The sequence below is a fragment of the Parafrankia elaeagni genome, assembly GCF_000374165.1.
Taxonomy (GTDB): domain Bacteria; phylum Actinomycetota; class Actinomycetes; order Frankiales; family Frankiaceae; genus Parafrankia; species Parafrankia elaeagni.
The window spans coordinates 346,029-403,699 of sequence record NZ_KB893670.1 but is presented as its reverse complement, the minus strand read 5'-3'; the positions used below and the strand labels follow the sequence as shown (position 1 = coordinate 403,699).

The 57,671-nt window shown below is 72.9% G+C and carries 43 protein-coding genes and 1 tRNA gene (1 of these 44 only partly in view); 21 read left to right on the top strand and 23 right to left on the bottom strand.

Translation table 11 applies throughout. From position 1 onward, the window contains the following. Positions 1–393, top strand: the 3' portion of a protein-coding gene (locus B207_RS0101695) for a MaoC family dehydratase (RefSeq protein WP_018634773.1). The gene continues 60 nt to the left of window position 1, outside the view; 393 of the gene's 453 nt are visible here — the last part of the coding sequence; its start codon lies beyond the left edge, outside the window; the stop codon is at positions 391–393. On the opposite strand, the gene B207_RS0101690 is transcribed toward B207_RS0101695, so the two are convergent. From B207_RS0101690 to B207_RS0101675, 4 genes are all read right to left on the bottom strand, one after another. Continuing rightward, positions 394–1,902, bottom strand: coding sequence for a class I SAM-dependent methyltransferase (locus tag B207_RS0101690; protein ID WP_018634772.1), 1,509 nt, complete (start codon positions 1,900–1,902; stop codon positions 394–396). Positions 1,903–2,073: 171 nt separating this feature from the next. Further along, a complete protein-coding gene (locus tag B207_RS0101685; protein WP_018634771.1) occupies positions 2,074–4,674 on the bottom strand; it encodes an MMPL family transporter in 2,601 nt (866 codons plus the stop codon). A gap of 511 nt (positions 4,675–5,185) precedes the next feature. Next, positions 5,186–6,802 (bottom strand): GGDEF domain-containing protein, encoded by a 1,617-nt coding sequence (locus B207_RS0101680; RefSeq protein WP_018634770.1) that lies wholly within the window; start codon positions 6,800–6,802, stop codon positions 5,186–5,188. A gap of 365 nt (positions 6,803–7,167) precedes the next feature. Continuing rightward, entirely contained in the window at positions 7,168–8,304 is a 1,137-nt protein-coding gene (locus B207_RS0101675; protein ID WP_018634769.1) for a cysteine--tRNA ligase, read from the bottom strand. A 560-nt stretch (positions 8,305–8,864) separates the two neighbouring features. On the opposite strand from B207_RS0101675, the gene B207_RS0101665 reads away from it, so the two are divergent. Continuing rightward, positions 8,865–9,935, top strand: a complete 1,071-nt coding sequence (locus tag B207_RS0101665) for a glycosyltransferase family protein (RefSeq protein WP_018634768.1) — start codon at positions 8,865–8,867, stop codon at positions 9,933–9,935. A gap of 162 nt (positions 9,936–10,097) precedes the next feature. Here B207_RS0101665 and B207_RS0101660 read toward each other — a convergent pair whose 3' ends face one another. After that, the gene (locus B207_RS0101660; RefSeq protein WP_035739695.1) at positions 10,098–10,859 is read right to left on the bottom strand and encodes a TetR/AcrR family transcriptional regulator; all 762 of its coding nucleotides are present in this window, start codon (positions 10,857–10,859) and stop codon (positions 10,098–10,100) included. 120 nt (positions 10,860–10,979) lie between these two features. Between B207_RS0101660 and B207_RS0101655 the strand changes: the two genes are divergently transcribed. Then, positions 10,980–13,451, top strand: a complete 2,472-nt coding sequence (locus B207_RS0101655) for an MMPL family transporter (protein ID WP_035739619.1) — start codon at positions 10,980–10,982, stop codon at positions 13,449–13,451. Here B207_RS0101655 and B207_RS0101650 read toward each other — a convergent pair. From B207_RS0101650 to B207_RS32075, 6 genes are read right to left on the bottom strand one after another with little or no spacing between them, the layout of a single operon-like run. Beyond that, positions 13,411–14,865, bottom strand: a complete 1,455-nt coding sequence (locus B207_RS0101650; protein WP_018634765.1) for a glutamine synthetase family protein — start codon at positions 14,863–14,865, stop codon at positions 13,411–13,413. The genes B207_RS0101655 and B207_RS0101650 overlap by 41 nt on opposite strands. Next, a complete protein-coding gene (locus B207_RS0101645; RefSeq protein WP_018634764.1) occupies positions 14,865–16,766 on the bottom strand; it encodes an IucA/IucC family protein in 1,902 nt (633 codons plus the stop codon). The genes B207_RS0101650 and B207_RS0101645 overlap by 1 nt, the downstream gene beginning before the upstream one ends. Then, the gene (locus B207_RS0101640; protein ID WP_018634763.1) at positions 16,763–18,127 is read right to left on the bottom strand and encodes a lysine N(6)-hydroxylase/L-ornithine N(5)-oxygenase family protein; all 1,365 of its coding nucleotides are present in this window, start codon (positions 18,125–18,127) and stop codon (positions 16,763–16,765) included. The genes B207_RS0101645 and B207_RS0101640 overlap by 4 nt, the downstream gene beginning before the upstream one ends. Further along, positions 18,124–20,073, bottom strand: a complete 1,950-nt coding sequence (locus B207_RS0101635) for an IucA/IucC family protein (protein ID WP_018634762.1) — start codon at positions 20,071–20,073, stop codon at positions 18,124–18,126. Before B207_RS0101635 ends, B207_RS0101640 begins: the two co-directional genes overlap by 4 nt. Next, on the bottom strand, positions 20,070–21,713 hold the full coding sequence (locus B207_RS0101630) for a pyridoxal phosphate-dependent decarboxylase family protein (protein WP_018634761.1): 1,644 nt from the start codon (positions 21,711–21,713) through the stop codon (positions 20,070–20,072). The genes B207_RS0101635 and B207_RS0101630 overlap by 4 nt, the downstream gene beginning before the upstream one ends. Continuing rightward, positions 21,710–23,116: a diaminobutyrate--2-oxoglutarate transaminase family protein gene (locus tag B207_RS32075; RefSeq protein WP_035739693.1), complete on the bottom strand. Its 1,407-nt coding sequence runs from the start codon at positions 23,114–23,116 to the stop codon at positions 21,710–21,712. The genes B207_RS0101630 and B207_RS32075 overlap by 4 nt, the downstream gene beginning before the upstream one ends. 390 nt (positions 23,117–23,506) lie before the next feature. Here B207_RS32075 and B207_RS0101620 point away from each other — a divergent pair, with 390 nt between their 5' ends. After that, entirely contained in the window at positions 23,507–24,871 is a 1,365-nt protein-coding gene (locus tag B207_RS0101620) for a type III PLP-dependent enzyme domain-containing protein (protein ID WP_018634759.1), read from the top strand. Positions 24,872–24,953: 82 nt separating this feature from the next. Here B207_RS0101620 and B207_RS0101615 read toward each other — a convergent pair whose 3' ends face one another. Further along, complete coding sequence (locus B207_RS0101615) at positions 24,954–25,397, bottom strand: ATP-binding protein (RefSeq protein WP_084691957.1); 444 nt, start codon at positions 25,395–25,397, stop codon at positions 24,954–24,956. A 97-nt stretch (positions 25,398–25,494) separates the two neighbouring features. Further along, the gene (locus B207_RS0101610; protein WP_018634757.1) at positions 25,495–27,777 is read right to left on the bottom strand and encodes a SpoIIE family protein phosphatase; all 2,283 of its coding nucleotides are present in this window, start codon (positions 27,775–27,777) and stop codon (positions 25,495–25,497) included. Between the two features lie 398 nt (positions 27,778–28,175). Here B207_RS0101610 and B207_RS0101605 point away from each other — a divergent pair, with 398 nt between their 5' ends. The 5 genes from B207_RS0101605 to B207_RS32070 all read left to right on the top strand — a co-directional run bounded on the left by B207_RS0101605 (position 28,176) and on the right by B207_RS32070 (position 38,885). Further along, on the top strand, positions 28,176–32,399 hold the full coding sequence (locus B207_RS0101605) for a HAMP domain-containing protein (RefSeq protein WP_018634756.1): 4,224 nt from the start codon (positions 28,176–28,178) through the stop codon (positions 32,397–32,399). Positions 32,400–32,538: 139 nt separating this feature from the next. Continuing rightward, on the top strand, positions 32,539–33,183 hold the full coding sequence (locus B207_RS0101600; protein ID WP_018634755.1) for a response regulator: 645 nt from the start codon (positions 32,539–32,541) through the stop codon (positions 33,181–33,183). Between the two features lie 173 nt (positions 33,184–33,356). Continuing rightward, entirely contained in the window at positions 33,357–34,160 is an 804-nt protein-coding gene (locus B207_RS0101595) for a hypothetical protein (RefSeq protein ID WP_035739616.1), read from the top strand. Positions 34,161–34,211: 51 nt separating this feature from the next. Further along, complete coding sequence (locus B207_RS0101590; RefSeq protein WP_154675071.1) at positions 34,212–37,283, top strand: WD40 repeat domain-containing serine/threonine protein kinase; 3,072 nt, start codon at positions 34,212–34,214, stop codon at positions 37,281–37,283. A gap of 69 nt (positions 37,284–37,352) precedes the next feature. Further along, positions 37,353–38,885, top strand: coding sequence for an MFS transporter (locus B207_RS32070; RefSeq protein ID WP_018634752.1), 1,533 nt, complete (start codon positions 37,353–37,355; stop codon positions 38,883–38,885). On the opposite strand, the gene B207_RS0101580 is transcribed toward B207_RS32070, so the two are convergent. After that, on the bottom strand, positions 38,855–39,610 hold the full coding sequence (locus B207_RS0101580) for an alpha-ketoglutarate-dependent dioxygenase AlkB (protein WP_018634751.1): 756 nt from the start codon (positions 39,608–39,610) through the stop codon (positions 38,855–38,857). The genes B207_RS32070 and B207_RS0101580 overlap by 31 nt on opposite strands. Positions 39,611–39,686: 76 nt before the next feature. On the opposite strand from B207_RS0101580, the gene B207_RS0101575 reads away from it, so the two are divergent. After that, the gene (locus tag B207_RS0101575) at positions 39,687–40,193 is read left to right on the top strand and encodes a MarR family winged helix-turn-helix transcriptional regulator (RefSeq protein WP_018634750.1); all 507 of its coding nucleotides are present in this window, start codon (positions 39,687–39,689) and stop codon (positions 40,191–40,193) included. A gap of 35 nt (positions 40,194–40,228) precedes the next feature. Here the strand turns inward: B207_RS0101575 and B207_RS42245 are convergent, their stop codons facing one another. From B207_RS42245 to B207_RS32065, 4 genes are all read right to left on the bottom strand, one after another. Beyond that, positions 40,229–40,627 (bottom strand): metal-sensitive transcriptional regulator, encoded by a 399-nt coding sequence (locus B207_RS42245; RefSeq protein WP_018634749.1) that lies wholly within the window; start codon positions 40,625–40,627, stop codon positions 40,229–40,231. A 117-nt stretch (positions 40,628–40,744) separates the two neighbouring features. Next, a complete protein-coding gene (locus B207_RS0101565) occupies positions 40,745–41,278 on the bottom strand; it encodes an STAS domain-containing protein (RefSeq protein WP_018634748.1) in 534 nt (177 codons plus the stop codon). A 226-nt stretch (positions 41,279–41,504) separates the two neighbouring features. After that, positions 41,505–41,651, bottom strand: coding sequence for a hypothetical protein (locus B207_RS40425; RefSeq protein WP_018634747.1), 147 nt, complete (start codon positions 41,649–41,651; stop codon positions 41,505–41,507). Between the two features lie 263 nt (positions 41,652–41,914). Then, positions 41,915–42,232 (bottom strand): hypothetical protein, encoded by a 318-nt coding sequence (locus tag B207_RS32065; RefSeq protein WP_018634746.1) that lies wholly within the window; start codon positions 42,230–42,232, stop codon positions 41,915–41,917. A 78-nt stretch (positions 42,233–42,310) separates the two neighbouring features. Here B207_RS32065 and B207_RS0101550 point away from each other — a divergent pair, with 78 nt between their 5' ends. Continuing rightward, the gene (locus B207_RS0101550; RefSeq protein ID WP_195905215.1) at positions 42,311–42,541 is read left to right on the top strand and encodes a hypothetical protein; all 231 of its coding nucleotides are present in this window, start codon (positions 42,311–42,313) and stop codon (positions 42,539–42,541) included. 743 nt (positions 42,542–43,284) lie between these two features. On the opposite strand, the gene B207_RS42705 is transcribed toward B207_RS0101550, so the two are convergent. Further along, positions 43,285–43,644, bottom strand: a complete 360-nt coding sequence (locus tag B207_RS42705; RefSeq protein WP_084691951.1) for an FmdB family zinc ribbon protein — start codon at positions 43,642–43,644, stop codon at positions 43,285–43,287. Between the two features lie 91 nt (positions 43,645–43,735). Then, entirely contained in the window at positions 43,736–44,566 is an 831-nt protein-coding gene (locus tag B207_RS0101540) for a 5-formyltetrahydrofolate cyclo-ligase (protein ID WP_230204775.1), read from the bottom strand. A 547-nt stretch (positions 44,567–45,113) separates the two neighbouring features. On the opposite strand from B207_RS0101540, the gene B207_RS40970 reads away from it, so the two are divergent. From B207_RS40970 to B207_RS0101490, 10 genes are all read left to right on the top strand, one after another. Next, positions 45,114–46,253: a UTP--glucose-1-phosphate uridylyltransferase gene (locus B207_RS40970; RefSeq protein ID WP_018634742.1), complete on the top strand. Its 1,140-nt coding sequence runs from the start codon at positions 45,114–45,116 to the stop codon at positions 46,251–46,253. A 474-nt stretch (positions 46,254–46,727) separates the two neighbouring features. Next, positions 46,728–48,095, top strand: coding sequence for a molybdopterin molybdotransferase MoeA (locus tag B207_RS0101530; RefSeq protein WP_035739614.1), 1,368 nt, complete (start codon positions 46,728–46,730; stop codon positions 48,093–48,095). Next, positions 48,092–48,583, top strand: coding sequence for a cyclic pyranopterin monophosphate synthase MoaC (gene moaC / locus B207_RS0101525; RefSeq protein ID WP_018634740.1), 492 nt, complete (start codon positions 48,092–48,094; stop codon positions 48,581–48,583). Before B207_RS0101530 ends, moaC begins: the two co-directional genes overlap by 4 nt. Next, positions 48,580–49,155 carry a MogA/MoaB family molybdenum cofactor biosynthesis protein gene (locus B207_RS0101520; protein WP_018634739.1) on the top strand — a complete coding sequence of 192 codons (576 nt, stop codon included), beginning with the start codon at positions 48,580–48,582 and terminating at the stop codon, positions 49,153–49,155. The genes moaC and B207_RS0101520 overlap by 4 nt, the downstream gene beginning before the upstream one ends. Beyond that, positions 49,152–49,784, top strand: coding sequence for a GNAT family N-acetyltransferase (locus B207_RS0101515; protein WP_018634738.1), 633 nt, complete (start codon positions 49,152–49,154; stop codon positions 49,782–49,784). Before B207_RS0101520 ends, B207_RS0101515 begins: the two co-directional genes overlap by 4 nt. 634 nt (positions 49,785–50,418) lie before the next feature. Beyond that, entirely contained in the window at positions 50,419–52,335 is a 1,917-nt protein-coding gene (locus B207_RS0101510; protein WP_026310550.1) for a gephyrin-like molybdotransferase receptor GlpR, read from the top strand. A 775-nt stretch (positions 52,336–53,110) separates the two neighbouring features. Further along, positions 53,111–53,773 carry a hypothetical protein gene (locus B207_RS0101505; RefSeq protein WP_018634737.1) on the top strand — a complete coding sequence of 221 codons (663 nt, stop codon included), beginning with the start codon at positions 53,111–53,113 and terminating at the stop codon, positions 53,771–53,773. A gap of 77 nt (positions 53,774–53,850) precedes the next feature. After that, positions 53,851–53,924, top strand: a tRNA-Ala gene (locus tag B207_RS0101500). Between the two features lie 146 nt (positions 53,925–54,070). After that, positions 54,071–54,469, top strand: a complete 399-nt coding sequence (locus B207_RS0101495; RefSeq protein ID WP_230204774.1) for a nucleotidyltransferase family protein — start codon at positions 54,071–54,073, stop codon at positions 54,467–54,469. Continuing rightward, on the top strand, positions 54,459–54,830 hold the full coding sequence (locus B207_RS0101490) for a HepT-like ribonuclease domain-containing protein (protein WP_018634735.1): 372 nt from the start codon (positions 54,459–54,461) through the stop codon (positions 54,828–54,830). The genes B207_RS0101495 and B207_RS0101490 overlap by 11 nt, the downstream gene beginning before the upstream one ends. 752 nt (positions 54,831–55,582) lie before the next feature. Here the strand turns inward: B207_RS0101490 and B207_RS0101480 are convergent. The 3 genes from B207_RS0101480 to B207_RS0101470 form a co-directional block, all read right to left on the bottom strand. Next, the gene (locus B207_RS0101480) at positions 55,583–56,038 is read right to left on the bottom strand and encodes a GNAT family N-acetyltransferase (protein ID WP_018634733.1); all 456 of its coding nucleotides are present in this window, start codon (positions 56,036–56,038) and stop codon (positions 55,583–55,585) included. A 249-nt stretch (positions 56,039–56,287) separates the two neighbouring features. Continuing rightward, the gene (locus B207_RS0101475; RefSeq protein ID WP_018634732.1) at positions 56,288–56,692 is read right to left on the bottom strand and encodes a type II toxin-antitoxin system VapC family toxin; all 405 of its coding nucleotides are present in this window, start codon (positions 56,690–56,692) and stop codon (positions 56,288–56,290) included. Then, positions 56,689–56,910, bottom strand: coding sequence for a hypothetical protein (locus tag B207_RS0101470; protein ID WP_018634731.1), 222 nt, complete (start codon positions 56,908–56,910; stop codon positions 56,689–56,691). Before B207_RS0101470 ends, B207_RS0101475 begins: the two co-directional genes overlap by 4 nt. Between the last annotated feature and the right edge of the window lie 761 nt (positions 56,911–57,671).

The following is a 57,671-nucleotide window of genomic DNA, read 5'->3' as shown; positions in this document are numbered from 1 at the left end:
AGCCCCTGGCGTGAGGTGACTCAGGAGCAGGTGAACAACTTCGCCGCGGCCACGGGTGACTGGCAGTGGATCCACACCGACGTCGAGCGGGCGAAGGACGGCCCGTTCAAGACGACGATCGCCCACGGCTTTCTCACCCTGTCGCTGCTCCCGGTGATCGTGGCGGACACCGCCCCGGTCACCGGTATCTCGCTGGCCCTGAACTACGGGCTGAACAAGGTGCGTTTCCCCCAGCCGGTCCCGGTCGGCTCGCGGGTCCGCGGCGTCGTCCGGAACCTCTCGATCGAGGACGTCAAGGGCGGCGTGCAGGTGGTCAACCAGGTCACCATCGAGCTGGAGGGCGCCACCAAGCCGGCCTGCGTCGCGGAATCGGTGGTGCGGTACCTGTACTGATCACCGGCAGTCGGGGCCGCCCACCATCATGGTGCCCGCGGCCGCGATGCCCACCGTGGCCGTGACGATGCGGACGGTCGGGCGCCAGTGCAGGCCCCCGGCGTCCACCGAAGGCGCGTGCCACCGGGTCAGATCGTCGATCATCGCCGGGATGTCGGCGTCGTCGACCTTCTCCAGCATCGACCGGACGGCGGTGCCCCGGGCCCAGCGCCACCAGTGCTCCACATCCCGGAAGACGAGGTCGGTGGCGACCAGGTCGTCGCCGGTGATGGTGAAGCCCGCTGCCGTGAGGGCCTCGCCGAGCGCTCCCTCGGCCAGGATGGCGAGGCCGGGGCGGCGCTGCGCCGCGCCAGTCCCGGTGGCGCGGCGCAGCGGGTAGTCGGGCCGGTCCCACAGCGGGTCCGGCGCGCCGAAGACGCTCACCGCCAGGCGCCCGCCCGGCCGGAGCAGGCCGCGCCAGCGGGCGAGCGCCGCGGTCGGGTCGGGCAGCAGGAACAGCCCCATGCCGCAGAGGACGACGTCGGCGCTGCCCGGCTCGGCCGGCGGTTCGGCCGCGTCGGCGACCTCCACCTCGACCCAGGGCAGCGCGCGGGCGGTGACGTCGGCCGCGGTGAGCTCGACCATGGTCGGCGCCAGGTCGAACGCCCGGACGGAGCCGGTCGCCCCGGTCGCCTCGGCTGCCGGGAACAGGACGGCTCCGCGCCCGCAGGCGAGGTCGATCACGTCGTCGCCGGGCCGGATACCCGCCGCACTCGCCAGCGTGCGGCCCAGCGGGCGGAAGAACGGCACACCGTGGATGTCGGCGTCGTAGTCGCGCGCCGCCCGGTCGAAGACCTCGAAGGCGGGTGGCAGGTCCCCACCCGGCAGGTCCCCACCCGGCAGGTCCTCACCCGGCAGGGCACCCGCGGCGGCCGGACCGATCCGGTCACCGGCCGTGGTCCGTTGGTCGGCTGGAGCCGCCTCACCGGGTGAGGCGAGAACGGCGTGGCGGTCGGCCGGGCGGCCCGCCTCGCCGGCGGGCCTGTGGTCGCCCAGGCCCGGCACAGCCGGCTCGACGACATCCTCGTCGAACGCGCGCAGCTCAAGCCGCCGGATGTCGAGGCCGAGCCGCCCGAGGCCCGCGGGCTCGAGGTCTGCGAAGGCACGGTCGGTGTGGCCGGTCTGGCTGGTGCGCCCCGTCGGCCCGGGGCGGCCGAGCCGCCCGAGATGGGTCCGGTGTGCCCGCTGCGCGGGCCGGGGACGGGGGACGTGGTGGGGGACCGGCCGGGCGCGGGAGGCCTGGACCGGGATCTCGACCGGGTCATCGTCCCGTCCAGGGGTCCCGTGCGGCAGGATCCGCTCCACGGTGATCCCCCGGATGGTGAACCCATCCATGGAGATCGTCGCTGCGGCGATCCCGTCCGCGGCGCGCCTGTCCGCGGCGATCCCGTCCGCGGCGATCCCGTCCGCGGCGATCCCGTCCGCGGCGATCCCGTCCACGGTGAACCCGTCCCTGGTGGTCCCGTCCACGCCGCGTAGCCCTCTTCCGCCGTGCCGCCTGGGGCGACGTTTCTGCCTCGTGGCGTCTCAGCTAATCAGGGCAGAACCACCCATTCCGCCGCCCGAATCGGGGTTAACCAGGCAGCCGAAGGTGCTAACCGCAACCCGCCTCCACCTGTGCTGACCTGCGGAAACGGAAACTCACCGCTGGAACTCGCGGCCCTTCGCCGCCTGGTCGACCGGGTCCGTGGAGACCTGTGTGGGGATGCCTGAACCGGCCATCGTGGTACCCGAAGGATGTTTGTGATGGTTTGTCCCACCCGCCTTCGGGCTGGCCCCCTGGCTGGCGCCACCCCCGTCGGCGGTCGGCCGGCCGGGTGCGGGCCCACCGCCGGCGGCCTGCGGCTCCCGGTCGGCCGCGTCGCCCTTCCCCCCGCCCTTCCCGCCGCCGGTGCTGCCCCGGCTGGCGGCTCCGCCGCCGTGGCCGCCGTTGCCGTCGCCCCTGCCGTCGCCCCCGCCGTTCGCGCTGATCCCGCCGTCACGGCCGTTGCCGTCGTCCCGGTCCCGGTCCCGGCCGCCGGAGCCGCCGCCCGCCCCGCCGCCGCTGCCGCCGTCACCGCCGCTGTCGGTGGCCGGGCGGTGACCGAAACGCTCCCCGTGAATGTCGACCTGCGGCAGCATGCGGTCGAACCCGCGTGGCAGCCACCAGTTGGCCCGGCCGAGCAGCGCCATCGTCGCCGGCACCAGCACCAGACGGATCACCGTCGCGTCGACCAGCACCGCGACGGCCATGCCGACGCCGACCATCTTCACGGTGACGTCCGGGTCGAGGGCGAACCCCGCGAACACGGCGATCATGATCAGCGCGGCGCTGGTGATCACACGGGCGGTGGAGGTGAGGCCGCGGACCACGCTGCCCTGCGGGTCACGGGTGGCGAGCCAGTCCTCCCGGATCCGGGAGAGGAGGAAGACCTCGTAGTCCATGCTCAGCCCGAACAGGACGGTGAACATCAGTACGGGCAGCCAGCTGGACATCGGGACGCTGTGGGGCAGCCCGAGCAGGTCGGTTCCCCACCCCCACTGGAACACCGCCGTCACCACGCCGTACGCGGCCGCGATCGACAGCAGGTTCATCGCCGCCGCCTTGAGGGCGACCACCGGCGACCGGAAGACGATGGTCAGCAGCAGGATGGAGACCCCGACGACGAAGCCCACCACCCACCACAGGCGTTCCGCCAGCAGGTCGGAAAGGTCCGCGAAGATCGCGGTCGTCCCGGTGACGTACACCCCCGGCGGGAGGACGTCGGCCCGCAGGTGGGCGACCAGATCGGACGATGCGGCGTCGCTCGGGCCGGTGGTGGGCACCACCTCGATCACCGCCACGGTGCCGCTCGGGGCGATCGCCGGCGGGGCGACGGCCGCGACACCGGGGACGGCGGCGACCGTCGTGCCCAGTCCCGCCAGACTCTCCTGCGGGACCTGTGCCAGGTCGACGGCCAGCAGCAGCGGACCGTTCGCGCCCTGCCCGTACTCGGCGGTGATCAGGTCGTAGGCGCGGCGCTGGGTCACGTCGACCGGCTGGCTGCCCGCATCCTGCGGCCAGGTGCGCATGGTCAGAATGGGGGCGGCGAGGACCAGCAGGATGGTCAGCGCGGCCAGCGCCCAGGGGCCGGGGCGGTTCCCGATACGCCTGGCCCAGGCTGCGGTGAGGCCCCGCTGCGGCGCGGCCGGTGCGCCGCCGGCCGCGTAGCCCGCCGCCGCGGTGACGGCGCCCGACCGGGCCAGGGAGCGGGCGGCGAGCATCTCGGCGTGCGCCCGCCGCCGCAGCACCCGCAGGTCCGCGAGGCCGCACAGCGCGGGGACCAGCGTGACGGCGACGAGGACGACCGCGATCACAACGGCTGCCGTGGTGAAGGCGGTCGTCACATAGGTGTTGAGGCCGACGAGCCGGAGCCCGGACAGCGAGATGATCACGGTGAGGCCGGCGAAGACGACCGACGCCCCGGCCGTCGCGTTCGCGCGGCCGGCGGCCTCCCGCACCGACATCCCGGACCGCAGACCCTCCACGTGGCGGGTGACGAGGAGCAGCGCGTAGTCGATGCCGACGCCGATCCCGACCATCGACGCCAGCGACGGCGCGATCGAGCTGACGTTGGTGACCGTCGCGATCAGGGTGATGGCCGAGCCGCCGATGCCCAGCCCGACGAGCGCCACCGCGATCGGCACCCCGGCCGCGACGAGGGAGCCGAAAGCGATCAGGAGGATGAACAGCGCCAGCCCGACGCCGATCGCCTCGGCCTGCCCGTCGACCTTCTGCAGGTTCTCCGAGACCTGGCCGCCGACGTCCACCTGCAGGCCCTGGTCGGTCGCGGGGGTCGAGGCCGTGAAGATCTCCTCGAGTGCCTGCTCCGCGTCCATGTCGGCGACCGGCTGCCGGTAGTGGATCGTGAACAGCGCGGTGTCGCCGTCCTGGGACATCTGCGGCGGGCCGGTCACCATCGCGGAGGGAAGCGCGGCGAGACGCTCCTGGACGGTGCCGAGCAGGCCGGCGTCCAGGGTGGTGCCGTCGGGGTCGTGCACGACGACGCGGGCGTCCGCGCCGGCGAGCGTGGGGAAGCTCGCCCGCAGCAGGTCGGTCCCGTGTTGCGACGCGGTCGACGGGGCGTCGTAGTCGTCGTGGGGCTTTCCTCCGGAACCGGCTGCGAGCCCGAGAGCCACGACGAGGGCAGCGAGCCACATCCCGATGACCCGCCACGGCCGGGTGGCCGCGGCAGCGCCGATCCGGTAGAGCAACCCGGACATCAGTCCTCCTCGACTCCGCTGGCCGATAACTCCGCTGGGCCGTCAGCTCCGGTCGGGCGACGCGCCGCCTCGTTGCCGCGCGCCGCGCGACCGGCTCCGACGGCCCAGCGGTTCCCGCCGCCCCCGCTACCCGGTCGGGCGGCGGGCTTGGGGTGGATGTGGGGCGGTGGGGTGACGCGGACTTTCGGGAATGGTGCGGGGACCAGGAAGCAGGTCCGGTGGTTGGTGCAGCAGCAGAGGGTGGTGGCAGGGGGTGGTGGAGCAGGGTGGTCCGCCAGGGGGCGGTGCATCCGGCGCTGCCGACCAGTGGGAGGATCGAGGTTTCACCGGTCGGCGCGGTGCGGCTGCACCCTGTGCGAACACTACGTCGCGAAACCGGCCTTAACTGGACAAGTTGCGCATTGCATCCCTGGCCGAAGTGGCCGGCCACGCGTGCCGGCACGTCACGCGGCCGGGATGTCGCGCAGGCGACGTCCACCGGTGCCCGTCCGGGCCTCCCCGCGCCGGCGGTTCAGAGGGGGCGGGAGGCCCCTCTGCCGGCGAGCTGCCCCTCGGCCGCGGGCGGGGCGGGCCGGCCGCTGATCGTGACCCTGTCCCTGCCCCCGGCCTTCGCCTCGTAGAGCGCGCTGTCGGCAGCGGCGACCAGCCCGGCCGCGTCCGCGGCGTGGGTGGGCACGACCGCCACTCCGACCGACACCGTCACCGTCACGATCTGGTCATCCTGGGCCGGGCCGCCCGGAACCTGCCCGGCGGGCGCCGGCTCGCCGGACGTCCGGGCGCTGATCCGGATCGGCTCGGCACCGACCTGGCGGCGCAGCCGCTCCCCGACGGCCGCGAGGTCCGCCTCACGCAGGTCCGTCACGACCACCGCGAACTCCTCGCCGCCATACCGGCCCAGCACGTCACCTGGCCTGGTCGCGGCTCGCAGCCGGCGCGCCACCTCGACGAGGACGTCGTCGCCGGACGGATGTCCGAACCGGTCGTTGATCGCCTTGAAGTGGTCGACGTCGATCAGGAACAGGCCGAGGCGGCTGCCGTGACGCAGCGCGCGGTCCACCGACGCGGACAGCTCGCCTTCCAGGTGGCGACGGGTGTGCACGCCGGTGAGCCCGTCCGTGATCGCGGCCTGGTGCTGGTCGGCGACCAGGCCGGCCATCCGAAAGATGATCAGTACGAACATCGCCCCGCTGGAGACGGCCACCACGACCAGCCCGTCGGTCTGCCCCCGCAGGCTCTGCACCGTCAGCACGACCGGCGCCACCAGTGCCGCCGCGGTGAGCGCGAGCAGCCGCGGCACGGAGAGCACGGTGCCCGTCCGCGGGCGCCCGGCGGTGACGTCGCCCGCGCTCGGATGCAGCGCGGCGGTACCGAGCAGCAGCGCGCCGACCATACCGATGATCTCCAGAGGCCCGCCGACCTGGTATGTCCCGTCCAGCTGACGGGGGACGTAAAGCACCGCGGCGGCCGGCACGGCGGCGAGATGCCCGAGAAGGAGGTAGTACGACACTGCGCGCGGCCTGCCGTTCAGGAGCAGGCGCAGACCGGCGGCGAGGACCGCCAGGCTCAGCAACGCGTATGCCAGTGCCGGCAGCCGGACGAGGAGCGCCTGCTCGGTGGACAGCCGCGGGGCGACCAGATAGATCCAGGCGACGAGCGCACCGGCCACGGTGATCGTCAGGCTGTCGAGGATGTTGGTGAGCCCGTCGGCCGCGCCCCGCCGCCGGCCCAGCATCGCGGCCCCGGCTACCAGCAGCGGGTACTGAACGAGGAAGGCGACGTCCCAGAGCCCGGGAAAGCCCTGCCGGTCCAGCAGGTGGTGCGCCCCGTGGAGCAGAACGCCGCCCAGCGCCGCCGCTGCCTCGGCGGCGGCGAACAGCAGCCAGGGCGGGCGGGCCGGCGGCCGCTGCCGCAGGCGCGCCCCGATCAGGACCGCCACCACCGCGGAGCTGCTGACCAGCAGGGACGCGATCGTGCGTAGCACCGACGGCGCGCCGCTCGACGGGGCGGCGCAGAAGAGGGCGAGCAGGCCCAGGCCGCCGGCGAGATACCAGGCCCAGCTGTGTGGTGTGACGGCCGGTGGCGGGTCGGGCGGCGTGCGGGACGGACGTGGGGGCAGTCGCACGGTCACCGGATGCCAGGAGGCGCCGGCCGCCGCGCACCGGACGGGAGTGACCGGGCCATGTGCAGGCTCTCCGAATACGAACGCCGGGTCGGGGGATGCGCCGGTGACAGGGGCGCGCGGGCCGGGTACCGGCGCGGTCCACGCCTGCCGCCCACCGCCCGCAAGACCACCCTGCCGGCTTGGATCGTCACCCTTTGTGTCGTTTCGGCCTGATGGGGCGGCTTTGGTTCGACGGTCCCGGACCTGGGTGACATCGAAGCTGTTTCGATGGTAGCTGCGTGTAAACGATCATTTGACGCAGGGTGCAACCTTTTGTCTGAGTCTTGTGTCGCACTCCGCGGGGTTCTCGCCGGCCGGTGACAGGGCGGAGATCAGACGAGCCCCAGCACCGAGATGAAGCGCCGGGCGGCGCCGCCCCCCGCCTCCAGCGCGACCTCCCGGGCCCGGACGGTGTCGAGGTCGTCGAGCAGGGCGGCGTCGATCTCGGCGGCGGCCAGGCCGTCCCGGCTGCTGCCGGGCCGGGCCGCGGCGGTGTAGAGCCGTTCCAGGTCGGCTTCGGCCGCCTCGAACGCCGCCTCGTCGAAGTCCCAGTCCAGGCCCCACGGGCGGGCGAGGCAGAGCAGCCGCAGCGCGGCCGGCTCGTGCCGGGTCAGCAGGTCGTCGACGTAGGCCAGGTTGCCCAGCGACTTGGACATCTTCACACCGCCGACCCGGACAGTCCCGGAGTGCAGCCAGGCGCGCGCGAACGGGCGGACGCCGGTGGCGCGCTCGGCGAGCAGCGCCTCCACCGCATGGTGGGGGAATCGCAGGTCCGCGCCGCCCGCGTGCAGGTCGACGCTGGATCCGAAGGTCGACAGGACCATCGCCGCGCACTCGGCGTGCCAGCCCGGCCGGCCGGCGCCCCAGGGGCTCGGCCAGCTCGGGAAGTCGCCCCCGGGTGTGGCTGCCCGCCAGACCGCCACGTCGAGTGGGTCGTCACGCTCCGGATCGTGCGGCTCGTCGTTGTACTCGGCGGCGAGCCTGACTGCCTCCGCCCGGTCGATCCCGGCGCTTTCCGCCGCCTGGGCCGCGCGGGCGTAGACACTGCCGTTGCGCTCGTAGGCATCGCCGGAGCGGAGGAGGGCCACCGCGAGCTCGATCACCCGCGAGACGGAGGCGCGTGCCGTCGGCTCGTGGTCGGGCGGGCGGATCCCGAGGGCCACCATGGTGCGGTCGAAGGCGAACCGCTGCATCGACGCGACCTGGTCGTACGGCATGCCCAATCGGCGTGCCTCGGTGAACATCGCGTCATCGACATCGGTGATGTTCCGGGCCAGCTCCACCTGCACACCGGTGGAACGCCAGAGCCGGACGGCGAGGTCCGTCCACAGATAGGTCGCCGCATGGCCGAGATGCGTGACCGCGTACGGTGTGATACCGCACACGTAGATCCGGGCCCGACCCACGACCGGGAGGGGCGATCCGGCGAGCCGGAGATCGGGGCGCATCGGGTCCAGTGCGACATCCATCACCTGAGCATGCCACCAATGCGATCGGGCTGCCGGGCCCTCATGAGGACAGTGCCCAGGTCCACTACCAGCGGCGACATCGGGTTCCAGGGACGTTTCCGGACCCGCCGGGGGTCATCCGGACAGTTCCCGGGTAGACCGTTCAGGGCAGGGGATCCAGCCCAGGACGGGCCGGCGCGGCCGGAGCGTCCTGACCTGCCGGACCCCCACGGGGAAGCCGTGGCCCGCCCGGCGCCCCCCGCCGGGCGTAGATGCCGCCCGAAGGACTCATCCGGGGGAGTGACGATCCGTCGCGCAACATCCATACTTTGGGGCTCGCCACCTGATCGGCCAGTCCGCGGGCCGATCGATCCCGGGGGGGATCGGGGGTCGCGAAAAGGCTTAACAAGGGAGGGTGGGAAGGACGCCCTGTTGACCTGGGGGCGTCTGCCCGGAAAGCTTCGCCTGGATGGTTCACGCGGTACACGGACCATCTGGTGTTCCGCCGTCCACGTCTGCGCGGGCGTGGTCGGCCTGGGGGGTTGGTCGTAACCAAGAAAGGCCTCGAGAGAGGGGCGTCCGTGCGAACGCTCGAACCCACCACCCTCGACCTCGACGCGATCGAGGTGGACAAGCTCAACAAAGGCGTCACGCTCAGTCTGCTGATACCCGCACGCGGGCCGGAGGCGGCGCGAACGCTCGGGACCATCATCGCGCTCAACCGGCAACGCTGGATGCAGGAGCGCAGCGTCCTCGACGAGATCGGAGTCGTCGTCGACCCCTCGTCGGACGGGGACGAGCACGATCTCGTCCGCATTGCGACCGAGGCGGGTGCGAGCTGGGTCGTCCGCGGCCAGTCCGTGCTCGAGCGCCATGCGGGGCGTGAGGCGGCCACGGTCGGCGGCAAGGCCGGCGCGATGCGCAGTCTTGCCTATCTGGCCTTCGGTAACCGCCTCATTTTCCATGACGCCGACCTCGAAAGTTATGACCCGACCACGGTAGGTGTGCTCGCGGCCGCGGCCACGGCTGGGAACGCCCCGCTTTTCGTGAATGGGAGTTCGCGCAGGGTGACCGGTGACGGTCAGCCCGGCGGGCGTACGACGGAGATGCTCCGGTCGTTGCTCTCGAAGCAACTCGCTCGTTATGTGCCGTCCATCACGCGGACAATCCAGCCATTGATCGGGGAGTTCGTCATCGACGCCGACGTCTTTGCGGCGCTCGCGTTCTCCCGCGGTTACGGGGTGGAGACCTCCCTGAAGGTTCTCGCCCTCGACCTTCTCGACTACGCGGACTGTCTCCAGGTTGAGCTGCCGATCAAGTACCAGGTCGGTCAGCACTACCACAACCTGGTGAAGCAGTTCCACGAGATCAGTTTCACAATCGACGTCCTGGAGGCTTACTTCCAGCGGCGCCGACTCGATCCCCATGTCGCCATCTGGCAGATTGCCGACAACTACGACCTCCTTTTCCCGGGACGCACCTACGCTCTGCACCGCCCACCCGGCTACGACGAGATCGACTTCGTCCCACGGCTGGGGTTCTACCAGCCGCTGGCGACGGCGTCGGCCTACCAGGCGCGGCTTCCCGAGATCAAGAGCGCCCGCCGCGCCGCGCTCGACACCCTCGGCAGGCGGATGCGGGCCTCCGCCTGACGAACCCCTGCCGCGGCACGGCTCCGGCCGCCGCCGCGTCGCACCGACGCGACGGCGGCCGGAGCCGGGCGGCGCGCATCGGCCGGAGCCGGGCGGCGCGCATCGGCCGGGGCCCGGCAGCGGGCATCGGGCCGGTGCGACGCGGCAGCGGCCCGGCGAATGTCAGGTCGGTGCGAGCGTGTGCTGTTCGGTGAGATCGGCGCGCCTGATCACCTCGGCGAAGTCGACCGGGCCGCGATGGCCGATCCGGACCAGCGCGCCGATCATCTGCTGGTCGAACAGCTCGGCCGAGTCGGCGAGCGGTGGCGGCAGATGGTCGAACAGATCCAGCGCGATCAGGCCGTGCAGCTGCGTCCACACCAGCATGCAGGCGGCTTCGGCGGCCGGGCCCAGGTCGGTGCAGTCCCATTCCTGGAACCGCGCGCGCAGGCCGGGTGACAGCTCGGCGTCCAGCACGCCCAGGTCGACGATGCCGGCCTCGACCACCTCCTGCATGCACCGGAACAGCACCGCGACGGAGCGCTCCACCTCGTTCTGGACGGCGGTGGGGCGGCCGGTGAGGTCGGCCGGCCGCGGGCCGAAGATCAGCGTGTACTCGGTCGGATGCGTCTTCGCCCAGCGTCGGTGTGACCGGGCGACCAGCAGCCAGCGCACCATCTGGTCGTCGGCGGGGGCGGCGCGGAAGGCGGCCTCCAGCGTGTCGGCGAGTGAGCTGTAGGCGTCCCGCGCGAGTGCGGAGATCAGCGCGGACCGGCTGTCGAAGTACCGGTAGATCGCGGACGGGGTCATCCCCATCGCGCGCGCGACGGCACGCAGCGAGAGCGCGGCCGCCCCGTGCTCAGCGAGCTGTTCGTGGGCGACCGTCTTGATCTCGTCGATCGTCGTCTGGCGGATGCGTTCGCGACGTGGGACGGGATGGGTCACCGCACCATGCTGGGTCCCGGTCGCGATCGGTGTCAACTTTCGAGAACACTGCTCTTGACGGTGGCGTCGATCTCTGCGAACACTGTTCTCCCAAGAGACTGCTTCTCTCGGGAGGGTCCCGTGTTCACTGTTGTAGCGAAGATCGTCACCCGTCGGCCACGACTTGTCCTGCTCCTCACCCTTGTCGCGCTGCTGGGTGCCGGAGTGGTGGGCATGGGCGCCTTCGGCAAGCTCGAGTCGGACGGTTTCGACGACCCCGCCTCACCCTCCAGCCGGGCGGCGGACCTGGTGGACGAGAAGTTCGGCGGCGAGCCGAACCTCGTCCTCCTGGTGACCGCCCGGCCGGAGGTGACCGGCCCGGACGGGCGGGCGGTCGATGATCCCGCCGTGGCCCGGGCGGGCCGGGAGCTCGCGGAGGACCTGGCCCGCGAACCCGGAGTCACGAACGTCTCGTCCTACTGGACGGATGCCCCGCCGCTGCGCTCCGACGACGGCCGCGCAGCGCTCGTCGTCGCCAGCGTGGACGACGACCACACCGAGGACCTGGTGGCCCGCTTCGAGGACGCCTACGAGGCAGGCCAGGCCGACCAGGGCCCACCGGGCGGAGCCGCCGCCCCGGTCACGGTGCGCCCGGGCGGCGCCGCGACGGTCGGCGAGGACATCAACGGCCAGGTCGGGGCCGACCTGGCCATCGCCGAGTCGATCGCCATCCCGATCACGACCGTGCTGATGATCATCGCCTTCGGAGGGCTGGTGGCCGCGCTCCTCCCTCTCGGGATCGGGCTGCTCGGCATCCTCGGCGGTTTCGCCGTGCTCTCGGTGGTCGGCAGCCTCACCGATGTGTCGATCTTCGCCGTCAACCTGACGACGGCCCTCGGCATGGGCCTCGGGATCGACTACGCGCTGCTGATGGTCAGCCGCTTCCGCGAGGAGCTCGCGGCCGGCCGGGACCGTGCCGAGGCCGTGACGGTGACGGTGCGCACCGCCGGGCGCACCATCCTGTTCAGCGGCGCGACGGTGATCGTCGCGCTCGCGGTGATGCTCGTCTTCCCGCCGTACTTCCTCAAGTCGATGGCCTACGCCGGCATCGCGGTCACCGCCGTGGCCGTGGTCGCCGCGGTGGTCGTCCTGCCGGCCGTGCTGATGCTGCTCGGATCCCGGGTGAACGCGCTGCGGGTCGGTGGCCTGATCGGGCTGTTCCGCCGCCGCCGAGCTGCCGATGCCGCGGCGCGGGCCGACGCTGCGACCGGAGCCGGAGCCGGAGCCGGAACGGGAGCGGCCGCGGGCACGGGCGCTGCTGCGGGGCGGGAGGTGCCGCGGGAGGTGGTCGAGTCGCCGTTCTGGCGCCGGGTGGCCACCGTCACGATGCGCCGTCCGCTGCTCGCCGGCCTGCCTGTCGTCGCCCTGCTGCTGGTACTGGCCGCCCCCTTCCTGCACGTCGAGTTCGGCACCCCGGACGACCGGGTGCTGCGCGCGGACGCCTCCAGCCGGGCGGTCGGTGACGTCCTCCGCTCGGACTTCTCCTCCAACGACGCGGGGGCCGTCGTCGTCGTGGTGACCGGCCCGGCCGACCGCACCGGACCGGAGCAGGTCGCCAGCTACGCCGCCACCCTCTCCGAACTGGACGGCGTCGCCCGGGTCGACAGCTCCGCCGGCAGCCTGATCGACGGGCGGACGGTCGCGCCACCGAGGGAGCCCGCCAGCCGCCACACGGCCGAGAACGCCTCCTACCTGCGCGTCGTGCCGTCCGTGGAACCGCATTCGGAAGAGGCTCAGGCCCTCGTCCACCAGATCCGCGACACCGCCGCCCCGGCCGGGACCGAGGCGCTCGCCGGCGGGCCGTCCGCTGTCCTCGTCGACGGCAAGGACACGATCGCCGACCGTCTCCCGCTCGCCATCGGGCTGATCTCGCTGACCACCTTCGTGCTGCTGTTCCTGTTCACCGGCAGTGTGCTGCTGCCGCTGAAGGCGATCGTGCTGAACGGGATCACGCTCACTGCTGTCTTCGGAGTCGCCGTCTGGATCTTCCAGGACGGGCATCTCGGCTGGCTGTTCGACTTCACCCCGGGCCCGCTCGACACGTCCATGCCGGTGCTGCTGTTCTGCATCGCCTTCGGGCTCAGCATGGACTACGAGGTCTTCCTGCTCTCCCGGATCAAGGAGGAGCATGACGCGGGTGCGTCGAACGCCGAGGCGGTCGCCGCCGGCCTGGCCCGTACCGGACGTCTCGTGACCACCGCCGCGGCACTGCTCGCGGTGACCTTCGTGGCCTTCTCGACCTCGTCCGTCCGCTTCATGCAGATGTTCGGCCTGGGCACGGCGCTCGCGATCCTGCTGGACGCCACGCTGATCCGCGGTGTGCTCGTGCCCGCGTTCATGCGGGTCGCCGGGGACGCCAACTGGTGGGCGCCGAAGCCGCTGCGGGCCCTGCACGCACGGATCGGCCTGAGCGAGGGTGGCGCTCCCGCCGCTCCCGCCGCTCCCGCCGCGTCCGCCATGGCCGCCGCCGGTGATCCCGCGGGCAGTGCGCCGGCCGGAAGCGTGCCCGACGTCAGAACCGCTCGAAACAACGCCGGCGCTCCCAGTCTGTGACGGCCCGGTCGAAGGCGGCCTGTTCGACGTCGGCGGCCTGCGCAAGGTGATCGACGATCGGCTGGCCGAACGCGGCCCGGGCGGTGGCGCTCTCCCGCCACGCCCGGGCCGCGGCGGCCAGGGTGGTGGGCAGCCGCGGGACGTCGGGGGCGGCGAAGGCGTTACCGGTGCGCGGTGGTTCCAGCGGCAGCCGGTGCTCGATCCCGTGCAGGCCGGCGGCGATCATCCCGGCGAGTGCCAGGTAGGGGTTGGCGTCGCCGCCGGGTACCCGGTGCTCGATCCGCAGCGAGGCGCCGTGCCCGACCACCCGGATCGCGCAGGTGCGGTTGTCCAGGCCCCAGGAGATCCCGGTCGGGGCGAAGGCGCCCGGTGCCAGCCGCTTGTAGGAGTTCACGGTCGGCGCGTAGAGCAGGGTGAACTCGGCCAGGCAGGCGAGCTGGCCGGCCACGAACCACCGCATCAGGTCTGACATGGCCCCCTCGGGTGCACCAGGGCCCTCGGGTGCACCAGGGCCATCGGGTGCACCAGGGGCGGCGAAGGCGAGCTCCCCCTGGTCGCCGCGCAGGGACAGGTGCACGTGGCAGGAGTTTCCCTCGCCCTCGTCGTACTTGGCCATGAAGGTCAGGGCGTGGCCGGCCGCGCCGGCGATCTTCTTCGCGGCGGTCTTGTAGAGCGCGTGCCGGTCGCAGGTGCGCAGCGCCTCGTCGTAGCCGAAGACGATCTCGAACTGGCCCGGATGCACCTCCGCCCGGGCCGACTCCACCCGTGCGCCGGCCGCCGCCATCGCCGTCCGGATGGCCCGGACGAGATCGTCCATCCGCTCGGTGCCAGCCAGCGCGTAGTCGATGCCGTAGCTGCTGGCGGGGGTGAGCCTCCCGTAGTCCTGCCGGGCGGCCTCGCGGTAGGTCTCCTCGAAGACGAGGAACTCGGGCTCGGTGCCGGCGAACGCCCGCAGTCCCCGGGCGGCCAACCGGTCCAGCTGGCGGCGCAGCACCGTCCGCGGCGCGGCCTCGACGGCGGTCCCGTCCGGCCAGACGGCGTCCGCGATGACGACCGCCGAGCGCGGCCGCCACGGCGCGCGGCCCAGCGTCGTCAGGTCGGGGTGCAGGCGCAGGTCACCGAACCCGCCCTGCCAGGGGTCGTAGGCGTAGCCGGGCCCCGTCCGCATCTCGACGTCGACGGCGTACAGGTAGGTGCACGCGCCGACCCCGTCGGAGCCGGACCGCACCTGCTCGCGGAAGTACTCCGGTGACAGTCCCGTGCCGACCAGCCGCCCCTGCAGGTCCGGCACGGCGACGATCACCTCGTCCACGGTGCCGCTGTCGAGCAGCTCCGTCACCCGGGCGGTGCCCGTGGGCGTCCCGGCGTCCTCCGGGGCCCCGCCATCCCCGGGCGCCCCGCCACCGCCGATCATCACAGCGTGTCGCCGGACTGCTGCGTGTCGCCGGACTGCTGCGCGTCGCCGGAGTGCTGCGCGATGGCGGCGAGCGGGTTCGCCACCGTGCCGTGCAGGACGTCGAACTGGGCGTCCCGCCCAGCGCGGTCGTGGAAGCCGGCCCCGGCGAGCTGCTCCCGGTTCAGGCAGACGCGGGCGAACACCGGGCCCATCAGGTCGATCAGTGCGTGGCGCGCGGCATGCTCGGGGTGGGTCCGCTGGTAGCCGAGCACGGTGTCCCGCACGAGGGACCAGAAGCGCTCCTCGGTGATGCCCAGGTGGTCGGCGGCCAGCACCGAGAAGTACCGGAAGTGCCCCGCGAACACCGCCGACAGCACCGAGTGCGCCAACAGCCCGGCCGGCCAGTGCCGGCACAGCGCACCGGCCCCGCCGTCGGTAGCGGCGCGCTCCGGGAAGTCGCCCTCGACCAGGTCGATGTCGGCGCCGAAGTCCTTGACGGCGATGCGCCGCGGGGTCTCGTCCGCATCGAACACACAGATCACGTTCTCGCCGTGCGGGGTGAAGGCCACGCCGTACACGTACAGGTAGTGCAGCAGCGGGGGGAGCAGAGCCCGCAGGAACGCCGTGAGCCACTGCTCCGGGGCCAGCCCGGAGCGCCGGACGAGCTCGGTCACGAGCGCCTGCCCGTCTGCTCCGACGGTGAGCAGCGCGGCCATCGTCCGGGCCCGCTCGCCGGGCGCCAGGTGGGAGGCGACCGGCTCCCGCCACAGCACCCCGAGCAGCTCGTGCAGGCGGTACGGGGCGTCCGCCACGGCGTCGTAGGCCGGATGGGCCACGGTGGCACCGGCGACCTCCGCCAGCGGGATGACGCCGGTGGCCCGCAGCTCCGGGTCCTCCCGCGCCAGCCGTGTCAGCCACGAGGAGACCACGGGGCCGGCGTCCGCGTCGTCGGCGGACATCCCGCGCCAGACCAGGGTGTTGCGGATCATGAGGGCGAGCTTGACGTCTCGCCGGCCCGGTGTGTCGACGTTCGCCACTGTCCGGACGGACTGCAGCGGCAGGTACCGGTCGGGTGCCTCGCCGAGATCGACCAGCGTCCCGGTGGCCAGCTCGGCGGCGAACAGTGGCACCACCACGTGTTCCCACTGCCACGGGTGGACCGGCAGCCACCGGTACCGGTCCGCCGCCGCCGAGACGGAACCCGCGTCGGCCAGGCCCGCGTCGATCAGAGCCGCGTGCAGGGCCGCGGTGAACTCCGCCCTGGTACCCGCCGGCAGCTCGGCCTCGTACAGCGCGCCCGGGGCCAGGCCCTCCGCGGTGACGAGCCGAGCCAGGCCGGCTTCGGCCGCCAGCCAGCGCAGCCGGAACGGCGCCCGGGACTCCGGGGCGTAGCGGGCGGCGTCCGTCGCGCCGAAGCCGAGCCGCCCCTTGTTCGCGACCATGCAGGGATGCCCGGACTGATGGCCTTCGAGCTCCACGTACGACAGGTCGGCGAGCCGGCCCGCGGGCAGCGCCCCGCGCAACAGCTGGACGTCCGCGCGCTGGGTGGCCGTCACCTCGCGCACGACCTCCGCCAGGACGTCGCCCGACCAGCCGAGTGCCTCCCGTGCGTCGAGGAGGAAACGCACCGGGTCCCAGGCCGGCCCGCCGCCGCGCCGCAGTGTTCCGGCGTCCGGCCACCAGCTGCCGAAGGTGCCCCGGCGGGCGGTGAACGTGTAGGCCGCCGCCCCGCAGTCGATCCGGTACGGCGCCGGGGCACCTCGGCCGACCGGCGGTGGGTCCGGACGTCGCGCCGCCGTGCCGGCCGAGGGGTCGGGCACGGGGACCAGGAGCTCCTCGTACGCCAGCTCGGCGATCAGCCGGGTCAGCAGCGCGAGTCCGGCGGTGCGCCACAGCTCGCCGTCCGTCGCGGCGCTCACCGGCCGGCTCCGCTCGGGGTGCCGAAGGTGGTGAAGGCCGCCGGGCGCGGCAACCGGTGCGCCCGGCCACCGGTCAGGTCGTCCAGGATGACCGCCGCCCGCCAGGCGCCCAGCCCGAGGTCGGGCGCCCCCACTCCGTGGGTGTGCAGTTCGGCGTTCTGGACGTAGATCCGTCCGGTGAGCTCGTCCGCGGTCGCGAGGCGGTAGCGCTCGTCGATCCGGAAACGGCCGCCGGAGTCCAGGTCGAGCAGGTCGGCGACCGGGTCCAGCAGGGTCGGGCGGCGAGGCGCGTAGCCGGTGGCGAGCACCACCGCGTCGGTGCCGACGGTGAACGCGCGGTGCTGATCGCCGTGCCGGCAGCGCAGCAGGTAGCTGCGCTGCCCAGCCGGGCCGACGCCCGCCTCACCCGCCTCACCCGCCTCGACCGCCTCGACCGCCTCGATGGTGACGTTCGGGAGCAGCAGGGCGTCCGGCTCGGCCCCCCCGATGCTGCGCTCGTAGAGAAGGTCGTAGATCTCGGCGATCGTCTGCCCGTCGATGCCCCTGTACAGCTGCCACTGGCCGGGGACGAGGGCGTCCTTCGTCCGCTGGTCGAGCCCGTGGAAGTAGCGCACGTAGTCGGGGGTGAACTGCTCCAGCCCCAGCTTGGAGTACTCCATGGGAGCGAAGGCCGGTGTCCGGGTGATCCAGGCCAGCGCGTGCCCGGAGGTGGGCTGCGCGCGCAGCAGGTCGGCGAAAACCTCGGCGCCGGACTGCCCGGACCCGACGACCGTGACGTGCCCCGCCCCGGCGAGCCGGCCGCGCGCCTGCCGGTAGTCGGCCGAGTGGAACACCCGCGGCCCGCGCTGCCCGGCGAACGCCGCCGGCACGACCGGCTCGGTACCGACCCCGAGCACCAGGTTGCGGGCAGTGAGGGTGCGCGGCTGCCCGTCCCACACCGTCACCTCGAACAGCCCGCTGCCCGGCTGCCAGCGCACCGCCTCCACCCGGCTCCCGAACCGGGTGGAGGCCAGGGCGTGCGCCGCCCAGCGGCAGTAGTCGTCGTACTCGCGGCGCGGCAGGTGGAACCGTTCGTAGAAGTAGAAGCGGAACAGGCGGTCGTGTTCGCGCAGGTAGGACAGGAACGACCACCGGCTGGTCGGGTCGATCAACGTCACCAGGTCGGCGAGGAACGGCACCTGCAGTGTCGTCCCGTCCAGCAGCAGGCCCGGATGCCAGCGGAACTCGTCCTCCTGCTCGAGGAACACCGCCCGCAGCCCGGGCACGCCGTCGGCCAGCGCCGCGAGGGAGAGGTTGAACGGCCCCAGCCCCACCCCGAGCAGGTCGTAGGGGCCGGCCTCGTCCGGGGGCGACGGCGTCAAGGGCGGACCTCCAGCAGCGGATTGGGAATCTCCACGTAGATCGACTGGCTCGACACGGGCCCGACCAGCTCGTCGCGCCCGTCGACGCACGTCAGCAGGTTGCCCTTGCAGGGCAGCGTCGGCGCGTCCAGGAGCCGGTCCAGCAGGCCGCGGCGCGCGGCCAGGCCACCGCCGGCCGTCAGCCCCGACGCCGAGGCCGTTCCCAGTCCCGTTCTCGGCCCGGAGGTCAGGCCCGCCCGCAGGCCGACGACGGTCTCGCGCAGCACGGTGAGCAGGTCGTGCTCGTCGGCGAGCCCGGCGGCGCCCAGCGCCCCCACGATGGCCAGTGCGTTGTTCACCACTGTGTAGTAGAGGACGCGTTGCTCGACCAGGGTGTCGTCGAAGACGGCGGGCAGCCCCTCGCCGAGCCCGGGCACCTGCCGGCGGGCGGTGTCGGCGTAGGAGGCGGCCAGGTAGTAGCCCTGGCTGTCGCGGTACCAGCCGGCGACCGGCCAGCCCTGCTCGTCCAGCGTCACCAGGGTGTTCTGCAGGTGCGCCTCCAGGCCCGTCCCGCGGCGCAGGTACAGGTCGAGCACCGGGACGATGAGAACCCGCAGGTAACGGGCGTACCACTCGCGGGCGACCGCCCCCGCGTCCGCTGCCGCCCGCCCGCCGCCGGCAGCGACGCCCGGCGCCCCCGGGCCGCCGCCGCCGTCGTTGCCGCCGACGCCGACGCCGACGCCGATGCCGAGGCCGGTGAGACCGCCGGTGAGACCGGTGAGGAGATCGGCGAGCATTGACCGCCGGGACCGGCCGGGCGCCCCCGGGACGAGGTCGGGTCGGTCCGCGATCAGCGTGCCGGCGCAGACCACCCGGTCGGTGGGCCCGAACGGATTCGTCCGCAGCGAGCATTCCAGCCCGCCGCCACGCACCGACATCCACGACGGCTCCGGAACGAGCCGGAACCGCGGGTGGTGCCGCCGCAGCCAGCCGTCCGCCTCCAGCCGGGCGAACCGGGCCATCTCGGCGCCCAGCGCGAGCTCGTCGGGATGCAGCTCCCGGCGCGAGTTGGTGATCCGCATACCGAGCGACAGCTTCAGCATCACCGGTGCGTCCGGCCGCCAGACGGTGCGCAGCGACGCCGTCGGGTACCAGCGCGGGCCGGACGCTCCCAGGTCCACCAGCCGGCCGTCGCCGAGCAGGCCGGCGAGGGCCGGGCGGTCCCGGATGGCCCGTGCCTGCCAGGGATGGGCCGGCAGCACCAGGTACCCCTTCGGCGCGGGCGGTCCGCCGGTGCCGCGCAGGGACGCCAGCAGCGGCGCCGGATCGGGACCCCCGTGCCGGGCGACGTCGGGGTGCGCGGCGAACCAGTGCAACGGGAACGACCCGTGCAGCTCGGGGGAGTACCGCGCCGTCTCCGCGTCGGTCGCCTCCCCGCGGCTCTTCGCCGCCGGATGGAACGGGTGACCGGTGATCAGGGCACGCTCGGCGACGAGGAACGGCGCGGCGCTCCCGTCCCCGGCGCTCCCGTCCCCGGCGGTGCTGTCTCCGGCGGTGCCGTCAGCCCGGGCCACCGACCCGGCTGCGCGGGCGGCGATGAAGCGGGCGAGCCAGGCGGTGGAGGCGAGGATGCGGGCCAGCGCGGTGCGGGCCGCCGCCGGGGAGATCGCGGTGCCCGCCGCCTCCCGCACGAGGAGCGCGGCGAGTGGGCCGACGTCCAGTGGCGTGCCGTGCAGGCCGGGTGGGCCGAACCGGTGCCAGCCGGTGGGCGAGCGGTACCGCAGCTCCACGTCGATGTCGAGCCTGCTTGCGGGCAGCGCGATCCGCAGGTGCCCCGGCGCCGGTGGTCCGTCCACCGCGCCGCCGAGCCCGACCTCGCGGGCCCAGCAGCGGAGCAGCACCTCGGTCACGACCGCCGCGGCCTCCGCCTCCGCCTCCGCCGCGGACGTCCGCCCGGCCTCCGTCATGGTGTCCGCTCGGCGGCGAGCTGGTCCCCGGTCTCGGCGACGAGTGCGAGCAGGGCGGAGACGTCGGCGTCGGTTGCGTTCGGGTTCAGCAGGGTGAGCTTCAGGTGGACGGCCCCGTGGGGCCCGGCGGTGGTGCGCCCGACGACCGCCCTGCCCTCCTCGAGGAGCCGGGTGCGGATGGCGGCATTCAGCCGGTCGAGCCGGTCGAGCCGGTCGAGCCGGCCCGCGCGGACCGCGCGGGGCGGGACGCCGGTGTGTTCCGGCGCGCCGCCGCCGGTGTCGGGCTGGTGCTCGCCGGGTTCCGGCGGGAGGTAGCGGAACAGCACCGTGCTCAGGGCCACCGGAGCCGCCAGTTCAAGCCGCGGGTCCGCGGCCACCACCCGGGCGGCGTGCCGAGCGAGATCGTGGCAGGTGTCGACCATCGCGCCGAGGCGCTCCCGGCCCAGCGCGCGGAAGGTCACGGCGATCTTGAACGCGTCCGGGCGGCGGGTGGTGCGCAGGGAGCGCCCGAGCAGGCTGGTGTACCCGGCGAGGGTCTCGTCGGCCGGGTTCAGGTAGGCGACCTCGGCGTCAAGCCGGTCCCACCCCCGGCCTGACGGGGTGAGGAAGATGCCGGCGGGGGCTGGCTGCCAGCCGAGCTTGTGCAGGTCGAGGGCGACGGAGTCGGCCTGGGCCAGCCCGGCCAGCCGCTCGGCGAGCCGGCGGGAGAACAGGGCGCCCCCGCCGTGCGCCGCGTCCACGTGCAGCCAGACCGGGGCCGGGTGGGCGCGGACCAGCTCGGCGATCTCCGCCAGCGGGTCGATCGCACCCGCGTCGGTGGTGCCGGCGGTCGCGACGACGAGAGCCGGCCCGGGGTGGTGGGCCAGCGCCGACCGCAACGCCTGGACATCCATCCGGTGGGCGGCGTCGACCTCCACCGGGACGATTCTGCGCAGCCCGAGCAGTTCGGCGCCGCGGCGCACCGAGTGGTGGCCGGCCGCGGAGCAGAACACGGGCAGCGCCGCGGCGGCGGCCGGGCGAGACGCGGGTGCGCGGGACGCGGCTGGGCGCGCGCCGTGCCGCCCGTGGTGCGAGAGCTGGCCGAGCCAGCCACGGGGGGAGGCGGCGGTGCTCCCGGGAGCCGGCGCGGCAGCGCGTCCGGCGACATGCCCGCCGAGTAACAGGCCCATCAGGTTGGATTCCGTGCCGCCGGTGGTCACCGTGCCGACGGCGCGGGACGGGTCGTAGCCGACGAGGTCGGCGAGCGCGGCGAGCACCTCCGCCTCGATGGTGGTGCCGGCCGGAGCCTGGTCCCAGGAGTCGAGGGAGGGGTTCAGCGCGCTCACCGCGAGATCAGCGGCGACGGCGACGGTGAGCGGCGGGCAGTGCAGGTGAGCCGCGCACAACGGGTCCGCGGGATCGGCCGAGCCGGCCGACAGCATGCGGGTGAGCGCGCCGAGCGCCGCGGCCTCCCCGTCCCCCGTCGGGGGGAGCAGCGGACCGGGCCCGCCAAGAGCCTCGAGGGCCGCCTTCCGGACGTCCGCCGGCCCGCCGGAAGGCAACGGGCCGCTGCGGTCCCGCCGCCCGGCGTCGAGGGCGTCCACGGTGACGGCGAGCAGTGCCCGCAGGTCGTCGGCCGGCCGGTGACCCGGCCTCGTCATCGGGCCTGCGGCGTGCCGGCCCGCGTGCCCGCGCTGGTTTCCGCCTCCAGCGACTCCGCGAGAATCCCCAGGGCGAGCTCGGCCTCCTCGTCGGAGACCGTCAGCGGCGGCAGCAGGCGGAGCACGGCGTCGTGCCGGCCGCCGAGCTCGATGATCAATCCGCGGGCCAGGCAGGCGTCACGGATCGCCGCCGCGCGGTGCGGGTCGGCCGGGCGGGCACCCGTCCGGTCCGCGGCGGCCTCCGGGTCGACGATCTCGAGGCCGAGCATCAGGCCGCGGCCCCGGACGTCACCGACGATCGCGGTGCCTCGCCCGAGCTGGGCCAGGCCGGCCAGGAGCCGGTCGCCGACGACGGCCGCGCGCTCGCTGAGCTCCTGCGCCCGGACCAGCCGCAGCGTCGCCCGCCCGGCGGCCATCGCGAGCTGGTTGCCACGGAAGGTCCCCGCGTGGGCACCCGGGGCCCAGGTGTCCAGCTCGGCACGGTAGGCGACGACGGCCAGCGGCAGGCCACCGCCGATCGCCTTCGACATCACCAGCATGTCGGGCACCACGCCGGCGCGTTCGCACGCCCAGAAACGGCCGGTGCGGCCCACGCCGGTCTGCACCTCGTCCACGATGAGCAGGATGCCCCGGCGGCGGGTCACCTCGCGCATGGCGCGCAGCCAGGTGTCCGGCGCGGGCACGACACCGCCCTCACCCTGCACGACCTCGAGGATCATCGCCGCCGGGCTGGTGATCCCGCCGCAGGGGTCGTCCAGAAGGCGCTCGACGAAACGGGCGGAGATCTCGGCGCTGGCCGGCCCGCCCACCCCGAAGGGGCACCGGTACGGATACGGGAAGGGCAGCCGGGCGACCGCGCCGGCAGCCGGCAGCGGTTCCTTGACGGCGACCTTGCCGGTCACCGCGAGCGCGCCGGCTGTCATCCCGTGGTAGGCGCCCGTGAACGCCAGCACCGTCTGGCGGCCGGTGACGGTCTGCGCGAGCTTGAGGGCGGCCTCGACGGCGTCGGCGCCGGTCGGGCCGCAGAACAGCAGGCGCGGGTCCTCTCGCAGGCCCACGGGCAGGGTGGCGACCAGCTCCTCGGTGAAGGCGTCCTTCTCCGGGGTGGCGAGGTCGAGCACGTGCAGCGGCGCGCCGGAGCGCAGGACCCGCTCGATCGCCTCGACCACCACCGGGTGGTTGTGCCCGGTGGCGAGGGTGCCGGCGCCGGCGAGGAAATCGAGGTAGCGTCGCCCGTCGGCGCCGGTGATCCAGGAGCCGTGGGCGCCGACCGGGACGATCGGCAGCGACCGGGCGTAGGTGCGGGCCGCGGACTCCCGGGTGGCCTGGCGGGCCAGGATGGCGGCCGCTGCAGCCGGATCCGTGTTGCCGGGACCGGCCTCGGTGTCGGCCGGAGAGATCATCTTCACGGGCGACTTCCCTTCGAGCGAGCCGGATCAGGGAAGCCTAACTTCGATGAGTCCCGATCTCCGGCGTGTGGATGCGCCGAGCTTTTCCTCACTGTTGCCCCTGCGGTGCTGCACCGGAGTGCTGTCGGTGCTGAGGTCGGGATGTCGGGATGTCGAAATCGAGTTGCTGTCGCGGTGCCGCGGTGCCGCGGTGCCGCGATGGCGGGCCGGCAGGGGCGTGAGAGGCAAACTGAACGAAGGACGAACCAGGCGAGACTGTTGCCGACTGTAAGATTACGGTTGCAGGGCGCCCACGCGAGCGATTCTGCCGATGTCTCCGGTGTGGCCCCGTCATTTCTGCGGGGTGTCAGAGGGGCCCGGTCGGTCGGAGGAGGGGGCGTCAACGTGCTGGACCTTCCCGTGTCGGCAGCCCCGCTGCGAGCCCTCGGCCCCGGCCAGCTGCCCCTCGGGATCCTCGGCTGGCTGCGTTCCTGGCCCGCCGAGCGTGGGGAGATCGCGACCTACCTGTACGACCCGGCCGTGGCGGCGCAGGCCGCCGCGGACCTGCGCCGGCACCTGCCCGCCTGGGCGGACCTGTACTTCGCCGTCAAGGCGAACTCCTTCCCGCCCGTCCTCGACGCCCTGCTGCGCGGCACCGGCACGGGCGGCATGGGCGCGGTCGGCGGCTCGGGTGGGGCCGGCGGCGCTGGTGGAGTCGACGGCTTCGAGGTCTCCTCGGCGCGTGAGCTCGCGCTGGCGGCCGGCGCCGTTGCCCGCGCCGCCCCGCCGGGCGGTCGGCGGGCGGGCCTGGTGGCCTCCGGGCCGGGCAAGTCGACGACCCTGTTGCGGGCCCTGCTGGGCGGCCCGCCGGGCTCTGCCGGGCCGGTGGTGGACGTCCTCAACGCCGAGAGCGTGCTGGAGCTCCGACGCATCGACGCGGTGGCCACCGAGGCCGGGCGCCGGGCGGCCGTCGCGCTGCGGGTGAACCCCGCCCAGGTCGGGCTCGGCGGCGCGCTCCGGATGGGTGGGCGTCCCACCGCGTTCGGGATCGAGGAGAGCGCCGTCCCGGCGGCGGTCGAGGTGGCCCGGTCGCTGCCGGGGGTCGAGCTGGTCGGCTTCCACGTCCATGCGGTGTCGGGGAACCTCGACGCGCGGGCGCACCTGGAGTACGTGCGCTGGTGCCTGGACTTCGCGGCCCGGGCGGCCCGTCAGGGGGGCTTCGCGCTGCGGGTGGTGGACGTCGGCGGTGGCCTCGGCGTGCCCTTCGAGCCGGACCGGCGCGGCGAGCGCCCCTTCGACCTGGACCTGTTCGGCGACGGGCTGGCCCGGCTGTGCCCACCGGAGGGGGCCCGGGTGATCTTCGAGCCGGGCCGGGCGCTCGCAGCGGACTGTGGCTGGTACGCCGCCGAGGTGACCGACGTCAAGCGGGTGCATGGCGAGGCGTTCGCGGTGCTGCGGGGCGGTATTCACCACTTCCAGCTACCGACATCCTGGGAGATCGTCCACAACTTCGCTGTCGTGCCCCGCGAGACCTGGCCGGACGGCTGGCCCCGGCCGGAGGTGGCCGGAGGGCCGGTCACCGTGGTGGGGGAGCTGTGCACCCCGGAGGACACCCTGGCCCGGGACGTGACCATCGACCGGCTGCGTGCCGGTGACGTGGTGGTCTTCCCGATGGCGGGGGCCTACGGCTACGAGTTCGCGATGCACGAGTTCCTCGGCCACCCCCGCGCCGACCGGGTCGTCGTCGATGCGAGCTCGCCCGAGCCGTGACCGCGACCGGCGCGTACCAGGCCCAGGCCGTGACGCCAAGCCGTGGCGCCAAGCCGTGACGCGGCGCCCGGCCGCTCCGGCGCTAGCGGATCTGGCCGGCCGGGGGCTTGAGCAGCGGCACGGAGAGGTCGAACCAGAGGTACTTCCCGGACTCCACCGACACCGCGCCCCAGCTCGCGGCCAGGGCGTCCAGGATGAGCAGCCCGCGGCCGCCCTCCGAGTCGGGCGCGGACTCGCGGCGGTGCGGCAGCGTTGTCGAGGTGTCGGAGACCGAGGCGTGGACCAGGCCCGGCCGGAGCTCGACCAGAAGCCACACCGGCGGGCTGCCGTACTTGACCGCGTTCGTCACGAGCTCGCTCACCAGCAGCTCCGCCGTGGCGCTGCTCTCCTCGGGCAGGGCCGTCATGTCGAGGCACTCACGCAGCACCCGTCGTGCCTGCGGCACGGCTGACGGGAGGTAGGGCAGCTCCGCGACGATGTGCGTGGCCGGAAGGCGGCACCAGCCTGCCCGCCGGACAACGCTCATCGGAACCGACATCGAACTCATCAATCACCACGTCTAGAACGGGGACATCCCGCACGGTTCTACCCACATGCCGGCCGGCCAATCCCCCCGACCGGGATCATTCGGCCACCCGGGCGACCAGGATCGCGACGTCGTCCCGCAGGTTGCCGCCCGCGAACCGCTCGGCGGCGGAACGCACCCGATCCGCCACTCCCTGCGCGGGAAGCCCGGCGCAGCCGGCGACGGCGTCGAGGAGCCGCTGGTCCCCGAAGAGCTCCCGGCCCTGGCGGGCCTCGACGACCCCGTCGGTGTACAGCACCAGCGACTCGCCGGCGCGCAGCCGCAGGTCCAGGCCGGGAAAGGAGATCTCGTCGTCGTCGAGCACCCCGAGGAGGGTGCCGGTCAGGCCGACGAGTGAGGCGGTGCCGTCCCGGTGCAGCACGACCGGCTGCGGGTGGCCGGCCAGGTGCAGCCGCAGCAGGGCCTCCCCGCCCTCCGTCGGCAGCAGGGTGGCGGCGGCCAGGGTGCAGAAGCGCGCGTGCCCGCTCGGGTAGGCGGCGGCGGTGTCCCGCAGCGCCCGGTTCAGCTCCAGCAGCAGCTCCTCCAGATCCGCACCCCGCCCGGTGAGCAGCCGGAGCACGGCACGTGCCACCCCGGTGACGGTGGCCGCCTCGGCTCCCTTCCCGCAGACGTCGCCGATGGCGATCGTCCAGCCGTTCGGCCCGGAGATCAGGTCGAAGAAGTCACCGCCGACGTCCAGCCCGGCGGACTGCGCCGCGCCGTACGCCGAGCCGAGGTCGATCCCGGCGATGTGCGGCAGCGCGGGCGGGCGCAGCCCCGCCTGCAGGGTGCCCGCGAGTTCCACCTGACGGCTGTAGAGCCGCGCGTTGTCGACGGCGAACGACGCCCGGCGGGCCAGGTCGGCCAGCAGGTCGATCTCGTCGGCGAGGAACGCGTGCCCGGCCGCCCGGCCGAGCGCGAGCACCCCCAGTACCCGTCGCCGGGCCTGCAGGACGACGACCAGCGCCGGCCCGCCGAACGCGGTCATCGTCTGGGCCTTGTCCCCACGGGCCGCGCGCACGGCAGCCATCAGCGGGCCGTCCGGGTCGACCGCGGCCCTGGTCAGCGCCGCGGTCTCGGACTCCTCGGCGTGGACGAGGGCCTCCAAGGACGGATCGCTGCCGTCGTGGTTCAGGTAGACCGCGCACCACTGGGCGAGACGCGGCACCGGCAGCCGCGCCAGGAGGGTGAGCGAATGGGTCAGGTCCAGGCTCCCGGCCAGCAGGTCGGACGCCTCGGCGAGGAAGGAGAGCATGCCGATGCGGCGCTCCTCCGCCCGGCGCATGTCGCCACCGCCGAGCGCCAGCGCCATCCAGCGCGACACGAGCTGGACCTGCTCGACGTCGAAGGTGCTCTCCCCGCCGGTGACGGCCGGCCACAGCAGCAGCTCGCCGAGGGACTCCTGGGTCGGGTCCAGCGGGAACACCAGCGCCTCGCCGGCCTGACGGGCGCGACCCAGCATCGCCACGGTCTCGGTGCGGCCCCCGTCCTGCGTCGGGCGTCGGACGCGCCCGCCGGCGGCGGTGGGTAGCGCGTCGAGGAGCTGGGCGAGGAGTTCCGCGACCTCGCCCTCGGCGGTCAGGGCGCGCGCGGTGTCACGGGCGATCAGCCGTGGCATCCGGCGTGCGGGCGCTGGCGCGGCTTCGTCGCCGGCCCTGAGCTCGTGGCCTGGAGACGCCCCGACCGGGTCGGCCCCGGCTGGGCCGGCGGCCCCGGCTGGGCCGGCAGCTCCGGCCGGGGCGGCGGCTCCGGCGGGCTCGGCTCCGGACGTCCCGGCCGGTCCCGGCGGCGAGCTGTCGGCAGGCCGGGTGGCGAGGCGGAACCAGACGGTCTTCCCGCCCGCCACATGCTCGGTGCCCCAGGATGCCGACAGGGCGTCGACCAGGGCGAGCCCGCGCCCGTCCTCACGCAGCCCGTCGAACGCGCCCGGGCCGGCGTCGAGCCCCGCCAGCCCCTCGAGGCTCTCCAGACCTTCCAGCCCCTCGAGGCTTTCCAGGTCGTCCAGGTTCTCCAGGTCCAGGTCGGTGGGCCGCGGGCGCGGCACCGACGTCTCGCGCCGGCCGACGCCGATGCGGACCGGATGACGGTCGCTCACGCTGACCCGCACGCCGGCCTGGTCCAGCGTGATGTCGACCGTGGTGGTCGTGCCGGCGTGCACGACCACGTTGGTGACCAGCTCGGTCACCAGGAGCAGTGCGGAGTCGAGAGTGTCCTCGTCCAGCCTGCCGCGCAGGACGTCCTGCACGAAACGCCGGGCTGACCGCGGCGAGTCGGCGGTCGGCGGGAGCGCGACGGAACGCGGGGGCGGAACCCGGTCTCCGGTCGCGGGGTCGGCGTTCATGTGGCTCAGTCTCTCCTGCGTTGTCCTCGGCAAGGCGGATACTGGCGGCTGATGCGCTCTGTTCGCGTGCTCCCCACGCGAAGCCTGCCAGCGCGGGACGAACGTTCACAGCAACACAGGCACCTACAGCCAGCCGACAGCTTGGACCGATCGAACGACACCATCACACCTCCGCCCCTCTGCTGCATTCCGCATCGTCGTCAGCCGCACGCCTACCCCACATCACGATCTGAACCACACCATCGTCAGACATCACCATCGTCAGACATCCGGGAGACGGGTCCGGGGAGCCGTCCGCTCGGGTGCCGACCGGTCCGCCGCGACGGGCCGTCGCGGGGCCGCCTCGGCGCGGCTCGCAGCCCTGATAATTCCACCGTCACAGGCTAGGTAGGAGACTGATGAGCGCCGACGCGAGCCCTGACCGCCAGCAGTCGCCCGTGCGTACCGGGGATTCCGGCGGCCCTCCGAACGGTTCCACGGCCACGCTGCCGGCGGGTGACGCCACCCACGGGTCGGCCGAGGCCGCTTCGAACGGGCCCGCCGGCGGTGCGGGCGGTGCGGGCGGCCTGGCGGCCGCTGCTGCCTCCGGTGGGGTGGACATGCTGCTCCCAGCCCTGCTCGCCGGGCTGGACCAGCTGGTCGAGGGGGATTTCGGTGCCCGGCTGCCGATCTGGGACGGGATCGGCGGCGACGTCGCGCGCCGCTTCAACGAGCTCGCCGGGATGCAGGAGCGGCAGACCCGCGAGGTGACCAAGGTCAGCAAGGTCATCCGGCGTGACGGACGTCTCACCATGCGGATGGACGACCTCGGCGGCAGCGGCGGCTGGGACGAGCTGACCCAGTCGGTGAACTCGCTCATCGACGACCTGGGCCGGCCCACCCACGAGGTGGCCCGGGTCATCGCCGCGGTGGCCGAGGGTGACCTCTCGCAGCAGATGGCGCTGGAGATCGCGGGCCAGCCGGTGCGCGGAGAGTTCCTTCGCATCGGCACGACCGTGAACACGATGGTGGACCAGCTGTCGTCGTTCGCGGACGAGGTGACCCGGGTGGCCAAGGAGGTCGGCACCGAGGGCAACCTGGGCGGCCAGGCCAAGGTCATGGGCGTCTCCGGGGTGTGGCGGGATCTCACCGAGTCGGTGAACTCGATGGCCGGGAACCTGACCAGCCAGGTCCGCAACATCGCGCAGGTGACCACCGCCGTCGCCCAGGGTGACCTCTCGCAGAAGATCACCGTGGATGCCCGCGGCGAGATCCACGAACTGAAGTCGACCGTGAACACGATGGTGGACCAGCTGTCGGCCTTCGCCGACGAGGTGACCCGGGTGGCCAAGGAGGTCGGCACCGAGGGCAAGCTCGGCGGCCAGGCCAAGGTCATGGGCGTCTCCGGCGTGTGGCGGGATCTCACCGACTCGGTCAACATCATGGCCGGCAACCTCACCACCCAGGTGCGCAGCATCGCCGAGGTCGCCTCCGCGGTGGCCCGGGGTGACCTCACCCGGCAGATCACGGTGGACGCCCGCGGCGAGGTGGCGGGTCTCGCGCACACCCTGAACACGATGGTGGACCAGCTGTCGTCGTTCGCCGACGAGGTGACCCGGGTCGCCTGGGAGGTGGGCACGGAGGGGAACCTGGGTGGCCAGGCCCATGTGCGGGGTGTGTCGGGGGTCTGGCGGGATCTCACCGAGTCGGTGAACNNGATGGCCGGGAACCTGACCAGCCAGGTCCGCAACATCGCCCTGGTGGCGACGGCGGTGGCCCGCGGCGACCTCTCGCAGAAGATCACCGTCACCGCCCAGGGCGAGATCCTGGAGCTCAAGGAAACCCTGAACACGATGGTGGACCAGCTGTCGTCGTTCGCCGACGAGGTGACCCGGGTCGCCANGGAGGTGGGCACGGAGGGGAACCTGGGTGGCCAGGCCCATGTGCGGGGTGTGTCGGGGGTCTGGCGGGATCTCACCGAGTCGGTGAACGGGATGGCCGGGAACCTGACCAGTCAGGTCCGCAACATCTCCGGGGTGACCCGGGCGGTGGCCCGCGGCGACCTCTCGCAGAAGATCACTGTGACGGCGCAGGGTGAGATCGCCGAGCTGAAGGACACCGTCAACACGATGGTGGACCAGCTCTCCTCGTTCGCCGCCGAGATCACCCGGGTCGGCCGGGAGGTGGGGGTCGAGGGCAAGCTGGGCGGCCAGGCGACGGTCGCCGGCGTCGCCGGCACCTGGAAGGACCTCACCGACAACGTCAACCAGCTGGCGACGACCCTGACGATCCAGCTGCGCGCGATCGGCGACGTGTCCACAGCGGTGACCCGCGGTGACCTGACCCGCTCGATCACGGTCGAGGCCGAGGGTGAGGTCGCCGAGCTCAAGGACAACATCAACCAGATGATCGCCCGGCTGCGGGAGACCACCGAGGTCAACGCCCAGCAGGACTGGCTGAAGTCGAACCTGGCGCTCATCGGCAGCAAGATGCAGGGCCAGCGGGACCTCTACACGGTCTGTCAGATGATCATCAGTGAGATGACGCCGGCCGTGAACGCCCAGCAGGGCACCGTCTACCTGCTCGACTTCATCGAGGGCGACAAGCTGCGCTACGTCGCGGGCTACGGGTCGGTACCGCGGCGCCGCTCGGACGGGACGTTCCTGTTCGGCGAGGGCCTGATCGGGCAGGCCGCGCTGGAGAAGAAGCGCATCCGGGTCGAGGACGTCCCCGCCGGCTACCTGAACATCCGCAGCGGCCTCGGCGAGGCGCCACCGTGTGATCTGGTGGTGGTCCCGGTCATCTTCGAGAACCAGGTGCTCGGCGTCATCGAGCTGGCGTCCTTCACGCCGTTCTCCGACCTGCACCTCACCCTCGTCGACCAGCTCGTCGACACGATCGGCGTCGTCCTCAACACGATCATGGCCAACGCCCGGACGGAGGAGCTGCTCGCCCAGTCGCAGCGCCTCACCCAGGAGCTGCGCTCCCAGTCCGTCGAGCTCCAGCGCACCAACAACGAGCTGGAGGAGAAGGCGGCGCTGCTGGAGGAGAAGAACACCGAGATCGACATGGCCCGGATCGGCCTGGAGGAGAAGGCCGAGCAGCTCGCGCTGTCCTCGCAGTACAAGTCCGAGTTCCTGGCGAACATGAGCCACGAGCTGCGGACCCCGCTGAACAGCCTGCTCATCCTCGCCAAGCTGCTCGCCGACAACCCGGACCACAACCTCAGCCAGAAGCAGATCGACTTCGCCGAGACGATCCACTCCGCCGGTTCCGAGCTGCTCGGGCTGATCAACGACATTCTCGACCTGTCCAAGGTCGAGGCCGGCAAGATGAACGTGGACGCCGGCCCTGTGCGCACCTCCGCGCTGTGCGACGCCGCGGCCGGGGTCTTCGGGCCCACCGCGGAGGAGAAGGGCCTCACCTTCGAGATCAGCGTCACCGCCGACGTGCCGGAGGAGTTCGTCACCGATGAGCAGCGCCTCCAGCAGGTGCTGAAGAACCTGCTGTCGAACGCGGTCAAGTTCACCGATGCCGGCACCGTGCGACTGGACGTCTCCGTCGCCCCGCCCGACACGCCGTTCGTCGCGCCGAGCCTGCGCTCGGCGCCGATGGTGCTGTCGTTCGCCGTCAGCGACACCGGCATCGGGGTCGCCGCCGAGAAGCTCAGGATGATCTTCGAGGCCTTCCAGCAGGCGGACGGCACGACGTCCCGCCGCTACGGCGGCACCGGCCTCGGGCTGTCGATCAGCAAGGAGATCGCCCGGCTGCTCGGTGGCTCGATCTCCGTCTCCAGCCAGATCGGGCAGGGCAGCACGTTCACCCTGTTCGTGCCGTCGGTGATGCCGACTGACCCGCCGCCCAGCGCGGTTCCCGGAGAGCCGGACGGCGTTCTGATGATCGTGGAGGGGGCCGGCCAGCAGCGGTGGCGCTCCGACGGCGCCGGCGACCGCGGCCGCGGCCAGCTGCCGCCTGGCCGCGAGCGGGCGGCCCTCCCCGGCCCGGTCCGGCCCGGCGGTCCGGCGGCCGAGCCCGGCACCGACCTGTCGACCGGCGACGGGGCCACGCCACCGCCCCCGGCGGGCGGCGCCGCAGCCTCCGGCGAGGACGGCCCGGTGGTGGCCCCGCGCACGGTCGGGCGCACGCTGTGGTCCAGCCGGGCGCCGGAGGCATCCCTCACGGACACGCCCGAGGCCGCCGGTACGCCGTTCCTCACCGACCCGGTCGCGGTGGCCCGGCCCCCGGCATCCAACCTGGACACCGCCGATCCGCTGGTCGGCGCGTCGATCCTGGTGGTCGACGACGACGTCCGCAACGTGTTCGCGCTGACCAGCGCGCTGGAGATGCACGGGATGCGGGTGCTCTACGCGGACAACGGCCACGACGCGATCCGGATGCTCCAGCAGGAGAGCACGCCGGTGCACATCGTGCTCATGGACGTCATGCTTCCCGGCATGGACGGTAACGAGACGACGTCGGCGATCCGCGCGATGCCCGCCTTCGCGCCGCTGCCGATCCTCGTGCTCACCGCCAAGGCGATGCCCGGCGACCGGGAGAAGAGCATTTCGGCCGGCGCGACCGACTACATCACCAAGCCTGTCGATCTTGATCGTCTTCTTGGAGTGATGCGGTCACATCTGTGATGATCAGATCGCGTATGGTGCGCATTCGGGTAGGTGTCGGCGGGCCGGTGGTGGCCCGGACATGCCGATCAGCGATGGTGGAACAGTGGTGTCGTCGCCACGAGCACACAGGCCGACCGGCGAAGGAGGAGGCAGGCGGGTGACCGAGCGGACCGGCGGACCTGTCGACACCGCGGGCGCGTCAAACACGGAACGGCCACGGAGCAAGATCCTCCTGGTGGACGACCGACCTGACAACCTCATGGCACTGGAAGCGATTCTCGCCTCCCTGGACCAGGACCTGGTCACCGCGTCCTCGGGCGAGGAGGCGCTTAAACGCCTGCTCGTCGACGACTTCGCGGTCATCCTGCTCGACGTCCAGATGCCCGGGATGGACGGTTTCGAGACGGCGCACCGGATCAAGCAGCGGGGCCGGACGCGCGACACCCCGATCATCTTCCTCACCGCCATCGACCGCGAGCCGCACCACGCGTTCCGCGGCTACGCGGTCGGGGCGGTGGACTACATCGCCAAGCCGTTCGACCCGTGGCTGCTGCGCGCCAAGGTGAGTGTGTTCGTCGAGCTGTTCGAGAAGAACGAGCGGCTGGCCGAGCTCGCCCATCAGCGGGTGCGCGACTTCGATCTCATCACGGAGGTCGCCGAGCGCCTCATCGCCCTCGACGTCCTCCTCGACGGTGCCGCGACCTCGAACGAGGAGACGCTGGCCGCCGCCGGAGCCGAGGTACGCGGCCTGGTGGCGCGGCTGCGGCCCTTCGCCCGCTCGTCGGGTGGCAGCACGGAGTGACTGCCCGCCGCCGGTGACCTCACGGGCTGGGTGTTGCCCTCCTGTGGATCTTCTGCGTGAACACGGGCTTCAGGGTGGTTGACCACTTGTAGGGTCACCATCACCTGGAGTGCGTGTGGGGGGAGGCGGGGCGGATGGCGGGCGGCGACCCGCATCCGCCTGATGCGCCTGATGTGCCTGATGCGCCCGGCTACGCCGACCCGCACGCGGTTGCCGCCGGCGATCTGCCCCGGCTGAGCCTCCCCTACGCCGACGGCCTCATCACGATCGCCCGGGTGCGCCGAACGCCGGACGCGCCGGTCTGCCGGGTGCCGCCCGGCGACCCGGCGCACGGTCAACGGGCGACCCTGGTCGACTTCGTCGCCGCCGACGCCGCGCAGGCGGCGCGGACGGCTGTCGGGCTGGTGCGCCTGGCCGAGCTCACCGCGGTGGCCGTCCATGCGCGGTACGCGCCCTCCGACACGGCCGCGCTCGCTGTCTGCCTCGCCGGCCGCCTGCACGACGCCCGTGCGAGGCGCGGCCTGACCGGGCACGTCGTCGTCGCCGATCACCGGCCCGAGCTGCCCGCGATGGGCGCTCCCGCGGAGGGGGCGGGTGGGGGCGATGCGGCGGACCTGGTCCGCGTGCCGCACATCCTCGCTGTGCACCATCGGGCGGGCGAGGGGGCGCGTGGTCCCTGGGGTGGTCCGATGGGGCCCGCGGGGGTGACAGACCGGGTGGTGTGGGAAATCATGAGTCCCGATCAGCATCGGGCCTGGCTTGGGGGCCGGCCCGGGCCGCCCGTGGGTGTCCTGGAAGAGTGCCTGGGTGGGCTGCTCACCCTGGCTGGCCTGGTACGGAGCGGATGTACCCAGGTCCCGAGCCACGCCGAGGTTCTCGGTGTGCTTCGCGGCGGGCCGTTGACGACCGAGGCGGTGTACCGGCATCCCGGTCTGTTGCTCACTGTCGCGGCTGCTCTGGGGAACCGCGAAGAGTAACCGGCCCGTTCAGGCGCCTGCCTGCGTCGATAGCATGCGGATACGTCCCATGTGACCGCGACGTCCCGTTACGGGGTTTCACGAATATTTCGGAGGTGCCGACCTGTGGTCGTTGCCCGGCGACACCTCGGACGTTCGCGTGGCAATCGGCCGATTTCAATCGGTCCGTATGCTGTTGAACGACAGCTCCTCGAGGCGGGAACCGGGCCGGTCTATCTTGGCCGGGATCCGGCCGGCCGCGCGGTGGTCATCAAGGTGATCAGCGCGGCCTTCGCCCGGGACCACGAATTCCGCCGGCGGCTGCGGGCCGACCTGGAGACTGTCCGGGCACTGGCACCGCCCACTCTCGCCGAGATCATCGACGCGGACACCGCGGCTGCGCCCCCGTATGTCGTCACGGAGTTCGTCGATGCCCCCAGCCTGGCATTCAGAGTCGCGCACGCCGGCCCTCTCCCACGGGCCGAGGTGTGGGCACTTGCTCATGGACTGGTGTCCGCGCTCACCGGGCTCCATGGTGCCGGCCTTGTCTCGGCCGACCTGAAGCCCGCGAATGTTTTGCTTTCCGAGGGTGGAATCCGACTGCTCGACTTCGGGTTGTCGCGTGTCCTCAACACCGTCGCCCTACCCGCACGTGCCGGTACGGGCCCCGGGATGGGCACACCCGCTTTTATTACCCCGGAGCACGTTCAGAGACAGCCGCTCACAGCGGCGTCGGACATCTTCACCTGGGGTGGCGTGGTCCTCTTCGCCGCCACCGGAGAACTTCCGTTCGGTAACGGGACGCCGCAGGTTCTGTTGCAGCGCGCCGTCTATGCGGAGCCGGATCTCGTCGGCCTCGACGACACCCTGCGTGACGTCGTGAGCATGGCGATGCGCAAGGACCCGTCTCGCCGGCCAACGGCGGCCGAGCTGTTGGAAATGCTGGAAGGACGCCTCGCCCCCCTGTCGGTTGACGGCGGCGGGCTCACCCCCGGTGCGCTCGGCAGCGACCTCGCCACGACGACCACGCGGCTCCCCAGCCCCCGGCCCGAGGCCACGGTCGGCGCAGAGCCGGGCACCGAAGCCGACTTCGAGACCGCACCCGAGACCGTGCCCGAGACTGGCGACCGCCTCGAGTCAGCCGGCGCCGTCGAGGCGACCGCTGCGGAACCGGCCGGCGCTGCGGAACCGGCCGGGTCCGTCGGGGAGATCGCAGAGGTCGAAGCGGGCACAGCGGTCGAGGGTGTCGCGGTCAAGGGTGTCGCGGCCGAGCCGGAAGTGGCTGCGGAGCCGGAAGTGGCTGCGGAGCCGGAAGTGGCTGCGGAGCCGGAAGCGGCCGCGGAGCAGGCCGAGTCCGGCGCCGGTTCGGCGACCGAAGCTGAGGGCCTGACAGGCGACGGGAAGGCCACGGTGGCCGCTGTCGCCGCGGTACGGCCGGCGGACGGGCCCGGCTCGGCGGCGGACACGGCCGCCGAGGCCGAGACGGACCTGGCCGCCGGGGCCGACCTGCGGAACGAGTCGGAGTCCGAGGCCGACCGAACTGTCGTACTCGAGGCCAGGCCCGGCCCGGTCGCTCCCGCGGAGGCGGTGCGGCAGGCACCACCGCCCCTGGCAGGGAAACCGGCTGCTACGACGCAGACAGGGGCGGGGGAGTCCACCAGGCTGAACTGGGCACGGGCGGTGGGCGGCTGGCGGTCGCGCCTGTCCGGCGGGGGCCGCGTCCTCCCGGTCTTCCTCTTCGGGGTCGCGGTCACGGTCGTGATGACCATGATGATCGAGACCGTTGGCATGGTCCGGGCACACACCGCGGCGGGCACATCCGGGCGGGTCGCCCGCCAGGCCGTCGGCCTGCTCGAGCGTCAGCCGGATCTCGCCGGCCAGCTCGCGCTGGCGGCGTACCGGATCTCCCCGACGACGGCGGCCGCGCAGGCGCTCGTGGCCGCGAGCGTCCGGCGGACCGGCCATCTCACCGGCGACGTCCATGATCTTGCGGTGGCACCGGACGGGCTGAGCCTGGTGACGGGTGGCGACAGCGGTGCGGGCCTGTGGGATCTGTCCGACCCCGCGTCGGGCCGGCAGATCACCGCCTTTCCGGTCGACGGACCGCAGGTCAGTGCCGTCGGCTACGTGACGCCGCCCAGGCGCTCCCCGCTGGCCGGCGTGATCGTGGTGACGGCAGCCGGACCGGTCACGAACGGCCGGGCGGCGGAGGAGCCGGCGGCGGGGGCCGCCGAGGCCGGTGGCGACATCGCGAGCAACGTCCAGCTGTGGCGGGTGTCGGTGGACGGGGCGGTCGAGCGGCTCGGTGAGCTTGGCGGGCACAGCGGCGCGGTTGGCGAGATCGCTGTGAGCCAGGACGGCGCGACGGTGGCCACCGGTTCGTCCGACGGCTCGCTGCGGCTCTGGGACGTGCGGGATCCGCGCCAACCGGCCGCGCTCGCTGTCCTGCGCACCCCGGGGCCGATCACGGCGCTGGCATTCTCCCCCGACTCCCGCCAGTTGCTGGTCGGCGGCGACGCCCGGCTCTCGCTGTGGTCCCTCGCGGATCCCCGTCGACCGCGTCAGGTCAGCCAGCGCAGCGGCGACGGAGTGGTGACAGGCGCCTCCTACTCGCCGGACGGGCGCACCCTCGCGGTCTCGACCGCCGGCCTGCCGATGCCGGTCGCCTCGTCGGTGCCGGTCGCCTCGTCGGTGCCGGCCCCCACCGGGACGCGGTCGATCGTGGAGATCTACCGGCCCCGTGACCCGCGGGGTCTGCGACGGGTGACGTCCTTCACCCCCACGGGTGGTGCCGGTGCCGTGGCCTTCTCGCCGGACAGCCATGCGCTCCTGGTCGGGCCCACGGCCGGCGGCGGCGACGTCGCGCTGTGGGACCTGTCCAATCCGGTCCGCCCGTCGTCGCGGGCGAGCCTGTCCCTGCCGGCACCGGCAGGGACAGCCGGCCAGCCGGTCGCGCTGGCGCTGGCCGCGGCCGACGGCCGTTCGCTCGCCGTCGCGGACGGCAACGCCGCCCGCCTCTGGGATCTCAGTCCCGGTGCCGCGAGGGACAACGTCTGCGCGCGCTCCCAGAAAACGATCACCCGCTCCGAGTGGCGTCTTCATGTCGGTAGCCGCCACTTCGACCCGCCCTGCCCGTCCACCTGACAACGTGGCGGGATGTGAGATCACCGGCTCGCGTCGACAGATACCTCTGTCACAGAGGAATATGGGGTCATGTCCCACCCTGGCCTCGGCCGCCGCGAGTGGCGGGATCGGTGGCCGCTCGGGGTCGCCGGCGCGCTGCTGCGCGAGCCCGCCCGCCCGGCCCGGGTTCGTGAGTCGTCCGCGGCGTCGGTGCTCGCGGTCGGTGCGGTGTGCATCGGCAGCTTCCTCGGCCAGCTGGATGCCAGCATCGTCACCGTCGCGCTCGGCGAGATCCAGGCCGACCTGGGCATCTCCGTCGGGCTCGCCACCTGGGTGAGCCTCGCCTACCTGGTCACCCTGGTGGCGAGCATCGCCGCACTCGGCCGCCTCGCCGACATGGCCGGCCGCAAGCTTCTCTCGCTGTACGGCTTCGCGCTGTTCACCCTGGCCTCGGCCGGCGCGGCGCTGGCGCCCGGCGTCGGGATCCTCCTCGCCTGCCGGGTCGCCCAGGCCCTCGGCGCAGCCATGTTGCAGGCCAACAGTGTGGCCCTGATCGCGACGACCGTGCGCCCGCAGCGGCTCACCGCGGCCCTCGGCGCGCAGGGAGCGGCGCAGGCGTTCGGCCTCTCGCTCGGGCCGCTGGCCGGTGGCCTGCTGCTGGAGCTCGGCGGGTGGCGCTGGATCTTCTGGGCGCACATCCCCGCCGGCCTGCTCGGTCTGGTACTCGGCGTCATCCTGCTGCCCCGGACACACCAGCGCGCCCCGCGGGCGCCTTTCGACTGGCCGGGCCTGGGGCTGCTCGTGCCCGCGGTCTCAGCGGTGCTGCTGGCACTGTCGGCGGCCGCGTCGCTGTCCGGCCCGGTCACGGCGCCGGCTGTGGCAGCGCTCGTCCTGGTCGCAGTCCTGTGCACTGTGCTGTTCGCCCGCCGGGAGGCACGGACGGACCACCCGATGGTCGACCTGGCGGTGGTGGGCTGCCGCCGGATCGGGCTGCGGCTGCTGGCGGGGGCGCTGTCGTTCCTCGTGCTGTTCGGCCTGCTTCTCGCCATCCCGCAGCATTCGGAGGCGAGCGCTGTCGCCGTCGGCCTGCTGCTGGCCGTGCTGCCGGTCTCGATCGGCCTGGCCGCACCGGTCGCGTCGACACTGGTCACCAGGTTCGGCGCCCGGGCGGTGACGGTCGGGGCGATGCTCTGCGTGGCGGCCGGTCTGCTGCTGCTGGCCGCGGGTGGCAGCGGGCCGGCGGTCGGGCTGCCGGCGCTGATGCTCGTCGGATGCGGTCTCGGCCTGTTCACCCCGTCGAACAACGCGGCCATCATGAGCGTCGTCCCCGCCTGGCAGAGCGGAATGGCGAGCGGGGTGGTCAACATGACCCGGGGCCTGGGCACCGCCCTGGGCGTCTCCGTGTCGGCGCTCGCCTACGCTGCCGGCGGTTTCCGCGTGACGATGGTTCTGCTGGCCGTGGCCGGTCTCGTCGCGGCCGGTCTGGCGGCGTCCGCCGGTGCGCCCGCGCCCGCACCCGCACCCGCGGACACCGGCGCCGGTCCGGTGGCTCGGGCGGGCGGGAGGGGCCGTGCTGGTCAGCGGGGCCCGCGTCAGCGGGAGAACATCCGCGCGGCCCCGTAGCCCGGCCCGATCTCCGGGCGGCCCGCGCGGGACGTCCACCGCCACTGGACGGAGATGCGCCCGCCGACGGCACCGCCCACCCGCGGAACGGCGTGCAGCCAGTCGGCCTGCGCCCGCCCGCCGAGCACCAGCAGGTCTCCGCCGCGGGGGGCGAAGTCATGCCCGCGGTCGGCGAACGGGTCGTTGAGCAGCCTGCGCCCGGGCGGGAGGTGCCGGGACTTCACCAGGAACGGGCGCCGCGCACCCAGGGTGAGAATCGCGATGACCGTCTCGTCGAGCCAGCGCATCTCCCGGTCGCGGTGGAAGGCTACAGCGTCGTTCCCGTCCCGGTACCAGGACATCCCGTAGCCGTCGAAGTCGACGCCGTAGCGCCGCCGCAGCCCGCGGTAGGCGTCCAGCAGCCCCGGGAACGGGACCGGGCTCCCGCTGCGGATGAAGGCGCTCAGCCGCGGTTCGGTGACGTGGCGTTCATACCGCCACATCGTGCCCTGGCGCCAGGACGTCCCGTCCCGCACCGTCTGGTAGAGCGTGTCGGACTCCATGATCCACCCGCGGGCCACATCCACCCAGGATGTCGCGTCGAGGTGCACCCGTTCGAACACCGCGGCCGGATCGACACCCGGCCCGCCACACCCGTCGGTCACATCGGTCACATCGGTCACATCGGTGGCGCCGGTGGCGGCCGTCGTGGTGCTCGTCCCGTCGGCCCTCGCATGGTCGGCCATCAACCGACGCTACCCCGGGCCAGGTCAGCCTGAGCAGTGCTCCGGTCGTCCTCGCCGCGCGCTACCTTCTCCGGTCATGAGCGTCGATCAGGATGCCGCCGTCGCGACAGCTGCGAACCTCACCGAAGTCGTCACACGTCTGCGGCGGGTGCTGCGCACCAGCGTCCGGGCTGACATTCCGTGGGAGTCGCTGCCGATGGCCCAGGTGGAGCTGCTCCAGTGCGTGGCCGAACGGGACGGTATCCGGGTCGGTGAGATCGCGGGGCTGCTGCGGCTCGCGCCGAACTCCGTCTCCACCCTGGTCGCGCAGCTTGCCGAGGCCGGGCTCGTCCGGCGGGAGCGGGACCCCGCTGACCGGCGGGCCGCCGCGCTGCGGCTGACCGCGGCCGGGGAGCAGGCGATCGCCGGCTGGTTGCGGGCCCACGAGCGGCGGATCGGTGCCGCCATGGAAGCTCTGGCCGACGAGGACCAGGCGGCGATCGTCGCCGCGCTGCCGGCCCTGCGCCGCCTCGTCCAGGCCCTCGACGACCGCCCACGGTCAGGGGGCGACCCGGACGCCGCCGACCAGGCCTCCAACGTGTAGGCGGCGCGGTGGCCCGCCCACCGCCGGCGGCTGTCTCAGGAGCGGACGAGCCGGGCGATGGCCGCGGTCGCCTCCCGGATCTTCTCGTCAGCGGCGGGGCCACCCTCGGCAACGGCCTGCGCGACACAGTGGGCCAGATGATCGGAGAGCAGGCCGAGCGCGACGGACTGCAGCGCCCGTGTGGCCGCGGAGACCTGGGTGAGGATGTCGATGCAGTACTTGTCCTCGTCGACCATGCGCTGCAGGCCGCGGACCTGGCCTTCGATCCGCCGCAGGCGGGCGGTGTACTCCGCCTTGGCCGGGCTGTACCCGTGCCCGGCGGCGTGCCCGGCCTGCTCGGGCTGGGGCGTTTCCGGCGGTGCGGCGCCGGCATCTGCCGGCTCGCTCTCGGACCGGCCCTCGGCCGGCTGGTCGACTTCGGCCTTCACCCGCATCGCCCACCCCGCGCCGTGACCGGAAATACCCCCTAACGGTACGTGCGATCGGGGGCGACCGTCGAGGTCTGCCGGCCCGCGGTGGGCCGCGGCGGCCCGCGGTGGGGCGCCGCGGAGTCAGCCGGCGGTGCCCGGCACCTCGATCTGAACTCCCCGGTCGGTCAGCGCCTGGCGAACCGGGAGCCCGGCATTGCACAGGTGCAGCAGGCAGCCGCGGCGGACCGCGTGCCGGCTCATCGCGCCCAGCAGCACCGCACCGGACGGATCGATCGCCCGCACGCCACCCAGGTCGACGATGATCTGCCGCGGCCCCAGCGCTGCCGCCCGGTCCACCGCGGTGCGTGCGGCAGCGATGGCGCCGGCGACCAGCAGCCCACTGAGGCTGATGACGGCACCTTCCTCCCGGAGCTCGACGCGGGCGGCGAGGGGCCCGGCGGTCAGCCGGCGGTCGTCGACGGCGCGGTGTTCGTCGACGGACTGGTGTTCGGTGCCGGCCGTGCGCGTCGTCCGGGTAGCACGATCCGCCCGGTCTGGATGGGATGTCCAGGCGGGTCGCGGCGGGGGTTGTGTGCGCAGTGCGGGCGCGGACACAGCCGTAGCCGCGGCTGCGGTGGTGATTGTGTCGGCTTCCTTGCCGATGGTGAGCGTCACGTCGCCTCCGAGGGGCGCGATGTCACGACAGACGCATGAGGGTTACCTCAGATGCGGGGCTCGATCAGTATTGCTCCCTTCGGTGACCGAATCCAATGCCAAAGGTCACCTTGTGTTCTAGCTCAAGCGGGTGTATCGCACATCACAGTGGCGGCCCCCGGCCCGGGGCGGCCCGCCGCGCCGCCGGCGACGGGGCTTGGGACCGACGGGGCTGAGGCCGGCGCCGTCAGCGGTCGACGTGGTGCGGCGGCAGGTCCTCCAGGAACCGGGCGAGGTCGGTGTCGGCATCGTCCTCGACCAGGATGTCGTCGCCCCAGCCGATCTCCCGCTCATCGCTGGGGAGCTCGTCGCCGGGCAGCGGCGTGTGGCCCATGATGATCTCCTTCGATCGCCGGGCGGCCTCTGCCCTTCGGGCAGTTGTTCGCAGGCCGTCCGTCGGTCCGTCGGTCCGTCCATCGGGTCGTGCCGGACGCCGGCCCGGGAGGGCTGCGTCCGGTGCCGGCGGCGGCCAATCTACCGGCGTCCCACCGCCAGGGGAGTACGACGACACGGGCATGGTGCCGCTCAGGTCGATGCCCGTGCCGTGCCGTGCCGTGCGGTGTTCGTGCCGGGTTCGGGTTGGGCTGGGGCCGGCTGCTACTCGCGCGCCGCCGGTTGGGTGGGCCGACCCACCCGGGCGGGCCCCGGCGGGTGTTCCGTGAGGGCGGCCGCCACAGCGCCGACGACCGCTCGCAGGGTTGCCCGGCCGCCGGCGAGATAAGCCTCGCGCTCCTGGCCGGTCCAGGTTCGGGCCTGTGTGTCGGGCTGCGCCGGCCTGGCCGCCAGGACCGCGCGCAGCGAGGCCCGGTAGCGGGCTACCAGCAGCGGAGGGTCTCCGCACGGATCTTCGTCGTATGCCTCGTCACGGTCAATGAGCTGGCCGATCTCGTCGTGCCCGCCGGGTGCTGCGGCCATGGTTTCCTCCACACCATTATTTGTCAGAAAGCAAAAACGACCCTAGCGAGGTTCTTGGGCAAGAGCAAAGTGGTTACGATGTTCGTCGTGGACGACGGTGAGCAGTTGGTGGGCATCGGGGACATCGCGTTCCAACTCAAGATCACGCGACAGGCCGTGGACTACTGGACCCGCAAGGACTCCAAGTTTCCCGAGCCTCTGCAGGTCATCAACGCTCCGGCCGGCAGCGGAGCCAAAGGGACCAGAGTTTGGCGCAAGCGTGAGGTTGACGCGTGGATCGTGGAGCACTATCGCCGACGCAAACAGTAGGGCGCCCTCCCGGGGTGGGGGTGCTGCAGCTCCGATCGGCCGAGTCGGCCCGGGTTCCCCGGGCGACCCGGATGTGCTGCAGGCGTGGGCTTCCGGGCGCTCCGCCGAGCGGAACGTGAAACGGGCAATGCGCCCGATAGCCGGTCGTCAGGTGCTGGCCTGCGCGGGGTTTCGGTCGGCTTCAAGCGGAGGAAACCGTTCCGATCCCGTAGGTTGACGGTATTCGGATCCTGCTGTGCGCTGGATGCGTTAGCGTGCTCCGAGGGTGCCGCGGGTAGGCGTAGTGGTCCGGCCAGGGCCGACCCCATGCCGGCCGGCGGGCGTGCCACTCCCTTCCCTCCATGCAATTGCATGGAGAAGTGCAACGGGGAGATTCATTGAGCCAATCGTCTCCTGTGTCCGCGCTGGTCCGCACCGCGGAATGACGAGTCGGTGCGTTCGGAAGGCGTGTTCGACAGGCAGTGTTCGGAGGTGTCGGAGCAGCATGTTCGGAGGTGCCGGAGCAGCGTCAGTGCCGGGTCCGCGGAGTGCGGAGCGCCGGAAGAAGGATGGCGGCAGGCGCTGGTTGTCGTGACCGGGCGGCGGGGGATGAGGCCGGCGACGAGACGGTCTGGCGGGGCTTCGCCCGCGCCCCGGGCGGCGGGCCCCTGGAACCCCGGGCCTCCGGGCACGGCACAGCCCCCGGCCGTGGAACGGTGTGGCCGGGGGCTGGATGGTGACGTGCCGGGAGTCTGAGCGCCCGGTCAGGCCGCCGCGGTGCTGGAGGCCGCGCTCGTCGACGAGCTGCTGTCAGACGACGCCGTCGAACTCGACGTGCCGCCGGACGTGCTGCTCTCGGCGGACGCGGAGCTCTTGCTGGACGAGTCGCCGTCGGACGAGCTCGTCGACGACTCCTTGGGCCGGGCCGGGACTCCCGAGGAGGATCCCGAACGGCTGTCGGTCTTGTAGAAACCGCTGCCCTTGAAGACGAGGCCTACGGAGCTGAACACCTTCCGAAGCTGGCCCGTGCAAGCAGGACACTCGGTCAGCGCCGCGTCACTGAAGCTCTGCACGGCCTCAAGATCATGCCCGCAGGCTGTGCAGCGGTACTGGTAGGTCGGCACGGACTCCTCCCGAAGTTGGCACTCGGCGGTAGGGACTGCCAACTCTAACGCCTGAGAGCGCCTGATGGCTTCCGGAATGCCGGCTCGGGAGTCACAGCGAGGCCGGGCGGACGGTTCTGGACTGCGTGACAATGATCGTCACACGCCTGTCATGGGCCTCCGCGGGCACGTCGCCGAGGACCTCCCGGTCGTGGAGCAGAGCGATCACCGGAGTGGCGGGGGCCGTCCTGGTCAGGGCGCGGTCGTACGAGCCGCCCCCGCGGCCCAGACGGTTCCCGGCCTCGTCCGCGGCGAGGGCGGGAACGATGATCACCTCCGCCTCCCCGAGCTCCACATGGGTGGCGCTCGGCGGTGGTTCGCGGGTGCCCATGGCGCCGGGCACCAGGGTGCCCCCGAACTCGCGGAAGTCCAGATCGAGGTCTGCCCGCACGACCGGCAACAGGACCCGTACGCCTCGGGCCCGCAGCCGGGCCAGCAGCTCGGTCGTGTCCGGTTCGTCGGTCATGCCGACATAGGCCGCCACGCAGGTGGCCCGGGCCACCTCGGGCAGTGCCAGTACCCGCTCGGTCAGGACCGCCGGATCCGGCAGGACGCCTGCCCGGCGCAGCGCGAGCAGCCGCCTGCGCAGCGCGATCTTGGGCCGTGGCCGTTCCTCCGCCGCTCCGGCGGCGGACGTCTCCGGGGATGACGCCTCCGGGGAGGACGCCGTGATGAAGGCCGCTCCCGCGGAGGAAGCCCCGGCGGAGGACCTTCCCGCGGCGGAGCCGCCGGCAGATGACGCGGCGAGAGGCGGCGTGCCGAGGTGCCCCGTACCCAGGACGGGGCCGTCGAGGGAGGCCGCGCCGGTGGCGGAGCCCGGCGCGTTCTGCTCCGAGCCGGACCGGCCCACCACGTCACTGCCGGTGACGGTACCTCCGGTCAAAGCCATCCCCACCCTCCGCGCGGGCATCGGTCGCCCGAGGCCGGCCGGCCCCGTCACCCGAGCCCTTGGGTGCCCCGCTTCCGCGCGTGTCCGGGCGGCGGATGATGATCCGCCCGGGCGCCATCGGCGTGACATCTCCACTGGCGAAGGCCTCACGGTACCGTGATCGACCCGCACGTGGGGGCCTGCTCGACGCTGACCCGCCGGCCCGGCCCGGCGGTGTCGGCGGGCGTCCGGCGAGCGTGACGTACCGAGCGCGGACGGGTGACCATGGTGCCGGATGTTGTCGGCGAGAACCCTCGGGTCGAGCACGCAGAGTGGTGGACGGACCCCTCGATGGTGGGGGGTGGATCCGCTGGCGGACTCCCAGCGCCGACTGCCCTCACCCCGCGCCGCGCTGACGCGATGGCAGGAGAGGTGTCGAGGCGGGCACACGGGACAGGCCTCGGGACGGGCCTTGGCCCGGTCGCCGCGCGGTTTGTTGGGCACGCCCAGTGCCCCGGTGCCGTGGTGCTCCGACACCCCTTGGCGGACTAAGGTTTCGCCCATGCTGGTGACGAAGGCGGTCATTCCCGCCGCGGGTCTGGGAACCCGGTTCCTGCCCGCGACGAAGTCGGTTCCCAAAGAGATGCTACCTGTCGTCGACAGACCGGCGATCGAATACGTCGTCGAGGAGGCGTCACGGGCTGGTCTCCGGGACGTCCTGTTGGTCACGAGCCGTTCGAAGAAGGCCATCGAGGACCACTTCGACCGAGAGGCCGAAGTGGAGGCGGCACTCGAGCGCAAAGGGGACAAAACCCGCCTTCAGCGGGTCCGTGCGTCCACGGAGCTGGCAGAGGTCCACTCCGTGCGCCAGCCGTCACCGCGGGGGCTGGGCCATGCCGTGCTCTGCGCTGCCGCGCACGTGGGCGCCGAGGCGTTCGCGGTCCTGCTCGGCGACGACCTCATCGACGAACGTGACCCGTTGCTGGTCGAGATGCTGGCGGTGCAGGCGCGGCACGGCGGCGCGGTGGTGGCACTGATGGAGGTGCCCGAAGAGGCTGTCTCCATGTACGGCGTGGCCACGATCGCCGCGGGCACCGTCGGGGCGGACCCGACGAGCACCGCCGGCTCGGGCAGCACCGCCGGCTCGGGCAGCACCGCCGGCCTGGGCAGCACCGCCGGTACGACCGGCCTCGTGGACCCGACCGGCCTGGCGGACCTGGCCGCGGGCGGCCCCGCATCTCCGCTGCACCTGGCGGAGCCGCACCTTGCGGAACCGCGTGGTCCCGCGGACCCGGTGGACCCGGCGGGCCGGTCGTCCGCCCGCTACCGGACGGTTCGCATCACCGACCTGGTCGAGAAGCCGCCGGTGCACGAGGCGCCGAGCAATCTGGCCGTCATCGGGCGCTACGTGCTGCCGCCGGAGATCTTCGACGTCCTTCGGTCGACGCCGCCTGGCAGGGGCGACGAGATCCAGCTCACCGACGCCCTGCGGATGTTGGCGGAGCAGGCCGGCGACGACCCGGACGCGGCCGTGCCCGTGCACGGCGTCGTGTTCACCGGCCGCCGCTACGACACCGGGGACCGGCTCGACTACCTGAAGGCGATCGTCCGGCTGGCCAGTGAGCGCCAGGACCTGGGACCCGACTTCTACCCGTGGCTTGAGGAGTACGTGGCCGCCGGCGGCCCCAAGGCCGAGGCCTGAGACGTCCCGGATTCGAGGCCTGACGATGTCCCGCCCGCCCGCGGGCCCACCTGCCGCCCGCGGGCCGCGGCAGCGAGCCGCGGCAGCGGGCCGGGCAGGGCCGGGCCGGGCAGGGCTCACACCGGCTTCCGCGCGGGCGGTGTCAGGGGGCCGAGGAGGTGTTGACGGGCCGTGACCAGCGGGTGTTGACAAGACGTGACCACGCACTTCCGAATATGCGATCGGGACTGCGTTCCGGTGGACCCTTGCTGGAGAGCATTTCCGCGGGCGGGCAGACTGGTCGGGCATCTTCGTGCGCAATTGTGTGGGGCCCTGGAAGCGCGTCTGCCCGGCGTCTGACCAGGGCCGGGAAATGTCCCTTGGGTGAACGGCTGGCGGAGCCCGTCTCAGCAGCCGTCATGTCCTGCTGTCCCGCTCACCGCTGACGCGAAGGACGACCGGCCAGAACAGAAGTGCAAAGAACGGACGGTACATATGAAAACGGTAGACCAGCACGCTTCGGACATTCTGGACGCAATCGTACCAATGGCCCCGCGCCGGACCGTGCTCCGGGAGGCACACGGATGCGTGCTGGCTGCCGACGTCCGGGCAACAGTCGCCGTGCCCGGGTTCGACAACTCGGCGATGGACGGCTATGCGGCACGCGCAGCCGAGGTGGCGGCCGCGAGCGAGGCCGTTCCGGTGACGATGACCGTCTCCGACGAGATCATGGCCGGACCGGTGCGGCCGGGACCGCTCCTCGCCGGCACCGTCGCGCGGATCATGACCGGGGCCCCGCTCCCGGCCGGCGCCGACACGATCGTCCAGCTCGAGTGGACCGACGGCGGCACCGGGACCGTGCGGATCCACCAGGCCCCCCGGCGTGGGCTGCACGTCCGCCGCGCCGGCGAGGACATCGCCCCCGGCAACCTCGTCCTCGCCGCCGGCACGGTGCTGGGCGCCGCGCAGATCGGCCTGCTGGCCGCGGTGAACGTCGCCCGGCCAGCCGTCCACCCCCGCCCCCGGGTGGCCGTCCTGTCCACGGGGAGCGAGCTCGTCGAGGTCGGCACCCCGCTCGGCCCCGGGCAGATCGTCGACTCGAACAGCCACGCGATCGCTGCCGCCGCGCACGAGGCGGGGGCGATCGTCCGCCGGGTCGACGGCGTCTCCGACGACCCCGACGAGTTCGCCGCCGCGTTCGAGGTGCTGCTGAAGAGCACGGACGTCGTCGTCACGACCGGCGGGATCAGCGTCGGTGACCGGGATGTCGTCAAGCAGGTACTGAGCAGGTACGCGGACATGCGGTTCGAGCGTGTCGCGATGCAGCCCGGCAAACCACAGGGATTCGGGGTCATGAACGGCGTGCCCGTGTTCACGCTGCCCGGGAACCCGGTGAGCGCCCTGGTGTCCTTCGAACTTTTCGTCCGCCCCGCACTGCGGCGGATGCGTGGGCTTGTACCCCGTGTCACCCCCCTGGCCGCCCAGGTGCCGTGGAAGGCCACCGGCAAAGCGGAAACCGGCCTCGTGGGGGATACACACCCCGGCGCGGTCACCGTGACGGTGGGTGAAGCGATGCGCTCCCCGTCGGGAAAGCGTACCTTTCCCCGGGTCCGCCTCGAGCGCGACGACTCCGGCCAACTGGTCGCGACGTCCGCTGGCGGGCAGGGCGCTCACCAGCTGTCGGGCCTGGCGTCGGCCCACGCGTTGCTCGTCGTACCCGAGGAGGTCACCGAGGTGTCCGCAGGCACCAGGCTGCCCGCGCTGCTGCTGCCCGACCCCGAATGGGCCGGGCCCGGCACCGGCGCCCAGGAGAGCGACGGCTTCCACCCGGGCGGGGCACGCCCCGGTGAGGGCCTCGGGTGACCGACCAGACGCGGCTCACCCATGTCGACGAGCGAGGCGCCGCCCGGATGGTGGATGTCTCCGCCAAGGACGTGACGACACGCACGGCCACCGCCGCTGGCCGGCTGCTGACCACGCCGGCCGTCATCGAACTGCTGCGCGGGGAGGGGGTCCCCAAGGGAGACGCGCTGGCCGTCGCCCGCATCGCCGGGATCATGGGGGCCAAGCGCACTCCGGACCTCGTCCCGCTCTGCCACCCGATCGCGGTCTCCGGGGTGAAGGTCGAGCTGACCGTGCTGGACGACGGTGTGGACATCACCGCCACCGTGCGCACCACGGACCGGACCGGGGTGGAGATGGAGGCCCTCACCGCCGTCGCCGTCGCCGGCCTCACGCTGCACGACATGATCAAGGCCGTCGACCCGGAGGCCGAGCTCACCGGCGTGCGGGTCGTCGCCAAGACCGGCGGGAAGACGGGGGACTGGCACCGCGGCGGCGGGGCCCGGTGACCGGCCCGCCGCCGCCGGACGGCGCCCGGGCACTGGTGGTCACCGTCTCCGACCGGGCCCACCGCGGCGTCTATCCGGACCGCTCCGGGCCGCTGCTCGTCGAGGCGCTGGCCGCGCTCGGTTTCGCCGTGCCCGCCGCGGTCATCGTCCCGGACGAGCAGGCCGAGATCACCTCGGTGATCCGCGCCGCCGCGGACGCCGGCACCGACCTGGTGGTCACCACGGGAGGCACCGGGCTGGGGCCGCGGGACGTCACACCGGAGGCCACCCGCGGGCTGCTCGAACGCGAACTGCCCGGCCTGGCCGAGGCGCTGCGCGCCGCCGGGCGGGACAAGGTGCCGACCGCGGTCCTCTCCCGTGGCCTGGCCGGCACCGTCGGGGCCACGCTCGTCGTGAACCTGCCCGGCTCGACCGGCGGTGTCCGGGACGGGATCGGCGTGCTCACCCCGGTCGTCGCGCACGCGGTCGCCCAGCTGCGCGGCGACACCGACCACGCCGCTCCGAGCCACTCCGGCGCCGGGCACCTCCCCCCTTCCGGGCCGGCTTCCGCGGCGGGGAACGGTGCCGGGTGAGTGCTCCCGGCTGGCCGGCGGTTCTGCGTCACGACGATGTCGTCGTCCGTCCCATGCGGCTGCGCGACGCCGGAGCCTGGGTCGAGGTCCGCACCCGAAACGCGGACTGGCTCGCGCCCTGGGAGGCCACCCGGCCCGGGTCACCGCCCATCCGAGCGACCTGGAACGAGCGCCAGACCGTCGGCGTCTACACGCGGATGATGCACCGGCTGCGGGCGCAGTCCCGGGCCGGCTCGGCGCTGGGTTTCGTCATCGCCCTCGACGGCCGACTGGTGGGGCAGCTCACCGTCTCCACGATCGTGCGCGGCGCCTTCAACAGCGGCCACGTCGGTTACTGGATTGACGGAGCACGCGCCGGGCAGGGCATCGCCCCGACCGCGCTGGCCCTCGTCACCGACCACTGTTTCGGACCGGTGGGCCTGCACCGGCTGGAGGCGAACGTGCGGCCGGAGAACGCGGCGAGCCGCCGGATGCTGGTGAAGCTCGGCTTCCGCGAGGAGGGTCTGCACCGCAGATATCTCGCGATCGACGGTGAGTACCGCGACCATATCTGCTACGCGCTGACGACCGAGGACGTCCCCGACGGATTGCTGGCGCGCTGGAGTCTCGCCCGTTCAGCCTCCCCCTGAAGCTCCCGAGACCCGGGAAGCGCCACGCGGGCGGGGCCTGCGTCCGACCGGCGGGTGCCGATGGTCCCGCCGTGACCAGTCCTCGGACCGCGCTCCGTACTGTCCCGGCAGCCGCCGGGGCTTCTCCCGGACACCCTCCGGCCCCACTTCCCTCCAACAACGCCCCGGCTTCGGTAAGCCTCCGCGGGCTCCAGGGCTGACGAGAACGCCCCGGCGACGTGGCTGCCCGGTGTTGGGTGTTCGTGGTGGGGGTCGTGCGGGCGGGGTGGTGATATCACCCGGCCCGGATCGGTGCCCCCTCGCATTGACAGTAGTCAGCCGGCCGGCGAACCTCGCCGACGAGTGCGACACGCGGGGTTCCGGTCGGTGACCGCGCGCATTCCGCTCACTAGCGTCGAGCACGAAATCGTAAACGACGGCATCGAGAAGAGGCATCGGAGATGGTCCGCTCGCTCGCGCATCCCGCGCCCGGCGCGTCTGGTCCGCGCCTGGTTCGCGGCGGGCGGGCGGGGACCAGATTCCCCCTTGCCTGCCACCCGGCGAGTCGCCCCGCCGGCACCGGTACCGATGTGCGTCGCCCGCAGGACGTCCGATCGCCAGATGGCACCCTGGCGGCGTTGCGGAGAGTGACTAAGTGAGTGCGATCATCTGGCTTGCGATCGTCGCTGTCTGGGGCTTCGTCCTCATCCCGATGTGGCTACGTCACCATGACTCCGCGGCGGAACAGCGGTCCGCGGACCGCTTCTCCGCCGCCATGCGGGTGCTCTCCCGGCGCGGTTCCCAGCGCGGCGGGATGAGCCCGCTGACCCGGGCCCCGTCGGAGGGCCCGGCGACGGGGCCACAGGAGGCTACAGGGATGGCGCATTCGCGCTCCGGTGAACGACCGGACGGCGGGCTGGACGGCGCCGCCAGCCAGCCGGAATCCCGCGGTCTCGCGGATTCCGGGATCTCGGCCGCCGACGGGCAGGCCGGGTCCGCCGTGAGCCCCCCGCCCGCTGCGCAGGGGGCGGCCCAGCCGCACGCCGCGGTGCCGGCCGAGGAGCTCGACGAGACGGGCGCCTACGAGGAGCCAGGGGAGTCCCCTCGCCTGTTCGGGCCGAGGCCCGGAGCCCTCCGCAACGTCTCCGCCGAGCGGGCGGTCCGCGCGGTGCAGGCCGAGCACACGGGGCTCGTCCGGCTGCGTCGGCAGCGGCTGCTCATGCTCCTCGTCGCACTGCCGGTCAGCGCCATCCTCGCCGCCACCCTCGGCGGCATGTGGATCGTCGTGCAGATCATCATGGACGTCGCGACAGCCGGCTATGTGCTGCACCTGCGCCGGTCCGCCCAGGCCCACCGCCGGCTGGTGCGCTCCAGGGTGGCGCTGGACCGCCGCATCGCCGCCGACCGGGCCGCCCGGGCCCGCGGGGGCATCCGCGGCTGGTCCGGCGGCGCCGGCACCGGCCATGGCGCGGCCCGCCCCGGCGCGGGCGGTCCGAACCGCGGTTCCGAGTACACGCCGGTGCGGCTCTCCGCCGACGGCACGGACGAGCGCCTCACCGCGGAGGATCTTGCCCACGCGCGCGCCGAGACCGTCGACCTCGGTGGCCTCGCCGACAGCTCCCGGGCGGCCACGGCATCCTCCTACGGAGCCGGCTCGGCGGACGGCTCGGCGGAGGAGGACGCGGACGACGACAGAGCCCCCCACCATGACCACCACCACCACCACCACGACGCCGCCGCCGCGGACGGCGGCTACGCCGTCGGCACCCAGCACGACGGGGACACGGGCTACGAGGAGGACACGGACTACGACGAGTCCGGCCACGCAGCCGTCGCCGGCTACCTGGAGGCCGACTACGTGGAGGCCGACTACGTGGAGGCTGGCTACGTGGAGGCCGCTGGTGACGGCTCGGGGGCGGCCGCCGTCCCCCAACCGGAGGCGGGCGACCCCTACACCGGCGAGACGGTGCTGCGTACCGCCTACGCGGAGTACGGCGAGCACCCCGGACACGGCGACCACATGGGCCGGGTCGAATACGTCGAGTACGTCCGGGCGGACCCTGTCGAGTACACCGCCGAAGCCGACCTCGTCGCGGACCACGCAGCGCAGGCCGGCTACGTCGAGCAGGCCGGGCAGGCCGCCTACGCAGAGCAGGCCGCCTACGCAGAGCAGGCCGGCTACGCGGTGCAGGACCACGCCGGGTACGCAGGGCAGGCTGGCGACGTCGAGCAGGCTGCGTACTACGAGTACGCCGCCGGCGCGCAGAGTGGGGCGGAGCGCGTCGGGACCGGGCATGGGACCGTCCCCGCCGCCACCGGCGGGAGCACCTACCGCCCCGGCGGTGCGGCCCGCCCCGTGCCGCGGCCCGGCGCCCGCCCGAACACCTCGCGCCCAGGGCGCGTCCAGGTTCATCCGCCCGGCACGCACGGCGGCCTGATCCAGCCCGCTGCCGCCGAAGCCACCGCCATGCCCGCGGCCGAGACCGGGAAGCCAGCGGCACAGGCGCCGGCCCAGGAGCAGGCCCCGGACGAGCTGGAGACACTGCTGCGCCGCCACGCGGTCGGCAGCTGACGGACGGTCGCGTCCAGCCCCGCCGCCGGGTGCCAGTCGCACGCCGATCACCTGTCCGGCCCGCCATCGTCCGCGTCAACCGCCCGTCCGGACCACCCGTGGGCCCGCGTCACTGACCCACCTGACTCACCCCGTCCGGCTGTACCCGGCCGCATGACTCTCATCACAGTCAGATCGGTCAGCGGACCCGGGCCGGGGCGCACCAGGTGGGGGCAACGACGGTGATCACGCAGGATGTGGGGCGGCCGGCGCCCGGCGCCCGCCGGCCGTGTCCGCGTGCATAATGGCCGGGTGACACTCCGCTCGCAGTCCGCTTCCTCCGCCGGCTTCCGGCGTCTGGAGCCGACGGCTGCCTGCCCGCGGTGTTGTCCCTGCCCTCGCGCCCGTTGACGCCGCGTTCCGCCTAGATCGGCCGCCCGGCGTCGCCCGGACGGATTTCGTCGGTCGGGCCAGGGCGTGAGGGGCCTCCGGATCACGTGCCGCCCAGCGGACCAGCGCCCAGGCTGAAGCCAGCCGGGCCGCGTCGGCCACAGCCGGACACGTGATCACGTGCCGTCCCGGAGCTGCGCGGTGCCGAGCACCGCTCGCCGTGAGCTCCGCCCGTATCTCCGTGCGTTCGGTCCTTGGCGCGTCAGTGCGTCCCGATGTCGTGCCGTCGGGGCCCGCCCGCGCCCGGCGCGCCCGCCCCGTCCTCGTCCAGGCCCGCTTCGGCGGCCGGCCGGGGCAGTGGCGGCGCCGGGCCGGAGCGGCCCGCGGCAGGAGGAGAGACCCCGCCTTGACGTTCGAATCATGGCTCGCCCGGCTCCGAGACCGGGGATTCGTCACGTGCCCGGCGAGCAGCGGCATCCCCGTCGACATGAGAGCCGTCGCCCACGACGGCACCGGCCTGCACTTCCGCTGCCGCGGTGTGCGCGTCCGCCTCCACGTCTACCGGCCGGGGCGGGCCGCCTGGCAGACCCCGCTGCGGGACGAGAACTGGTCCCCCGAAGAGTCGCTGGAGCTGTGGGAGAACCGCCCGCTGCGGGACCGTGAGATCCCTGCCGGCGGCCGCCTGGTCTTCGTCGCGGCCGGCGCCGATCCCGAGCCCGACACCGAGATCGTGCTGGACGGGGCCGAGACCCGCGGCTGGCGAAACCACGAAGCCGGGCTGCTCCCCGCGGCGGAGGCAGCCGCCATCTTCGACGCCATGCTCGTGGCCGCCGGCCTGGCCATGACTGCCGGTGAGGCGCCGCGCCCGCCCAGACCCCGCCAACCCCACACCCGGCCCGTGGCGCTTCGCCCGCCCGGCTCCGACCTGCTCCAGCCGGTCGACCTGGCGACGCCCTCGCCTGACGTCACGATCCACCCGCTGCGGACGTACGCCGCTCTCGCCACAGCCGCCGCCGGAACGGCACGGCAGACGTCGCGAGGCAGCACCGGGGCCGCAGCTCGCCCGTGACCGACAGGATCGTCCGCAACGCCCCGGGGGCGGTCGCCCGTCTGCCGCAGGCGTCCTGTAAGCTTCAGTTGCTTCCAGGGGGTGTAGCTCAGCCTGGTAGAGCGCCTCCCTCGCACGGAGGAGGCCAGGGGTTCGAGTCCCCTCACCTCCACGAGCCGGCCCGTCGTGCTCGCCGATCTTCGATCGGCTTCGCGGCGGGCCGCAATGTTTTCCGGGGGGCCGAGCCCCCCGAGCCCCCACGTGCGTGATCGCTTTTTGGGCCGGTGGTCTCCGGGCGGTGCCGGGGCGCTGCTACCGATGCGGCTCATCCTCGATATGAGTCACGCGAGAGGTTCTGCCTGGCCGCCGGAGAGGCCGGACCTGAGCCGTTCGGCCGTGGCTGTCTCTGGCGGTGATAATGGCGATGTGACCGTCGATCTTCGCGACAGCCGGATCGCTGAGGTGTGCCGGCGCTACGGCGTCGCCGAACTGTCTGTCTTCGGCTCGGTGGCTCGCGGCGACGACACCGACTCCTCGGATGTCGACCTGCTGTATGTGCTGGCACCTGACTCGACGCTTGGCTTCGAGATCGTCGACCTTCGAGACGATCTCGAAAAGATCGTCGGTCGTCACGTCGACCTGGTGGCCAAGTCCCGGTTGAAGTGGGTCATCCGTGACCGGGTGCTCGCGGAAGCGCGGGTCCTCTATGCGGCGTGATGAGCTCTACCTCGTCGACATGATCGAAGCCGCGGTCGCCGCGACGGCGTTCGTCCAAAATGTCGACGAGGCCGCCTTTCTGGAGAGCGATCTGATCCAGAGTGCCGTCCTCCAGAAACTCCTGGTGATCGGCGAGGCGGCCGGGCGAGTCTCCGCCGAGATCCGCGGCCGCTGGCCGGACGTGCCGTGGCGCTCTGTCACAGGATTCCGCAACATCGCCGTTCACGCATACTTCGAGGTTGACTGGTCAATTGTGTGGCGAATTGCCACGGCCGCGCTACGGGAAATCCACGAGAAGCTGCTGGCGCTCCTCAAGGCGGAGTTCCCGCTCATCGCCAGCCAACTCGACGAACCACACTGACCGCGAGCCTGCCTTCGCGTTCCACCTCCGAACACAGCTGGTGGCGGACCGGAGACGGGGACGTCCCCATGCCTCGGCTGGTCCGTGGATGTGACTGTCGTCAGACGGGCTGAGGCGCTCGGAACCGCCAGGTGTGCGGAACACGCGGATGTTTTTCGGGGGCTGAGCCCCGAGCCCCCGGGCGGGCGGCGTGGAGCTGGCCCAAGGTGGTCAGGTAGTCTCGGGCGGGCTTTCGGGATCTCGCGCGCGCGATCCGTCGGCGGGGCGGTGGGATCATGGTGTCGTCTGGTTCATGACGGGACACCGTGGGGAGATTCTGGAGTCGTGTCCGGTTCGGCCCCCGGGTGCGGCTGTTCATCCCGCCGGGCTTCGACACCACGCAGATCGACGTCGCTCTGGAGAGGCTGCCGGCCCTGTTCGACGGTTTCCCGGTGGCCCATCCCGACGGCGACCGAAACGGCGGCCGGCCACATCACCAGGTGGAAGTGACCACTGCTGCTGGCCCCGACCCAGATTCTGGCCAGCCTCACGCATGCTCATCGGCTGTCAATGCGGTGTGCCGCGCGATGCCTGCTGCTGCTCGGAAGTGCGATCCGATGCCGACGGCGAGCGGCAGGACGGTCAGGACGGGGATGATCCCTGTGGTGGCTCCGAACTCCTGAGCTTTCTCTACGACTGGCTGATTGCCGACGACGACTCCGCACCGGCCGTCTGGGGGCACGTTCGGCGGAAGATCGCACAATGGGGGTGCCTCATGTGTTGCCCGGAGTCCACTTCATCGACATGCGCGGATCCTCGATCCGCACGGCTTCGAACCCGAGGCGGGTATAGAGGGCCTGTGCGGGATTGTTGACGAAGACGCTGAGCCGGACCGGAACGCCGCGCCGCTGAGCAGCCCGAAGGATGCCCCGTAACAGATGGGTGCCAATGCCGCGACCTTGTGCCTCGGGGAGCAGCGCGATCTCCTCGACGAAGTCGTACTCACTCTGGTGGATGACACACACGTAGCCGATGGGCCGCCCGCTCTCCTCGACCACGGCAAATGGCAGGTCGGCGAACTCCCTGTCAGCGGTTATGCGCTGTTCCGCATCGTCCCATCCCGACGTCTGTTCGACGTATGCCCGCAGGGCGGCTCGCCTCACGCCGAAGAGGAACTCTCGATCGCTGCTCAGAGCGGGCCGAACCCGAAGGTCATGGGAGCGGGTCATGGTGTGAGGCTACGAGTTCGATCACTTCGCCATCAGTCGGGCTAGCAACAGGCCGAAGGACGCCGCGACCTGGCGGTCCGGCGGGCTTTCGGCTTGACGCGGTGCCGGTGCCCTCGTTCGAGGTCGTGGTGGCAACGCGCCGTCTGGTGAAGTCTCGGGCGCCAGCCGCAAGACGGCCAGTATTGGAGCGACCCTGCCGTGCCTCGGATCGCCCGCCGTTTCAAAGCCGGCGAACGCGCCATCAGCGCCTCATGGCAGTAGTGCGACCGGCTTCGCGAGGCGGACGACGGAGAAGTGCCGCCGGTCGAGGGTTGCGATGGCGTCGGCGCCGAGCCGTTCGGTGATCGCGAGAACGGAGGCGTCGACGGCGCCGAGTGGGAAGTCGCTGTACTTTTCGACCAGTTCGACCATCCGGGCGAGATCCTGGCGAGCCAGCGGGATCAGGCTGATCTGTCCGGTGCTGACGGAGCGCAGGAATGCGGCTTCGGCGCGGGTGCCTTTCTCCCGTTCGAGCATGAAACAGACTTCGGTCAGGACGGGATAGGGAACGAGTAGCGGCCGGGGCGTGCGCCGCATGAGAGCGACGCTGCGGGCGTGGTGCTCGTCGTCGGTGTCGGCGGCGGCGAGCAGCGGCCCGGTGTCCCAGACAATCACTCGGGGTCGCGCCCCAGTTCCGCGCGCAGGATCTCAGCCGAATGGGCGGCGAGATCGCCCTTGCCGCTGGCCAATGTACCGACGAAATCCGGTAGTGGCCACTCGCCGCCGCCGCTCTCGACGGGCGCGCTCTCGCGCACAAGAGCCAGGATCGGCGCCACGTGCGACTCGGGCAGGCGGTCGATCAGACTGTGCAGCTCGTCCCGCAGAGTACTCACCCCTTGAGGGTACGACCGACGCATGGCCAGCCACCGAGATCCGCCGGGACGCGAGCTGAACGGCGGATCGCAGCCCCGCGCGGCCGCCACGGTCGCGGGGTGGGTCACGCCGATGACGGTGAGTTCGGCTGGGGCTTGCCGCCGGGGATGCGGCGCCAGGGCAGGACGAGGGTGATTCGCCCTTGACGGGACGACGGGACGAGCTCGGCGCCACCAACGGGACCGCAGTGTCCGGACCCGCCAGACCTGCGGAACGCGTGTTCGATTCTGGCGATGATGTCGCGAGTCGGGTGCTCACTCGGCATCGCCCCTGGTCGGGAGCCTCGTAGAGACCGGGCGAATGGTGATTTCAGGGCCCTGAACCAAGAGCGGGCGGTTCTTATCGTGGTGCGTTGGGTCCACGAGCTGGCCCGTCGTGCTCGCTGACTGTTTGTCAGCTTCGCGGCGGGCCGCGATGTTTTTCGGGGGCCGCGCCCCCGGACCCCGCGGGCGCGATCGTTTTGCGGTGTCCTCCATGCCGACCAGGACATCCTCCGCGGGCGCATCCTGGGCGAGCATGCCGACACCACGCACCTCACGTCCGCCCAGGCCGCCCGGCGGATCGCAGCGGCCGTCAGGGGATGGGATGAGGAGCAGGTCGTCGACCATGTCGAGACAGCGAAGGGTGACAGGCCTCCTGGTCGGTTCCCTGGTCTGGTGCCGGGGAACACCTGTGGCGGTAGTGCAGACGACGGGCGTTCGCCGTGCGGCCAGGGCAGGGC

Bases quoted from the DNA above. Each gene is read 5' to 3' on its own strand.
- B207_RS0101685 (WP_018634771.1), bottom strand. From the start codon at position 4,674: ATGTCCGGGTTGCTCTACCGGATCGGCGCTGCCGCGGCCACCCGGCCG.
- B207_RS0101635 (WP_018634762.1), bottom strand. From the start codon at position 20,073: ATGACGGAGGCCGGGCGGACGTCCGCGGCGGAGGCGGAGGCGGAGGCC.
- B207_RS0101630 (WP_018634761.1), bottom strand. From the start codon at position 21,713: ATGACGAGGCCGGGTCACCGGCCGGCCGACGACCTGCGGGCACTGCTC.
- B207_RS0101530 (WP_035739614.1), top strand. From the start codon at position 46,728: ATGAAAACGGTAGACCAGCACGCTTCGGACATTCTGGACGCAATCGTA.
- B207_RS0101615 (WP_084691957.1), bottom strand. From the start codon at position 25,397: ATGAGCGTTGTCCGGCGGGCAGGCTGGTGCCGCCTTCCGGCCACGCAC.
- B207_RS0101480 (WP_018634733.1), bottom strand. From the start codon at position 56,038: ATGACCCGCTCCCATGACCTTCGGGTTCGGCCCGCTCTGAGCAGCGAT.
- B207_RS0101495 (WP_230204774.1), top strand. From the start codon at position 54,071: ATGCGGCTCATCCTCGATATGAGTCACGCGAGAGGTTCTGCCTGGCCG.
- B207_RS32065 (WP_018634746.1), bottom strand. From the start codon at position 42,232: ATGGCCGCAGCACCCGGCGGGCACGACGAGATCGGCCAGCTCATTGAC.
- B207_RS40970 (WP_018634742.1), top strand. From the start codon at position 45,114: ATGCTGGTGACGAAGGCGGTCATTCCCGCCGCGGGTCTGGGAACCCGG.
- B207_RS0101675 (WP_018634769.1), bottom strand. From the start codon at position 8,304: ATGGATGTCGCACTGGACCCGATGCGCCCCGATCTCCGGCTCGCCGGA.
- B207_RS32075 (WP_035739693.1), bottom strand. From the start codon at position 23,116: ATGATCTCTCCGGCCGACACCGAGGCCGGTCCCGGCAACACGGATCCG.
- B207_RS0101650 (WP_018634765.1), bottom strand. From the start codon at position 14,865: ATGATCGGCGGTGGCGGGGCGCCCGGGGATGGCGGGGCCCCGGAGGAC.
- B207_RS0101575 (WP_018634750.1), top strand. From the start codon at position 39,687: ATGAGCGTCGATCAGGATGCCGCCGTCGCGACAGCTGCGAACCTCACC.
- B207_RS42245 (WP_018634749.1), bottom strand. From the start codon at position 40,627: ATGCGGGTGAAGGCCGAAGTCGACCAGCCGGCCGAGGGCCGGTCCGAG.
- B207_RS0101580 (WP_018634751.1), bottom strand. From the start codon at position 39,610: ATGGCCGACCATGCGAGGGCCGACGGGACGAGCACCACGACGGCCGCC.
- B207_RS0101550 (WP_195905215.1), top strand. From the start codon at position 42,311: ATGTTCGTCGTGGACGACGGTGAGCAGTTGGTGGGCATCGGGGACATC.
- B207_RS32070 (WP_018634752.1), top strand. From the start codon at position 37,353: ATGTCCCACCCTGGCCTCGGCCGCCGCGAGTGGCGGGATCGGTGGCCG.
- B207_RS0101490 (WP_018634735.1), top strand. From the start codon at position 54,459: ATGCGGCGTGATGAGCTCTACCTCGTCGACATGATCGAAGCCGCGGTC.
- B207_RS0101610 (WP_018634757.1), bottom strand. From the start codon at position 27,777: ATGAACGCCGACCCCGCGACCGGAGACCGGGTTCCGCCCCCGCGTTCC.
- B207_RS40425 (WP_018634747.1), bottom strand. From the start codon at position 41,651: ATGGGCCACACGCCGCTGCCCGGCGACGAGCTCCCCAGCGATGAGCGG.